This window comes from Mesorhizobium sp. M0618 (genome assembly GCF_040320765.1).
GTDB lineage: Bacteria > Pseudomonadota > Alphaproteobacteria > Rhizobiales > Rhizobiaceae > Mesorhizobium.
This window is the reverse complement of sequence record NZ_JAMYQH010000011.1, coordinates 1-57,671: the sequence shown is the minus strand read 5'-3', so window position 1 is coordinate 57,671 and position 57,671 is coordinate 1. Positions and strand designations below refer to the sequence as shown.

48 protein-coding genes and 7 pseudogenes (1 of these 55 running past the window's edge) are annotated in these 57,671 nt (G+C 60.3%); 37 read left to right on the top strand and 18 right to left on the bottom strand.

Annotated elements, in window-relative coordinates:
- The 7 genes and pseudogenes from NKJ04_RS14000 to NKJ04_RS13970 all read right to left on the bottom strand — a co-directional run.
- Positions 1 to 476, bottom strand: the 5' portion of a protein-coding gene (locus NKJ04_RS14000; RefSeq protein WP_352675693.1) for a hypothetical protein. It extends 292 nt beyond the left edge of the window; the window shows 476 of its 768 coding nt (coding positions 1-476); its start codon is at positions 474 to 476; the stop codon falls past the left edge of the window.
- A 47-nt stretch (positions 477 to 523) separates the two neighbouring features.
- Positions 524 to 1,198 carry an acyl-homoserine-lactone synthase gene (locus NKJ04_RS13995; protein ID WP_352675691.1) on the bottom strand — a complete coding sequence of 225 codons (675 nt, stop codon included), beginning with the start codon at positions 1,196 to 1,198 and terminating at the stop codon, positions 524 to 526.
- Positions 1,199 to 1,281: 83 nt separating this feature from the next.
- Entirely contained in the window at positions 1,282 to 2,004 is a 723-nt protein-coding gene (locus NKJ04_RS13990) for a helix-turn-helix transcriptional regulator (protein ID WP_352675689.1), read from the bottom strand.
- Positions 2,005 to 2,273: 269 nt separating this feature from the next.
- Positions 2,274 to 2,381, bottom strand: a pseudogene (locus NKJ04_RS13985) (ABC transporter permease); the annotation flags it as partial.
- A gap of 265 nt (positions 2,382 to 2,646) precedes the next feature.
- A complete protein-coding gene (locus NKJ04_RS13980; RefSeq protein ID WP_352675859.1) occupies positions 2,647 to 3,267 on the bottom strand; it encodes a nitrogen fixation protein NifQ in 621 nt (206 codons plus the stop codon).
- Positions 3,268 to 3,625: 358 nt separating this feature from the next.
- Positions 3,626 to 3,817 (bottom strand): ferredoxin, encoded by a 192-nt coding sequence (locus NKJ04_RS13975; RefSeq protein ID WP_502896777.1) that lies wholly within the window; start codon positions 3,815 to 3,817, stop codon positions 3,626 to 3,628.
- Positions 3,818 to 3,856: 39 nt separating this feature from the next.
- Complete coding sequence (locus NKJ04_RS13970) at positions 3,857 to 5,074, bottom strand: cytochrome P450 (protein WP_352675688.1); 1,218 nt, start codon at positions 5,072 to 5,074, stop codon at positions 3,857 to 3,859.
- A 415-nt stretch (positions 5,075 to 5,489) separates the two neighbouring features.
- On the opposite strand from NKJ04_RS13970, the gene NKJ04_RS13965 reads away from it, so the two are divergent.
- Positions 5,490 to 5,789, top strand: a complete 300-nt coding sequence (locus NKJ04_RS13965; RefSeq protein ID WP_352675687.1) for a hypothetical protein — start codon at positions 5,490 to 5,492, stop codon at positions 5,787 to 5,789.
- Positions 5,790 to 5,927: 138 nt separating this feature from the next.
- Here the strand turns inward: NKJ04_RS13965 and NKJ04_RS13960 are convergent, their stop codons facing one another.
- On the bottom strand, positions 5,928 to 7,010 hold the full coding sequence (locus NKJ04_RS13960; protein WP_352675686.1) for a hemin-degrading factor: 1,083 nt from the start codon (positions 7,008 to 7,010) through the stop codon (positions 5,928 to 5,930).
- Positions 7,011 to 7,691: 681 nt separating this feature from the next.
- On the opposite strand from NKJ04_RS13960, the gene NKJ04_RS13955 reads away from it, so the two are divergent.
- The 16 genes from NKJ04_RS13955 (at position 7,692) to NKJ04_RS13880 (ending at position 24,293) form a co-directional block, all read left to right on the top strand.
- Complete coding sequence (locus NKJ04_RS13955) at positions 7,692 to 8,012, top strand: HesB/IscA family protein (RefSeq protein WP_023766895.1); 321 nt, start codon at positions 7,692 to 7,694, stop codon at positions 8,010 to 8,012.
- Between the two features lie 431 nt (positions 8,013 to 8,443).
- Positions 8,444 to 9,610 carry a cysteine desulfurase NifS gene (gene nifS, locus NKJ04_RS13950; protein ID WP_352675684.1) on the top strand — a complete coding sequence of 389 codons (1,167 nt, stop codon included), beginning with the start codon at positions 8,444 to 8,446 and terminating at the stop codon, positions 9,608 to 9,610.
- Positions 9,611 to 9,635: 25 nt separating this feature from the next.
- On the top strand, positions 9,636 to 10,844 hold the full coding sequence (gene nifV, locus NKJ04_RS13945) for a homocitrate synthase (RefSeq protein WP_352675683.1): 1,209 nt from the start codon (positions 9,636 to 9,638) through the stop codon (positions 10,842 to 10,844).
- Entirely contained in the window at positions 10,841 to 11,221 is a 381-nt protein-coding gene (nifW, locus tag NKJ04_RS13940; RefSeq protein WP_352675681.1) for a nitrogenase stabilizing/protective protein NifW, read from the top strand. Before nifV ends, nifW begins: the two co-directional genes overlap by 4 nt.
- Positions 11,222 to 11,408: 187 nt before the next feature.
- A complete protein-coding gene (locus NKJ04_RS13935) occupies positions 11,409 to 12,260 on the top strand; it encodes an electron transfer flavoprotein subunit beta/FixA family protein (protein WP_352675679.1) in 852 nt (283 codons plus the stop codon).
- A 16-nt stretch (positions 12,261 to 12,276) separates the two neighbouring features.
- The gene (locus NKJ04_RS13930) at positions 12,277 to 13,386 is read left to right on the top strand and encodes an electron transfer flavoprotein subunit alpha/FixB family protein (RefSeq protein ID WP_023760372.1); all 1,110 of its coding nucleotides are present in this window, start codon (positions 12,277 to 12,279) and stop codon (positions 13,384 to 13,386) included.
- Between the two features lie 9 nt (positions 13,387 to 13,395).
- Positions 13,396 to 14,703, top strand: coding sequence for an FAD-dependent oxidoreductase (locus NKJ04_RS13925; protein ID WP_352675676.1), 1,308 nt, complete (start codon positions 13,396 to 13,398; stop codon positions 14,701 to 14,703).
- Between the two features lie 11 nt (positions 14,704 to 14,714).
- Complete coding sequence (locus NKJ04_RS13920; protein WP_023678245.1) at positions 14,715 to 15,014, top strand: ferredoxin family protein; 300 nt, start codon at positions 14,715 to 14,717, stop codon at positions 15,012 to 15,014.
- A gap of 179 nt (positions 15,015 to 15,193) precedes the next feature.
- Positions 15,194 to 16,957, top strand: coding sequence for a nif-specific transcriptional activator NifA (nifA, locus tag NKJ04_RS13915; protein ID WP_502897918.1), 1,764 nt, complete (start codon positions 15,194 to 15,196; stop codon positions 16,955 to 16,957).
- Between the two features lie 239 nt (positions 16,958 to 17,196).
- Positions 17,197 to 18,672, top strand: a complete 1,476-nt coding sequence (gene nifB, locus NKJ04_RS13910; protein WP_352675674.1) for a nitrogenase cofactor biosynthesis protein NifB — start codon at positions 17,197 to 17,199, stop codon at positions 18,670 to 18,672.
- 32 nt (positions 18,673 to 18,704) lie between these two features.
- Entirely contained in the window at positions 18,705 to 18,899 is a 195-nt protein-coding gene (locus tag NKJ04_RS13905; protein WP_023672218.1) for a 4Fe-4S dicluster domain-containing protein, read from the top strand.
- A 96-nt stretch (positions 18,900 to 18,995) separates the two neighbouring features.
- Positions 18,996 to 19,313: a nitrogen fixation protein NifZ gene (locus NKJ04_RS13900; RefSeq protein WP_023736294.1), complete on the top strand. Its 318-nt coding sequence runs from the start codon at positions 18,996 to 18,998 to the stop codon at positions 19,311 to 19,313.
- Entirely contained in the window at positions 19,310 to 19,522 is a 213-nt protein-coding gene (nifT, locus tag NKJ04_RS13895) for a putative nitrogen fixation protein NifT (protein WP_023813715.1), read from the top strand. The genes NKJ04_RS13900 and nifT overlap by 4 nt, the downstream gene beginning before the upstream one ends.
- 33 nt (positions 19,523 to 19,555) lie before the next feature.
- Positions 19,556 to 20,461, top strand: coding sequence for an SIR2 family NAD-dependent protein deacylase (locus NKJ04_RS13890; RefSeq protein ID WP_031213722.1), 906 nt, complete (start codon positions 19,556 to 19,558; stop codon positions 20,459 to 20,461).
- A gap of 72 nt (positions 20,462 to 20,533) precedes the next feature.
- Complete coding sequence (locus tag NKJ04_RS13885; RefSeq protein WP_352675671.1) at positions 20,534 to 22,378, top strand: ABC transporter ATP-binding protein; 1,845 nt, start codon at positions 20,534 to 20,536, stop codon at positions 22,376 to 22,378.
- A gap of 22 nt (positions 22,379 to 22,400) precedes the next feature.
- Positions 22,401 to 24,293, top strand: coding sequence for an ABC transporter ATP-binding protein (locus NKJ04_RS13880; RefSeq protein ID WP_352675669.1), 1,893 nt, complete (start codon positions 22,401 to 22,403; stop codon positions 24,291 to 24,293).
- Between the two features lie 597 nt (positions 24,294 to 24,890).
- On the opposite strand, the gene NKJ04_RS13875 is transcribed toward NKJ04_RS13880, so the two are convergent.
- From NKJ04_RS13875 to nifA (NKJ04_RS13865), 3 genes are all read right to left on the bottom strand, one after another.
- Entirely contained in the window at positions 24,891 to 25,931 is a 1,041-nt protein-coding gene (locus NKJ04_RS13875) for an LLM class flavin-dependent oxidoreductase (RefSeq protein ID WP_023736289.1), read from the bottom strand.
- Between the two features lie 89 nt (positions 25,932 to 26,020).
- Positions 26,021 to 27,160, bottom strand: coding sequence for a histidinol-phosphate transaminase (gene hisC / locus NKJ04_RS13870; protein WP_023736288.1), 1,140 nt, complete (start codon positions 27,158 to 27,160; stop codon positions 26,021 to 26,023).
- A 218-nt stretch (positions 27,161 to 27,378) separates the two neighbouring features.
- Entirely contained in the window at positions 27,379 to 29,145 is a 1,767-nt protein-coding gene (gene nifA / locus NKJ04_RS13865; RefSeq protein WP_352554108.1) for a nif-specific transcriptional activator NifA, read from the bottom strand.
- Positions 29,146 to 30,424: 1,279 nt separating this feature from the next.
- Here nifA (NKJ04_RS13865) and NKJ04_RS13860 point away from each other — a divergent pair.
- Complete coding sequence (locus NKJ04_RS13860) at positions 30,425 to 31,753, top strand: dicarboxylate/amino acid:cation symporter (protein ID WP_352675665.1); 1,329 nt, start codon at positions 30,425 to 30,427, stop codon at positions 31,751 to 31,753.
- 302 nt (positions 31,754 to 32,055) lie between these two features.
- Positions 32,056 to 33,087, top strand: a complete 1,032-nt coding sequence (locus NKJ04_RS13855) for a LacI family DNA-binding transcriptional regulator (RefSeq protein WP_023736284.1) — start codon at positions 32,056 to 32,058, stop codon at positions 33,085 to 33,087.
- 503 nt (positions 33,088 to 33,590) lie between these two features.
- Here NKJ04_RS13855 and NKJ04_RS13850 read toward each other — a convergent pair.
- Complete coding sequence (locus tag NKJ04_RS13850; RefSeq protein ID WP_023813724.1) at positions 33,591 to 34,616, bottom strand: LysR family transcriptional regulator; 1,026 nt, start codon at positions 34,614 to 34,616, stop codon at positions 33,591 to 33,593.
- Positions 34,617 to 34,853: 237 nt separating this feature from the next.
- Here NKJ04_RS13850 and NKJ04_RS13845 point away from each other — a divergent pair, with 237 nt between their 5' ends.
- The 9 genes and pseudogenes from NKJ04_RS13845 to NKJ04_RS13805 form a co-directional block, all read left to right on the top strand.
- Positions 34,854 to 35,447, top strand: a complete 594-nt coding sequence (locus NKJ04_RS13845; RefSeq protein WP_023736281.1) for a NodA family N-acyltransferase — start codon at positions 34,854 to 34,856, stop codon at positions 35,445 to 35,447.
- Positions 35,444 to 36,103, top strand: coding sequence for a chitooligosaccharide deacetylase NodB (gene nodB / locus NKJ04_RS13840; protein ID WP_023760354.1), 660 nt, complete (start codon positions 35,444 to 35,446; stop codon positions 36,101 to 36,103). Before NKJ04_RS13845 ends, nodB begins: the two co-directional genes overlap by 4 nt.
- A gap of 14 nt (positions 36,104 to 36,117) precedes the next feature.
- Entirely contained in the window at positions 36,118 to 37,476 is a 1,359-nt protein-coding gene (nodC, locus tag NKJ04_RS13835) for a chitooligosaccharide synthase NodC (protein ID WP_352675662.1), read from the top strand.
- 35 nt (positions 37,477 to 37,511) lie between these two features.
- Positions 37,512 to 38,120: a nodulation methyltransferase NodS gene (gene nodS / locus NKJ04_RS13830; protein WP_352675660.1), complete on the top strand. Its 609-nt coding sequence runs from the start codon at positions 37,512 to 37,514 to the stop codon at positions 38,118 to 38,120.
- 34 nt (positions 38,121 to 38,154) lie between these two features.
- Positions 38,155 to 38,400: pseudogene (locus NKJ04_RS13825) on the top strand (carbamoyltransferase N-terminal domain-containing protein); the annotation flags it as partial.
- A gap of 43 nt (positions 38,401 to 38,443) precedes the next feature.
- Positions 38,444 to 39,355, top strand: a complete 912-nt coding sequence (gene nodI / locus NKJ04_RS13820) for a nodulation factor ABC transporter ATP-binding protein NodI (RefSeq protein ID WP_023736276.1) — start codon at positions 38,444 to 38,446, stop codon at positions 39,353 to 39,355.
- 3 nt (positions 39,356 to 39,358) lie between these two features.
- Complete coding sequence (locus NKJ04_RS13815) at positions 39,359 to 40,147, top strand: ABC transporter permease (RefSeq protein ID WP_023736275.1); 789 nt, start codon at positions 39,359 to 39,361, stop codon at positions 40,145 to 40,147.
- Between the two features lie 66 nt (positions 40,148 to 40,213).
- A complete protein-coding gene (locus NKJ04_RS13810; RefSeq protein WP_352675657.1) occupies positions 40,214 to 41,164 on the top strand; it encodes a LysR family transcriptional regulator in 951 nt (316 codons plus the stop codon).
- A 30-nt stretch (positions 41,165 to 41,194) separates the two neighbouring features.
- Positions 41,195 to 41,455, top strand: a pseudogene (locus NKJ04_RS13805) (hypothetical protein); the annotation flags it as partial.
- Between the two features lie 29 nt (positions 41,456 to 41,484).
- On the opposite strand, the pseudogene NKJ04_RS13800 reads toward NKJ04_RS13805, so the two are convergent.
- Positions 41,485 to 41,802, bottom strand: a pseudogene (locus tag NKJ04_RS13800) (hypothetical protein); the annotation flags it as partial.
- Positions 41,803 to 42,075: 273 nt separating this feature from the next.
- Between NKJ04_RS13800 and NKJ04_RS13795 the strand changes: the two are divergent.
- The 8 genes and pseudogenes from NKJ04_RS13795 to NKJ04_RS13760 all read left to right on the top strand — a co-directional run.
- Positions 42,076 to 42,584 (top strand): annotated as a pseudogene (locus NKJ04_RS13795) (beta-barrel domain-containing protein); the annotation flags it as partial.
- A gap of 726 nt (positions 42,585 to 43,310) precedes the next feature.
- Positions 43,311 to 44,111, top strand: coding sequence for a calcium-binding protein (locus NKJ04_RS13790; RefSeq protein ID WP_031213793.1), 801 nt, complete (start codon positions 43,311 to 43,313; stop codon positions 44,109 to 44,111).
- A 397-nt stretch (positions 44,112 to 44,508) separates the two neighbouring features.
- Positions 44,509 to 46,284, top strand: a complete 1,776-nt coding sequence (locus NKJ04_RS13785) for a type I secretion system permease/ATPase (protein ID WP_352675655.1) — start codon at positions 44,509 to 44,511, stop codon at positions 46,282 to 46,284.
- The gene (locus NKJ04_RS13780; RefSeq protein WP_352675652.1) at positions 46,259 to 47,572 is read left to right on the top strand and encodes an HlyD family type I secretion periplasmic adaptor subunit; all 1,314 of its coding nucleotides are present in this window, start codon (positions 46,259 to 46,261) and stop codon (positions 47,570 to 47,572) included. Before NKJ04_RS13785 ends, NKJ04_RS13780 begins: the two co-directional genes overlap by 26 nt.
- Before the next feature lie 358 nt (positions 47,573 to 47,930).
- Positions 47,931 to 48,416, top strand: coding sequence for a type II RES/Xre toxin-antitoxin system antitoxin (gene parS / locus NKJ04_RS13775; RefSeq protein WP_352554104.1), 486 nt, complete (start codon positions 47,931 to 47,933; stop codon positions 48,414 to 48,416).
- A complete protein-coding gene (locus NKJ04_RS13770) occupies positions 48,413 to 48,922 on the top strand; it encodes an RES family NAD+ phosphorylase (RefSeq protein WP_352441449.1) in 510 nt (169 codons plus the stop codon). The genes parS and NKJ04_RS13770 overlap by 4 nt, the downstream gene beginning before the upstream one ends.
- 229 nt (positions 48,923 to 49,151) lie before the next feature.
- Positions 49,152 to 49,589 (top strand): hypothetical protein, encoded by a 438-nt coding sequence (locus NKJ04_RS13765; protein ID WP_023813918.1) that lies wholly within the window; start codon positions 49,152 to 49,154, stop codon positions 49,587 to 49,589.
- A gap of 175 nt (positions 49,590 to 49,764) precedes the next feature.
- Entirely contained in the window at positions 49,765 to 50,874 is a 1,110-nt protein-coding gene (locus NKJ04_RS13760) for a DUF4432 family protein (RefSeq protein ID WP_352675648.1), read from the top strand.
- Here NKJ04_RS13760 and NKJ04_RS13755 read toward each other — a convergent pair.
- The 3 genes and pseudogenes from NKJ04_RS13755 to NKJ04_RS13745 all read right to left on the bottom strand — a co-directional run bounded on the left by NKJ04_RS13755 (position 50,871) and on the right by NKJ04_RS13745 (position 54,696).
- A pseudogene (locus tag NKJ04_RS13755) lies at positions 50,871 to 51,751 on the bottom strand (alpha/beta hydrolase). The gene NKJ04_RS13760 and the pseudogene NKJ04_RS13755 sit on opposite strands and share 4 nt — an antisense overlap.
- A 25-nt stretch (positions 51,752 to 51,776) precedes the next feature.
- Entirely contained in the window at positions 51,777 to 53,828 is a 2,052-nt protein-coding gene (gene fhuB / locus NKJ04_RS13750; protein WP_352675646.1) for a Fe(3+)-hydroxamate ABC transporter permease FhuB, read from the bottom strand.
- Positions 53,821 to 54,696, bottom strand: a complete 876-nt coding sequence (locus NKJ04_RS13745) for an ABC transporter substrate-binding protein (protein ID WP_352675643.1) — start codon at positions 54,694 to 54,696, stop codon at positions 53,821 to 53,823. The genes fhuB and NKJ04_RS13745 overlap by 8 nt, the downstream gene beginning before the upstream one ends.
- 506 nt (positions 54,697 to 55,202) lie before the next feature.
- Here NKJ04_RS13745 and NKJ04_RS13740 point away from each other — a divergent pair.
- Complete coding sequence (locus tag NKJ04_RS13740; protein WP_032808338.1) at positions 55,203 to 55,550, top strand: hypothetical protein; 348 nt, start codon at positions 55,203 to 55,205, stop codon at positions 55,548 to 55,550.
- An 86-nt stretch (positions 55,551 to 55,636) separates the two neighbouring features.
- Here NKJ04_RS13740 and ggt read toward each other — a convergent pair whose 3' ends face one another.
- Complete coding sequence (gene ggt, locus NKJ04_RS13735) at positions 55,637 to 57,376, bottom strand: gamma-glutamyltransferase (RefSeq protein ID WP_352675640.1); 1,740 nt, start codon at positions 57,374 to 57,376, stop codon at positions 55,637 to 55,639.
- Positions 57,377 to 57,401: 25 nt separating this feature from the next.
- Positions 57,402 to 57,671 (bottom strand): annotated as a pseudogene (locus NKJ04_RS13730) (hypothetical protein); the annotation flags it as partial.

The following is a 57,671-nucleotide window of genomic DNA, read 5'->3' as shown; positions in this document are numbered from 1 at the left end:
GCGCTCAGCGCGGATTTTGTTGCAGCAGTTCCAGTCACCGCACCGATCCCAGTTAACGTAATAGCGGCGAGGCTCCCGCCCGCGTTGAGCGAGTTCGATTCTGTATTTATGCTTCGAACAAATTCTGAGTATTTCAGATCGTAGTATGCCAAGCGGCCGTATACTATTCTGTTTCGTAGTTTCTCTCTGATTTTTTCATCTGTCGCAGCTAGGTATTTTTCGACCGGCGCCGGCCGAAAGTATGCGGCGAATGCGACGGCATCGGCCTGACCGCTCACATAGTCTCGAGGATAGCCTGCCACCGATGTACACGACGAGAGGATGGCGACCACAGCAAGAGCCATTAACCAACGAGCGACGTCTGCTAGAACTCTGGACCACACTTCGCCGGCGTTGCCACGTTGCCGCGCTAATTCAAGTACGTTTCCGCCTTGGACCTTTGTTATATCCGAAGTCATTATGTTGGTGGCTTTCATTTGGTGGTCGCGCTTCTGGCAAAGGCGTGCCCCAGGCCTCTGGAGTGTTAACCGGCAGCCATCGCCCATTCATGCTGAAGTTGCTTTTTGGCGTTTTCGATAAACCTCATCTGCACCCCCCGCCTCACCAGGAGCGACTTCTCAATCCCAAGTATCTTCCGGACACTCGCCAGTGCCGCTTCGTTCACCTCGATATAAGCGACGATATACCATTCCCCGTTTTCTTCCCTCGCCATGCCCAGCGGCTCGGCGTGCCACTTCAGCGCGCCGTGATGGGGCATGAAATAGGTTTCCTGGATACCGCCGACGGCGCTCAGGCCCTCGTCGAGGGCGTATTCCATGACCGCGCAGCAGAGTTGCGTCAGCGTGCCTCGCAGCCCGGTCCCGCGTTTGTCGGGGACGACGAAGGTGCGGGTCCATTCGGCCCAGTCTGGGCGTCTAGGGACGCCTGACTTCTCGCACATGTGAGGAAAGACCTCCGAGACCATGTGCGGCTCGCTCGTTGGGATCAATCGAGCCGAGGTCACGACACGATCGTCTTCGATACCGAGCAGGTACGTGGCCGCGTCCGTATCGAACTGGTCTAGTTCGCGACCGTCCGGGCTTGGAGGGCGCCAGCGCTTCTGATGCACGAAGAAATCGTGCCGGCGGCGCAGAAATTCGTCAAATTCGTTCTCGTAGAGATGCTTGTTCTGCGCATTGACGACATGAGCCGTAATCATCGCGCGATCCCCCGATCGTTCTTTTGGGGATAGTTGCAGCCTCTCTAATGGACGTCACCTGTCCGATCGGACAGTTGACGCAACTATGGGTGGATCAGGCGTCGGCGCACAGCCTCGACGACGGCTTGCGTGGTGGTGGCAACACCGAAGGCCTCGCGGGCGCGGGTTGCGTGCCATTTCACGGTGCGCTCGGTCAGGCCGAGGATCTGCGAGGTTTCCGACGACGTCTTGCCGGCGGCGGCCCACAACAGGACTTCTTTTTCCCGGTCGGTCAGCGGGCCCTCATCGTCTTCATCGTCATTCGAAAGAGCCTGGATCGTCATGCCGGCATACACTGCCATGGTGACCAGTTGCACCTGCTGGCGTGGAGACAGCTTGCAGGATTTCGCCGAAGAGGCGAATGACAGCACGGATTGCCAGTGATGAACGCTCAACATCGGCACGGCAAAGCCGCTCCAGATGCCGAACTCCGTTGCTTCGTCGGCGACGCGCCGCGAGGCTTCTGTCCCGGACCACTTGGCAGGAACCTCGGACCAAAGAAACGGCTTCAAAGTTTTCGCCGAGTAGATGCAGACGCCATCCACCGCGGCGTGCTCTGCTTCGACATAACGCTCGAACCAGCCTTTGGGCCAACCGTTCAGCTCCACCATAGGCGCGAGTTTCTGTCCGCCCAAAGGGACGCCACTCAAGATAAGATGCTCGAAGCCGAGGTTCTTTACTGTTTCGAGGAGATCGCCCAAAAGCGCTCCGGTTGCCGTGTGCTTTCTGCAGCGTTCGACAAAGTCGAATACATCGGAGTCAATCATCGCCGGGACCCCATCCCACCCAACAAATTTATAGCTTATCTTAGAAGATCCGAATACTGAAAATGAGGGAATCAAGAACGCAGATGTGCCAAGGGGCGATATTTCCAGCGATGATGCATCGATCGCGGGGACGTTTCGCGCTCAAGCTGTAGTAGGCCGGTGCTTTGCGAGCAGGCTTGCTCTGACTTGATGTCGCTATGCCACCTGCGCAGCGGCGTAGGTTAGTCCTGGTTCGAATCCAGGTTCCCCAGCGCGCGCCCTGCCGGAACCTGGCCGAGAATGATGGCGGAGTCGGCAGCAACGAAATTGATGCCGACGCCGGAGACAATCTGGCCGCCCCAATGGGTGATCGAGGCGAAACTGTGCACCAGCGCGAACAATGACGGGGGCGAACCGCGGCCGCCCAGGCGCCGCAACCGCCAGGCAGGCGAGCAGCAACGGCCCGGAGAACACCAGTTGCTCGGCGGCGATGGTGCGGGTCGCGTCCTGCACCGCCATCATGACGGCGCCCGCCGAAGCGAGCATGGCGAGTAATCGGACAGCAGGCACAGCATTCAATCCCCCAAGGCGTCAGTCGACATTCGGCAAGAGACATATGGCGCGGCGCGAGCGCTGCGGCTGTACGACAGACGAAAGCGGTTCTCAATCCGAGGCGATGCCGTTCTTAATCCGTGTGAGGCGGCTTTCGCCTTCCTCCGGGCCGAAGCAGCTTTCGACATCATTGCATTCCCGGCAACTGGGCGCGCTGCACAGCGAAAAACCTTCGGCCTCGCAGAGCTTGCGGTAAAAGTATTTCTTCCATTTCATGTTTTGGGTGTTGCCGGCCGCCAGCGTCGGAAAATGCGAGGCGAGCAGGCGGCCGAGGTCGGTTCGATCAAAAAGGCCAAGGTCCTGCCAGAGGTGGTCATTGCGCATGGCACGCCGGGCGATGATCCTGGCGAAGCGGGCGCTCGCCTTGTCGCCCGGCCGGGCATGCGCCAGCAGCAGTCCGTGCAGAAGTTCTTCCTCCGGATCCGGCTCGGGCTCGCTCACCTCTTTCAAGGCAAACGCGTTGATAGGAAAAGCAGGGAAACAGCGGACCAGGACATAGCGCAACTCGGCGCGCGAAAGTCCGGTTGCCTCCGTCGCCGTCGCCTCGCCGGCTTGGATCTCCTCGAGCGCACGTGAAAGCACACAGGCTAGCACATGCTGGTCGAACCTCCTCTCCAGCTCAATGTGCGGCCATTGGCCGGTGCTGAGTCGGGCATAATGTTGGGCAAATATGGTGCGTTCTCCTGCTTTCGTCCTATCAAATCATGCAGAGACCCGGCCTGCCGCAACATGGGTCGGGCAGTTCTTCGGTATGGCACTCCGGGTCGCCTCGCGTCGAGTAGTTCGGCAATTCTCGTCTGGTCCATCGGCTCTGACGCAAATTCTGTGATTGGAAGAGGTGTTCGCGAACCCCTGCCCTGCCGATTTGCGCCTCACGGGGAACACTGGCGCCGGAAATGCCCCCGCAGAGTTGGACGTGGGACCGTGCAGGCCAAACGCCGCGTGCTGAGTGCGGCCACATGGTCGGCCCCATTCAAGCCCGCCAGACTCACGGTTGAATGACATCAGATTCAGAGCGTCAGAGAGAGCGTCAGAGAGTGAGTTCCAGCGCACGTTCAGGACAGGATCGCACGCCTCGTGACGCAGGCAGTTCCTCCCCTTCCGCAACTTCAATGTCACCAGGCAGGATGTAACCGTCATCATCGAGTTTGAAGATGTCAGGCGCTTGCGCCGCGCATCGCGCGTGGCCCTGGCATTTGGGCTTTTGGACGATGATGCGCATGGCACTGCCTCCATTGTTTGTGCCCGGCTCGGGGCGGGCCTAAGACCAGTCCAGGATCAAATTTTCGATCCCGAACACATGGCCGCCAGAAGTTATCGGCGCCGTACCCTGCTTGATCCTGAAAGCCGGGACGCGCGCCAGCCACTCCTCCAGGCCAATGACAATCTCCCGCCGGGCAAGGTGTGAGCCAAGGCAACGGTGGGGACCATAGCCAAACGCTGCGTGGCGGTTGTCCTCCCGCTCTAAATCAATCGTGTTGGGGCATTCGAATTCCGCCGGGTCACGATTGGCAATCATCGTGGCGCAGGAAACATAGTCCCCCTTCCGGATCGGCGCGCCTTCGAAGTCGATATCTTTCGTGGCCACGCGGATCAACTGAATGGGCGGATAGGCCCGCAGCAATTCTTCGGTTGCGAGCGGGATGCGGTCCGGTTCGCTCCGCAGCAATTGCTGATCTTTGAGGTTGCGCGCGAGGTACGCCAAGTCAAAGCCTATAGCTGCTGCGACCGTGTCGAGCCCAGCGACGAAGACAAGCACGCCGATGCCGCGGACTTGGGTGTCCGTCAGCCGGCGGCCCTCGACCTGTGCCTGCACGATAAAGGTCATGAAATCGTCAACCGCCTCGTCGCGGCGCATCGCTGCAAGTTCGTCGATGAATGCCACGATCGTCCGGGCAGCCACAGGTCGTTCCTTATCGTCGCCGTGGAGCAGATCTTTCCCCCAGCCGACGAATGTATCGAGTCGGTCATCAGGCAACCCCAGAAAGCGAAGAAAGGTGCTCACCGCGAAAGGAAAGGCAAAATCCTTCATCACGTCGCAGCTTGTGCCCGACGCGGCGATCCTTTCGATCAGCTCGACCGCCCGTTCGCGGACAGCCGGTTCCAAAGCCAACACCCGCTTTGGCGAAAGCAGCGGATTGAGCAGTGAGCGAAAGACGCCATGGGCCGGTGGATCGAGCTCAAGCGGGATCGTCGGCCAGTTTTCACCCAGTATGGAGGAGAAGATGCTGCGATGGCTGGAAAAAGTCTCTGAGTCCTGCAGCACCCTACGCTGGTCCGCGGCACGGGTGATGACCCAGGTACCCCGGCCATCTTGAGTGTTGTAGCGGGAGTAAAAGATCGGAGGCCCGTCATGTACGCAAGCGACAGCTGCGTGTGGATCCCCGTTGGGTGTTGGTGGCATCCCTGGCGATGTAAACAGGCTGAAGTCCCTCACCATTTCGGGCGGGACATGATCTGGAACGGGGTTGGTCGCCATTTTGTTTTCTCTACATTGGCGTTCATGGCTCGATTGAGATTGCACCGCTGTTCATAAAGTCGATTTCCAGCATGAGCACGTCTCTTGTCGGGCGCGTTCGAGATCTGTCGCCCGATCAGCCCACTGCCAGCGCGATGAGATCGGTTGCGAAGTCAATCCGAAGGGCATCTCCGCCGCGCTGCGGTCAGAAGCAAAGCCGCCGCTTATCCCGTTATGGTTGAGAGGCGATCAATCACCGTTGAGCTCCGTGACGCACTGCTGACACCCCGCTGGCCAAATTGTCAAAGCAAGTCGCGTGCCGGATAGGCGTACCCCTGGCCTGCACCAAGCGACGCCAGCCTGAACTGGGCCGCCGCCGCTAAGTTGATGATCACCTGTCCATCATTCTTAGGACAACGTCCGACAACCGACATCCGTGGTCGGTTTTGTCGAGTCCGCGACATCGGGCTGTTCGGCTTGGCTGCTGCTGCACAGCCCTCCGGTCGACGAACGAGGAGATCGCCTCGCGCGGCCCGCATTGAGCAACGATGCGATCCAGCGCAAGGATCGGGTGCGATCCGACAAGACCCGACGGCGTTTGATCGGAAATATCAGCAAGGTCGAGCCGCGCTTCGGTTCGGCGCTGATGGCGTATTTATCGCTCGCAGGCGCTGCAACGATTTTCGGTCAGACGGCGATGCACTCGTGCGCAGCAGTCCGGCCGCGACGAGCTTGACTGTATCGATGCGGTCAATTTCCGGCGTGCACACCCAACCGTCCGTATGCGCTTATGACGGCAAGCCTTTCCGCACATGGAGCTAAATACCTCGCGAGCTGCTGTCGGAACGTGCTGCCGAGTCCTATGGCGGCCGGTTCAATCCGAGGGCCTGTCGGCACTCTCCACATCCGGACCGGGAACACATGGCAGACTCTCGGCCAGAAACCGCCAGTCGCTGCCCTCGCGTTCGCCTTCCTTGCGCCTGCCGAAGAACTGGATGATCATCTTGCCGTCCGCGCCATAGGCTTCAATGGACGTGACGTGACCGTCCCTCGTCGGCTTGCGCACGGCCCAGACCTCGCGGATGCGATGGGTCCTAAGATGCAGATGGAAGGTCTCGTCGAGCACATTGATCCGCGGCCCGATCTGCTTGACCGACTTGATCGGGCCGGAATGGATCTGGATGCAACCACGATTGCCGACAAAGCACATGATCGGCATCTCGTCTTCGGCCGCCTGTTGGAACAGGGCGCCAACGGCATCATTGTCGAGCAGCCAGGCGTTATCCTCGTCGGCCATACGCATAGCCTGGCAGCGGCTGAGCTTCAGTGTCTTCAACATATGATAGAACTGATGCACGTCGCTTAGCCGGCCCCAGTGCTCGCGTAGGTCGTCGACCGTGGCGGCGTGGTCTGGACTCACTGCGTTATCGCGCGCCCCGCTCGGCTCGAGCGATATGATCGGCTCCTGATCGGAGGATACAAGCTCTGCCGTCAGATCCTGATAGGCCTGCAGGTTCGAGGCGGGCCTGAGATGAGCTTTGTGCATCGCCTCGCCGGTGGCATCAAAAAATTGCAGGCTGCGGCGGATCTCGGCTCCCTCGCGCTTCTCGACGGCGAAGCCATACGCCCACGCTTTCGGGAAGATGCGCAGGTCGATCCCGTCGCCGAGCAATATCGCATGCTGGTTGCCGGTGACCACTTTGCCGTAGAGGCCGATCTTTTGGTGCACGGCACTTTCGTTGCTGGTGACTGCCATCACCTCGCCGACCGCTTCGAGGCCGGTCAGCAGATCATCGACGCGCGGCTCGATGCGCACCGCGCCATGACCACAATGCGCCGCGACCAACTCGACTTCCGAAATGCCCAATCGAGCGGCGAGATCATGCTCCCGGATTTTCGGATTGTCTTTGCACGCCCGCCGGATTTCGTCCGGCGACGGTTTCTCGCGTTGGTCCATGCTTACCCCTGTTTCTACCGACGTGTGAGGATCATCTGCCCTGCCCGGGAATCTTCAGCCGATAAGGCGCGCCGAAATGCTCGATCCTGATCTGCTGCTGGCCCATGAACAAGGTGTCTGGACAGCGTGCGCACGGCGTCGCACCCGTGCGAAAACCGGCGAGCAGGCACATGCCGATGGCATCCCGTTGAGCCGGTCGGCGGCTACGGGGCGGTGGTGAGCGAGTGTGGGTGTTGTCGCAATCGGCCAAGCGGGCATTCGGATGCCACGGGCGGCGCTGCTTTGCCAAGCGAGGCGTATCTGACCCGGTCCTGACATGTTGCTCCCTTGCTTCGCCCCATCCATCGCGAGGGCACCCACGGCATGATTGTGGATCGGCATGCTCATGCCGCCTCGCCAAACGGAGCCTCAAAAACCGTGCCAATTGCGCCGAAGCAAGCTCAGAAGAAGTTCTGTATTTGGTGATGTGAGTTCAACCAAGAACTCAGGCCCAACATCCCTCGTGGCAGACCCGACAAACCCGACAGTACGTGTCGGTTGGCCGACAGCTTCGCAGCAATGCACTCACAAGAAGCACGGCAGTGTCAGAGATGCCGCGCTGTGTTGAAACGTTTTTTTCGCTTTGGCACGGTGCATGCGACGTGATGCGCAAGCAGGTCCCGGACTGAGGAGAATGGAGCCATGATTACGCTCACCGACAACGCTGTTGCTGCCTTCAAGACTGCTCTTTCCCGCGCCAGCGAGCCGGCGGAAGGTTTTCGCATCATGGTCGAGGCCGGCGGCTGCGCCGGCTTCAAATACTTAATGGGCCTGGAGAGCGTGTCGCGCGAGGGCGACGCGATCACTGGCACAAATGGGATCAAGCTGTTCGTGGACGCGGGTTCCCAACCACATGTCGCCGGCATGACCGTTGACTTCCTCACCGGGCTCGAATCTTCCGGCTTTGTCTTCGATAACCCCAATGCGCGCGAGAAGTGCGGCTGCGGCAAGTCCTTCAGTTAAACGCCCGAAGCGCCTATGCGGCCGTCGGACTCATTTTGCGGCAGAGGAGACTTATATGGCCGGCACGACAGATGTCCCCGTCCTAAAGACCAAGGAAAACGGATCTCGGGACCGCCATTCGCTTCCGGTAGGGTGCAAAGAACGCCGCCTCCCGAAACAGCTCGGGTCCTGGTGTCACCCGAGCTGCTTGCGGACAGATCGCGCTGCTGTGCCAAATTCGGCTCATCGATAACGTTATCGCGTTCGGGCGTCCTTACGGCTGACGGCGGCCACTGCGAACATGTCCATCTCGACGGAGATCCGGTCTGCGTCAAACACTCCGGGCGTCTGCGCGGGCTGCCAGTTCAGGCCCATTATCATCAACGGCATGCGCCAGAGGCTCAACGAGTCGGTCCGCGCCGCGTCATTCTGGTCAACTGAGGATCGCACCTATGAAGCCTGTCTACCTCGACAACAACGCAACCACACGGGTCGATCCTGCGGTCCTGCAAGCGATGTTGCCGCTCTTTAGGGATCAATTCGCCAACCCTTCGTCGGCGCACGCTCTTGGCGCCTCAGTCAGTGCGGCGGTGAGAAAGGCGCGGAGGCAGTTGCAAGCGCTGATCGGCGCGGAGTTCGACGATGAGATCACCTTCACCTCGGGTGGGACAGAAAGCGACAATGCAGCGCTTCTTTCAGCGCTCGAGGCGGCGCCCAACCGAACCGAGATCGTTACGTCCGCGGTCGAGCATCCCGCCGTGCTGACGCTTTGCGCGCATCTTGAGAAGACCCGCCGCGTCAAGGTGCACAGGATCCCGGTGGATTGCCGTGGCCGGCTCGACCTCGACGCCTATATGGCCGCCCTCACCCCACAGGTGGCAATCGTTTCCATAATGTGGGCGAACAACGAGACTGGTGTGATCTTCCCTGTGGCCAGGCTTGCCGAGTTGGCCAAGGAAGCGGGCGCCCTATTCCATACCGATGCTGTACAGGCGGTCGGCAAGCTTCCGATGGACCTGAAGTCGACCTCAATCGACATGCTGTCGCTCTCCGGCCACAAGCTGCACGGGCCGAAAGGGATCGGTGCGCTTTTCGTAAAACGTGGCGTCAACTTCCATTCGCTGATCAAGGGGGGTCACCAAGAACACAACCGGCGTGCTGGCACCGAGAATACGCCCGGCATAGCCGGGCTCGGCACGGCGGCCGAACTCGCCTTGAAATTCATGGACGACGAGACCACACGGGTAAAGTCGCTCCGCGATCGTCTGGAGGGCGGGATCCTCCAGCGCATCCCAGGCACCTGTGTCACTGGTGATCCCCTGGAACGGTTGCCCAACACCGCAAACATCTCCTTCGAACATGTCGACAGTGATGGAATTCCACTTCTCCTCAGCCGCATTGGCATCGCGTGTTCCTCTGGCTCGGCCTGCACCTCCGGCTCTCTGGAACCAAGCCATGTCCTAAGCGCGATGAAAACGCCGCACGCGGCAGTCCGCTTCTCCTTGGCGCGGGACAACAGCGAAGAGGATATCGACCGGGTGCTCGAGGTCATGCCGGCAATCGTGGGGAAGCTGCGCAGCTTTTTCGGTTCTGGGCCGGGTAATCCGGTCTATGCGTGAGCGGCAGAAGAACAGGCTACCGGTGATGACCCGTCATGTCTCTCTCAACGATACGACGTTGCGCGATGGCGAGCAGGCGCCGGGCGTCGCCTTTACCACGACGGAAAAGCTGGAGATCGCTGAGTCTCTTGCGGCGGCCGGCGTGACAGAGATCGAGATCGGCACGCCGGTCATGGGCGTCGACGAGATCGAAACAATTCGCGCCGTGGTCGCGCGGCGTCTTCCGGTTCGGCTCATGGCCTGGTGCCGGATGACGTCGTTGGATCTCGATGCAGCGATCGAGAGCGGGGTCCAAGCGGTCAATTTGTCGCTGCCTGCGTCGGACATCCAACTTGCCGCCAAGCTCGGCCTCGACAAGGCGGGAGCGCTCCAGGTCATCAATGATATGGTCAGGCGCGCCGCCGCCGCCGGCTTCTTCGTCGCGGTGGGGTGCGAGGATGCCTCGCGGGCCAATCGGGATCATCTCGCCCGCGTCATCGAGACGGCCGCACGCGCCGGCGCAAGCCGCGTGAGGCTGGCCGACACAGTCGGTGTTCTCGACCCGTTTTCAACCTTCGAACTTGTCGCCCAGCTCGTGGTGCAGTCTCCAATCGACCTTGAATTTCATGCGCACAACGATCTCGGACTTGCTGGCGCCAACACGCTAGCCGCGATCCGCGCAGGCGCGCGCCATGCCTCCGTCACCGTCCTGGGGCTCGGCGAGCGTGCGGGCAATGCCGCGCTGGAAGAGGTGGCCGCCGCGATGGCGGTCTTCGGCGGCGCAGATACCGGCATCGAGCTGACCGCATTGCCCAGCCTCGCCGCCCAGGTGGCTTGGGCCGCCCGCCGGCAGACCGCGGCCACTAAGCCGGTCGTCGGCGCCGATGTTTTCACCCACGAATCCGGCATTCACGTCGCAGGGCTGCTGAAGGACTCGCGTACTTATCAGGGGCTTGATCCGGCTCTCGTGGGCCGCTGCCGGCGGATCGTCATCGGCAAGCATTCCGGCGCCACTGCGATTGCCCATGTGCTGAGCGAAAGCGGTCGCGATCTCGACCCGGATCTGGCAGCCGCGATGGTGGCCCGCGTCCGGCGCGAGGCGGCCGAGACCAAATCGACGGTCACTGCAACTCAACTGGTCGAGCTCTACGATAAAATGTGCAGCGAGGCGTCCGTCTTCGAGCTGTGCGGGTCCAGGTCAGCCGTGCGCGCGCGCGCAAAGGCCACAGTTTTGCGACCAGGGAGAATGCAATGAATTGTTCCGCTGACAGCCGCCCCATCGATGTCACAGACATCCTCGCACGACTGAAGCGCCTGTCGGCTGCGGAGGAGTTCTTCTCAGTCCTTGGCGTCTCCTATGACCCGAAGGTGCTGAATGTCTCGCGGCTCCATATAATGAAGCGCGTGGGCCAATACCTTGCCGAAGAAGATTTCTCCGGTCTGCCCGACCAGGTGATTGCCGCGAGGGTGCGCGCGACGCTCGAACGCGCTTACGAAGACTTTGCGATTTCCTCGCCGCTCACGCATCGGGTCTTCAAGGTGCTCAAAGACCACGATCCGAACAAACCTGCCGCGCCGGCTCACACCTTTGTCCCGTTCGACTCGGTGCTGAAGCGGTTCGGACGGGAATGACCGCCGACAAGGGTTGCGACGCGACAATGTCGAGCAGCCGACAAATCCGGTCATCACCACAGCCCCCTCAGAAGCAACCAGCCGAAGTTGTGGGAAAGGGGGCAGCGCAAGAGCCTTGGCACGAATTATGCGGGTCAAGGAGATAACCGCAATGCCCGCACCCGATAGGAGCCTAGAGAAACCGCCAATGCACATCGTAATCTGCATCAAGCAGGTGCCGGACTCGGCACAGATAAGGGTCCATCCGGTGACGAACACGATCATGCGCCAGGGTGTTCCGACCATCATCAACCCTTACGACCTGTTCGCCCTCGAAGAAGCGCTCAGACTGCGCGATGCCTATGGCGGCGAAGTCACTGTGCTCACCATGGGTCCGCCCATGGCAGAGGACGCGCTGCGCAAGGCGCTCGGCTACGGCGCCGACCGAGCGGTGCTCTTGACCGACCGCTATTTTGCCGGCTCCGACACGCTGGCGACCTCGTTCGCCCTTTCACAGGCAATCGCGAAGGTCGGCGAAACGTTCGGCACGCCAGACCTCGTCTTCACCGGCAAGCAGACGATCGATGGCGACACCGCCCAGGTCGGGCCCGGCATCGCCAAGCGCCTCGGACTCCTGCAACTGACCTATGTTGCGAAGATCCCCTCTATTGACCTTGCTGCAGGCGAGATCAAGGTCGAGCGCCGCTCCGAAGGCGGCACACAGATGCTGAAGAGCAGGCTGCCTTGCCTCATCACCATGCTGGAAGGCACAAACGAGATCCGCCGGGGCTCGATCCACGACGCCTTGTGCGCCGCGCGCAGCGAGGTCTTGAAATGGAGTGCGGCCGACGCCGGCATTGAGGATCTCACCAAATGCGGCCTGCGCGGCTCACCGACCGTCGTCAAGCGTGTTTTCGCCCCCCCTGCGCGGTCTGAAAAGGCGGCGCTAATCGACACCGCCGAGATGCCCTTGCGCGATGTCGCTGACGAACTCATCACCGCAATCTTCACCCGCCAGCCGGCGCTGGAACATGAGCTCGCCTTCAACGGCGGCGCATGACGGCAAGGAGCAAACGATGTCGACCGCGAACCGAGAAACCCCTCGCCCTGCCGCCGGCCGCGCCGGCATAAAGAAGGAGCTGCCCGCCCATTTCAAGGACTACCGGCACGTCTGGGTCTTCATCGAGCTCGAACGCGGCCAGGTCCATCCCGTATCATTCGAACTGCTCGGCGAAGGCCGCAAATTAGCAGACAAGCTTGAGGTCCAGCTTGCAGGCGTCGTGCTCGGACCGCCGGGAGAGGCCGTCGGGAACGCCGTTGCCGAAGCATTCGCTTATGGTGCTGACCTTGTCTACATCGCCGAGGCGCCCCTGCTCGCCGACTATCGGAACGAGCCTTTCACCAAGGCGATGACGGATCTGGTCGATACCCACAAACCCGAAATCCTTCTTCTCGGTGCCACCACACTCGGCAGGGATCTTGCCGGCTCCGTGGCGACGACCTTGCAGACGGGGCTCACGGCCGACTGCACCGAACTCGATGTGGATACCGACAGTTCGCTCGCCGCCACGCGCCCGACTTTCGGCGGTTCCTTGTTGTGCACGATCTATACGCTCAATTTCCGCCCGCAGATGGCGACAGTGCGACCGAGGGTCATGCCCATGCCGCAGCGGACGGATAAACCGGTCGGGCGTGTCATCCGGCACAAGCTCTCGCTTGCCGAGGACGAGATCGCTACCAAAGTCCTCGGCTTCCTGCCGGACAATCAGTCGGCGAAGGCAAACCTTGCCTATGCCGACGTCGTGGTTGCGGGAGGCCTTGGTCTTGGCGCGGCGGAGAACCTGCAGCTTGTGAAGAACCTCGCGCGAGCAATCGGCGCCGAGCACGGCTGTTCGCGCCCGTTGGTCCAGAAGAGCTGGATGCCAGCTGATCGGCAGATCGGCCAGACTGGTAAGACCATCCGGCCGAAGCTTTACATAGCGGCCGGGATTTCCGGCGCCGTCCAGCATCGGGTTGGCGTCGAGGGGGCGGATCTCATCGTGGCCATCAACACCGACCCGAACGCGCCGATTTTCGATTTCGCTCACCTCGGAATCGTCACCGACGCGATCCGCTTCCTGCCCGCACTGACGGAAGCCTTCACCCGGCGGCTGTCGCCCCACAGTCGCGATAAGCTTGCGAGCTAAGGGACGGACATGATCGAGGAAAACTTCGACGCCATTGTTGTTGGGGCAGGCATGTCCGGAAACGCAGCTGCTTACACCATGGCCAGCCATGGCCTGAAGGTGCTGCAGTTGGAGCGGGGTGAATATCCGGGCTCCAAGAATGTCCAGGGTGCCATCATGTACGCGGACATGCTGGAGAAGATCATCCCGGATTTCCGGGATGATGCGCCTCTCGAGCGGCATTTGGTTGAACAGCGGCTTTGGGTGATGGACGACACATCCCATACCGGGATTCACTATCGGTCGGACGACTTCAATGAGGCCAAGCCCAACCGATACACGATCATCCGTGCCCAGTTCGACAAATGGTTTTCGCGTAAGGTGCGCGAGGCCGGCGCGACGGTTCTGTGCGAGACGACCGTGACGGAGCTCATCCGTGACGCCAAGGACAGGGTGGTCGGCGTCCGCACAGATCGGGCCGGCGGAGCCATCTACGCGAACGTGGTCGTTCTCGCAGAAGGTGTCTGCGGACTGCTTGGCACGCGAGCCGGCCTGCGCCAGATGCCGAAGCCGCAAACCGTGGCGCTCGCCGTTAAGGAAATGCATTTCCTGCCCGAAGAGGTCATTGAGCAGCGGTTCGGCGTCAAGGGCGATGAAGGCTGCGTGATCGAGGCGGTGGGCACGACCTCCCGCAGCATGGCCGGGCTCGGCTTCCTCTACACCAACAAGGAGTCGATCTCACTGGGCATTGGCTGCCTCGTCTCCGATTTTGCCGCGATGGTCGAGAGCCCCTACGTTCTCCTTGATGCCTTAAAGAGCCATCCTTCGATCCGGCCGCTGATCGCCGGCTCGGAAGTGAAAGAATATTCCGCGCATCTCATTCCCGAAGGCGGCTACAAGGCTATTCCGCAGCTGTTTGGCGACGGTTGGGTCGTGGTCGGCGATGCCGCGCAACTGAACAACGCCATTCACCGCGAGGGTTCGAACCTCGCCATGACCTCCGGCCGCATCGCGGCTGAGGCAATCATCGAGGTCAACAGCCGCAACGCTCCTATGACCAAACGAAATCTCGCTCTTTACAAAGCCATGCTGGACAAGTCCTTCGTGGTCAAGGACCTAAAGAAATACAAAGATATGCCGGCCTTGCTCCACACCAATTCCTGCAATTACTTCACAACTTATCCGCGGTTGATGTCGCAAGCCGCGCAGAACTTCATGCGTGTCGACGGCACGCCGAAGATCGAGAAGGAAAAGGCGACCACGGCGGCCTTCATCAAGGCGCGCTCGCGTTGGGGGCTGGTCAGCGACGCGGTCCGCCTTGCATTGGCGTGGCGCTGAAGGGAGACGAAATGACGATCGCAGTGACAAAGTCACGTGTCGAGGACAAGCTTTACCAGAACCGCTACTTGGTGGATTCCGGCCGCCCGCATATCAAAGTGCGACCGCACGAGAGGCCAAGCGCGAACTTGCTCGCGCTTACCCACGTCTGCCCGGCGAAATGTTATGAGTTGAACGACAAAGGTCAAGTGGAGATCACTGCTGACGGCTGCATGGAGTGCGGCACCTGCCGGATTTTGTGTGAGACCAGTGGCGAGATCGAGTGGAACTATCCACGCGGCGGTTTCGGAGTCCTCTTCAAATTCGGATGACCGACGCACGCACGTATTAAGAGGGTTGATCTTGATACAGTTTAGGTCTCGCCCAACGCCAAGTCTATTTTCTTTGCTTCGATCGTCGCTTTGACGAAGAGAAGCTCGTGAATACTGTGCTTTCAGAATTCAGATAAAAAAGGAGGAGCACTCTGGACGACAACCCCTGAGGTGTTTCCATGACCCACGGACCGCAAGATCGGGTCGACGAGGTTGGACCTCGGGAGACCCGCCCTGAACCGCCCATCAAAAGCATGCCCCAATCAAATATCGCGCTCAGAGGACTCTACGAGATATCGAAGGTGCTGACCGCCCCCAGCGAGCTGGAGATTACGCTCGCCAATGTCGTGAACGTCCTGCCTTCATTTCTGCAGATGCGTCACGGAGCAATCGTCGTCCTGGACGCTGAAGGAGAGCTGGAGATTGCCGCGACTGCCGGCAATACCCACGTACGTCAATCAGGCACTCGCCGCGTCATACCACAGGCCGTAACAGATCAAATCGTCGCTACGGGGACGCCGCTCTTCATACCGGACGTGCGCAAGTCCCAACTATTTCAGGCTGATCTTCAAACGTCTTCGAGCATCGGAACCATCCCAATTGCCTTTATCGGTATCCCGCTAAAGGCTGATCATGATATCCTTGGGACATTGTCGATCGACCGCGCCGGAGACGGCGCCACCGACTTTCGCGACGACGAGGACATTTATTTCCTGACGATGGTCGCCAATCTTGTCGGCCGGACCATCCGCCTCCATCGCGCCCTGAGTACAGATCGTCAGCGGTGTGGCCATGGGCAATCGGGACCGGAGAAATCGCCCAACGAGGGGAGGACCTACGACCCTGCCCGGAATGCGGATGCCAAAATCGACGGGATCATCGGGGAAAGCCCCGCACTCAAGCAGGTGCTCGAAACCGTCTCGGTCGTAGCAGGGACCAATTCCACCGTGCTTCTGCGGGGTGAAAGCGGCACCGGCAAGGAATTCTTTGCGCAGGCCATCCATAAGCTCTCACGTCGGAGGAAGAAGTCTTTCGCCAAATTGAACTGCGCCGCACTGTCTGAAAGCGTTCTGGAGTCAGAACTGTTTGGGCATGAAAAGGGCGCTTTCACGGGTGCTATCTCCCAGCGCGCCGGTCGTTTTGAATTGGCAAATGAGGGAACGCTGCTACTTGATGAAATCGGCGAGATTTCGCCGGCCTTTCAAGCCAAGCTGTTGCGTGTCTTGCAGGAAGGCGAGTTGGAGCGAGTCGGCGGCACCAAAACGCTACAGGTCGACGTGCGCCTCATATGCGCCACCAACAAGGACCTCGAGACGGCCGTCATAAAAGGGGAGTTCAGGGCCGACCTTTATTACCGCATCAATGTCGTGCCAATTATCCTGCCTCCGCTCAGAGAGCGAACCGGCGATATTCCACGCCTTGCGAACGCCTTCCTCAACCGGTTCAACAAGGAGAACGATCGCTCACTAGCCTTCGCGGCGCCGGCGCTTGACCTGATCTCGCAATGTTACTTCCCTGGTAACGTCCGCGAGCTGGAGAACTGCGTCCAAAGGACGGCCACACTTGCGCGCTCAAGGACGATCACTCCATCCGATTTCGCCTGTAAGAAGGGCCAGTGCCTTTCCTGGCTCCTCTGGAAGCGAGCCGACCGCTCGAATGGCGGCAATGCCATCGACGATCTCGCACGGGTCAACGCAGTGCCGGTCGGATTGCGGCTGCCGGCCAGTTGCATCGGTGCCTCCGCAGGCAAGATATCTCCCTTTACGGCCGGCGATCCGAACGATCCCACTTGTCCCCCGCGTCTGGCGGAACGCGACCGGGTGATCGACGCGATGGACAAGGCCGGTTGGGTTCAGGCCAGGGCGGCTCGTATCCTCGGCCTCACGCCGCGGCAAGTCGGCTACGCCCTGCGCCGGCATGGTATCGTGGTGAAGAAATTCTAGACGTCGTTATGACGTCAACCGTAAGCAGCCCGGAGTGGTCTCGTTCACACTTTGCGCGCCCAAGGCTGGTAGCCTCGCGACCCTATTTGCGTGTCCACTGTCGTAAGCCCGACAAAGGTGTGTCGGAGCAATCCGAAGGAATCTGACACGACAAGCCTATTCGTGAACCGAAACAGCTCTTTGAGCTGGCATAGCTCTTGCGCTTTGAACTGCGACATCACGCAGCAACGGAGCCGTTCATGTCTGCACCGGCAATTTCGCTTGAGAGCCTCAGCACGACATACGGTGACCAGTTGCTTGGCACCATGAAACCCGGTGGCTGCGCGTCATCCTGCGGCTCGTCGACAAAGCCCGACGACACGGATCCGGCTGTCTGGGAGAAGATCAAGGATCACCCCTGCTTTTCAGAAGAGGCGCATCACTATTTCGCGCGCATGCACGTCGCGGTCGCGCCGGGCTGCAACATCCAGTGCAACTACTGCAATCGCAAATATGACTGCGCCAACGAAAGCCGGCCTGGGGTGGCCTCTGAAAAGCTGACGCCCGACCAGGCGCTACGCAAGGTGATCGCGGTCGCCAGCGAGGTGCCGCAGCTTTCCGTGCTCGGCATCGCCGGACCGGGCGATGCCTGTTACGACTGGAAGAAGACGAAGGCGACCTTCGCCAGGGTCGCCAGGGAAATCCCAGACATCAAGTTTTGCATCTCCACGAATGGGCTCGCGCTACCGGACCATGTCGATGAGCTTGCCGACATGAATGTCGATCACGTGACGATCACCATCAACATGGTCGACCCTGAGGTCGGTGCAAAGATCTATCCTTGGATCTTTTACGACCATCGCCGCTACGTCGGCATCGAAGCCGCCCGGATGCTGCACGAGCGGCAGATGTTGGGCCTGGAGATGCTGACCGCGCGCGGCATCCTCACCAAAATCAATTCGGTGATGATTCCTGGCGTGAACGATGAGCATCTGATCGAGGTGAATAGATGCGTCAAGGAGCGAGGCGCGTTCCTGCACAACCTCATGCCGCTGATTTCGGACCCGGCGCACGGCACGCACTACGGACTGAGTGGGCAGCGCGGCCCAAACGCAAAGGAGCTGAAGGCTCTTCAGGATCGTCTCGAAGGCGGCGCCCAGTTGATGCGCCACTGCCGGCAGTGCCGGGCAGATGCCGTCGGCATGCTTGGCGAGGATCGTGGCCAGGAATTCAGGGCCGACCGGATTCCCGGCGAGGTCACCTACGATGCCAGCAAGCGTAAGGCCTATCGGGAGCTGGTCGCGCAGGAGCGCCGTGATCACGTGGCGGCCAGAAGTGAAGCGATCGGATTGGTCAAGGCAGCGAGGCCCGGCAAATCCGTCCTCTTCGCGGTGGCGACCAAGGGCGGCGGCCGCGTCAACGAACATTTCGGCCATGCGAAGGAATTCCAGGTTTATCAAGCCTCGCCGAGGGGGATCAGCTTTGTTGGGCATCGCAAGGTCGAGCAGTATTGTCTCGGCGGCCGGAGCGCAGAGGCCACCCTCGATGGCATCATCGCAGCCCTTCAAGGCATAGATATCGTGCTGTGCGCCAGGATTGGAACTTGCCCGCAGGATCAGCTCGCGGAGGCTGGAATCCAAGCGACCGATGCTTATGCCCATGACTATATCGAGACGGCAATCAGCGCGATTTACACCGCCACGTCAGGGGCCCCCGCACTCGCGGCGACGGCCTGAGCTGTCTCATTTCATTCGGACCAGGAGTTAAAATGGCTTTCAAGATCATCGCATCCCAATGCACCCAATGCGGCGCCTGCGAATTCGAATGTCCTTCCGGCGCGATCAAGTTCAAAGGCGAGAGCTACGTGATCGAGTCCCAGAAGTGCACCGAATGCGAGGGGGTCTTCGATGCGCAGCAATGTGCCTCGGTATGCCCGGTGCCGAAGACCTGCGTTCCTGCGTGACCACATGGGCTGCCGACATGGTTGGGGCTGCCTACGCAGGACGCCTGGAGCGCCTTGTTCACAATCTGCAGCCCCACGAGAAATCAGGGAACGGACATGTCGCTCGGACGCGAAGAGGAGATCGAAATCCGCAGGCCTCCACGATTCATGCCGGGAGAGCGGGTACGTGCCACTCGCCACATAAAGAATGACGGCACCTATCCTGGCAGGGAGATCGGCGAAAATCTCGTGCGCAAGGGCGACGAGGGATATGTGCGCGACATCGGCACCTTTCTCCAGCAGTTCTTCATCTATGCGGTCGAGTGGATCGACCGTGGCACCGTCGTCGGCATGCGAGCGCGTGAACTGATGAGCCTCGAGAAAGCCGAGTCCTGCAGTGCTGAAAGCAATTCCAATGAAGGGACGGCCAGATGAAAGTCATGATCCGCAGGACCGATGCTGGCTTGTCGGCGTATGTCCCCAAAAAAGACCTCGAAGAGCCGATCATCAAGCTCGAGAAGGAAGAGTTGTGGGGCGGAACTATCACGCTCCGGAACGGGTGGCGGCTCGTCTTACCCGATCTCCCACGGGATACGCGTCTGCCGATCACTGTCGAGGCAAGGAAGGTTTCCGAAGAGGACTGATGCTGCCGCTAAGTGCGTCGCGAGGAAACGAGCATGAATACGATCCTGACATCGGGCCACCTTGTCATAGTGCGGGACAGTTTTGCCGATAAGCTGCTTGACCTGGCGAAGGCAGCGCTCGCCGCCGATGAGGTGATCCCCTATCTCGGTCCGGGTCTTCTTGGGTTCAACTGTGCGGAACCGCCTGTGCCGCATACTCCGGAGGTCGTTGCCGCGGCACTCAATGCACGGGCGCCCGCCCCTTCCAGGATCCGCACCAATATGTGGTCGGTTGCGCAGTTCATCGAACAGCGCCGGCATCGCCGGACGCTTCAAGCTTGGATGACCGAGATATTCGCAGCGCCGGTGAGGCCAACCCTCCTCCACGCCTGGCTCGCAAGGCTGCCGCTCTCCCTCATCATCGACAGCTGGTATGACAGCGCGATGCGCACGGCTCTCGTGGAGACCGGCCGAACGGACGTCGTTGAGATACAAGGCGTCACGCGGGCGAACGAAATCGGCAACATTTGGACAAAAACCTACGATTTGTCCGGGAGGGAGCTCGACGCCCGATCGGGGGCAAAGACGGTCCTCTATGCACCTCACGGGAGTAGTAGGCCCTCGCAAAACTTTCTCGTCGCAGATTCCGACTATGTCGAAGTCCTGACCGAAATTGATATCCAGACACCTATCCCTGACGTGGTGAAGGAACGGCGCATCACCCGTGGATTTTTCTTCGTTGGCTGCCGCTTCAACGATCAAATGCTGCGCACCTACGCCAGACAGATCATGAAGCGCTCCCGCGGTCCCTATTGCACCGTAATGGACGCGGAAACCCTGACCAGAAACGAAGCGCGTTTCCTTGCGGCAAGCGGAATCACGGTGATCGACATGCCACTTAGTCAAGCGGCGGCTCGGCTTCTGGGAACGGGCAAGGCTGCAGGTTGTGGACAGGATTAAAATGGCGGTCGCCTTTGATGATGCGTCCTTCGGCTTTCCTCGAAGGCGCAAAATGCAGTCGGGAATACACCCGTGAACAGTGATGCTGTCGGCAGCGCAACGGACGCTCTCAATTCGTTGACCCATGTTGAAGCGGCGCGCTGGGGCCGGGATTTGAGTACGCTGTTGCGCATAACGCGCATGAATTTTCGGCATCCCTGGCAGGTCGCCTTCGCTATGGGCTCGACGATCATGGCGGCAATCCTCCAGTTGCTCATTCCCCAGCTTCTCGGCCGGGCTGTCGACCAGGCCCAGACAGCCATCGGGGGCGGTGTCGCCGGGAGCGCGGCAGGACAAGCGCTCTGGACCCCGGCTCTCCTGCTGCTCGCCGTCAGCGCGCTACGCGGCCTTTTCACGATGGCGCAGAACTATTTTGCCGAAGCCGTCGGGCATCATGTCGCGTACGAACTGCGGCTCGCCTACTACGACAAGATCCAGCGTCTCAGCTTTTCCTTTCACGATCGGGTCCATTCAGGCGATCTGATCACCATAGGAATGCTCGATCTCCAAGGCGTGCGGATGTATTTTTCCACCGCGCTCGTTCGCGTGGTCCTGCTCACCATGCTGATCGGGGTCGGCGCTTACATGATGATCTCGATCGATCTCATGCTCGGCCTGGTCGCGCTGAGCTTCGTGCCTTTTGTCGCCTGGCGCTCATCGACCACACAGCTTAGGCTGCGCGCCACCTGGCTCGACCTCTATGAGCGCCTTTCGGTACTAAGCCGCGTGATGAAGGAAAATCTCGCAGGCATCCGCGTGGTCCGCGCTTTTGCGGCTCAATCCTATGAGATGCTGAAGTTCGACCGCGCTTCCAAGACCGCGCTCGGCCTCGCCAACGATCTCGTTGACATCTACGTACCCAGCACGTCGGCGATGACCTTGTCCTTCTTTTTCGCAATGGGATTGGTGCTTTGGATAGGTGGCAACAAGCTCATCGCTGGCGAGATCAGCGTCGGAACGATGGCGACCTTCCTGACCTTCATGACCATCCTGCAAATGCCAGTCCGCCAGATCGGCCTCATGGTCAATGCCTTTGCCCGCGCTTCCAGCTGCGGTTCCCGGCTTTTCGGTCTCCTCGATCAGGAGATCACGATCAGGGATGCTCTCGAGGCCAGACCGCTTGAGATAAGCGACGGCACTCTACGCTTCCACAATGTCTCATTTGCGTACCCCAATGTCGAAAACCGCGCCATTCTGAAGAACCTCAGCTTTGAGGCCCGGAGAGGCGAGACGATCGCGATCGTCGGTCCGCAGGGTTCCGGCAAATCGACGATGGCTCATCTGATCCCCCGCTTTTACGACGTGACCGGTGGCGCCATCACGTTGGACGGCCAGGACATACGCAATGTCACCCTCGAGAGCCTTCGCAAGGTGGTTGCCGTTGTACAGCAGGATGCGTTCCTGTTCACCACCACGATTGAGAACAACATCGCTTATGGCGACCCCTGGGCGAAGAGACAGCGAATTGAACGCGCTGGCGAATTCGCCCAGCTCCACAACTACATCCTCGGGCTCCCAGCAGGGTATGAGACGGTCGTGGGCGAACGCGGCGTCTCTCTCTCTGGCGGCCAGCGCCAGCGTCTCACGATTGCTCGCACCATGATGCTGCGCCCCTCTGTCGTCGTTTTCGACGACTCGATGGCCGCGATCGATGCCGGCACCGAGCAGCGCATTCGCGCGGCGACGCGGCGCTTCGCCAAGGATCGGGTGACGATCATCATCGCGCACCGGCTGAGTGCGCTTCTGCATGCCGATCAGATCCTTTTTGTCGATAACGGCGAAATCGTAGAACGCGGCACGCATGAAGAGCTTCTGGCGAAGCGGGGACGCTACAGGGCCCTTTACGATCTCCAGACGCGCCCAGGTGATAGCATATGACCCAGTATGGGGGCGCCCGCTGATGGACCAGGGCCCCGGCGAACTCGAAGCCGAACGTGACGACGGCAGACGCCCTCCGCGCGCGGTCGTCGGCTCGCACCGGATCGAGGAGGAGATGTTCGGCCGGGCTTTCGACAAGAGCATCCTCCGCCGGATCTGGGGCTTCGTCCATCCCTATCGGGCAAAGGTAGTTGTCACGATTGTCGCGATGTTGATCTTCACCGGGACGCAGCTTCTCATCCCCTTGATCATCCGCTACGCGATCGACCAGGGCATGAACCCGGCAGGGAGCGATCGCTCAGCCCAGCTTACGGCCGTCGGCGCGTTCCTTTCGGCGATTTTGGTCAATTTCGCCGCCGGTTACATGCAGGAAACCTTGGATGGGAAAATTGCCGAAACTGTCCTGTTCGACATCCGCCGCGCCATGTTTGGCCATCTGCAAAAGGTTTCGCTCTCTTTCATGGACAAGACTGAGGTCGGACGCCTGATGTCGCGCCTGCAAGGCGACGTTAACTCCATACAGGAGTTCCTGGAAACCTCGGTATATTCCCTAGGTGATGTTGCGCTTCTCTTCGGCATCGTTTTCGTAATGCTGTGGCTCGACTTTCGCCTCGGCCTCCTGACTCTGTCGGTTCTGCCGATCCTGGTGATCGTCCGCATTGTCTGGCTGCCGCGTGCCCGCGACGCCTTCATGGCTGCACACGAAACCAATTCCGTCGTCAATGGCGCGCTGGCCGAAGCCATTCACGGCGTGCGGACCATACAGTCGATGGATCGCCAGGAGGTGAATTTCATTCTTTTCGACGACCGGGCCCATGCCAACCTCAGGACCCAACTGATCGCTGCCAGATATGCACTGGTCATGGTGCCTATCGTCGATGGCCTCACCGGCCTCGCCTTGGCCGCCGTTATTGTGGTCGGCGGCTCGATGGTCGTGAATAGCCGTATAGATGTGGGCGTGTTGGTAGCCTACCTGTTTTACATCCAGCGCTTCTTTGACCCGATCCGCTCACTCACCCTGCAATATTCGATCATGCAGCGCGCCATGGCCTCAGGCAAGCGCCTGACCGATGTGCTCGATGTCAAGATCGATGTTCAGGACAAACCCAATGCCGAGGTACTTTCGCCCGAAATGGACGGCTCGGTTGAGTTTAGGGACGTCACATTCGGCTACGATCCTATCCGTTCGGTTCTGAAAAATGTCTCCTTCAGGGTCAACCCCGGCGAGACGGTCGCACTGGTCGGACCGAGCGGTTCTGGCAAATCGAGTGCGATGGCCCTGGTCCACCGCTTCTATGATGTTCAGCAGGGTCAGGTGCTGGTCGGCGGGCATGATGTGCGCGACCTCACCCAAGAATCGCTCGGCCGCCAGGTCGCCATGGTGCTGCAGGAGCCATTCCTGTTCACCGGGACGGTCTTCGAGAACATTCGATACCAGAAGACGGAAGCCACGCGCGACAAGGTGATCGAGGCGGCGAAGGCGGTCGGCGCGCATGACTTCGTCATGAGCCTCGCCGACGGGTATGAGACCCAACTTGGCGAACGCGGCGACAACTTATCTCTTGGCCAGCGCCAGCTTATCAGTTTCGCCCGGGCCCTCGTCGCTGACGCCAAGATCCTCGTGCTCGACGAAGCTACCGCCAACATCGACAGCTACACGGAATTGCAGATTCAGAAGGCTCTGATCAAGCTGCTTGAAGGGCGGACTGGCCTCGTCATCGCCCACCGCCTCGCCACGATCCGGGGGGCCGACCGCATCATCGTGCTTCAGAATGGCCAAGTTGTTGCGACTGGCAACCACGATGAGCTAATAGCCATGGGCGGCCTGTATTCCAAACTCTACTATCTCAACTATGCCTCCTTCGACGACATCCCCGAACACGAGACCACCGTGCAAGCTGGCTCCCAGACCTGACTTTTTGGCGGCCTTGTGGTAGTGGCGTTGACTTTCGGGCGTGTCGGCGGACCACTCAGGCACCGCAGACGGCCAGCAGGCAGCATTCAAGGACAAGCACTCCTCGCAGTTCGTGAAGACCGGCTGCGAACGATTTCCTCCAGCATCGTATCCCGACCGCGGTGCACCCCATCATCGGGCGAGCTCGCTCCCGGTGGTGGCTGGGGCGTAGCAAAGCCGCTCGCGAGCGCGCCCTCAACAGCGCCGTAGCGAGTGGCGGCTTTGCTACCGCCGGGCCGCTGATGAAGCTGGAGGCGCCGCACCGACGCCGCCCCGGGCGAGAAGAACCTCTGCGGCGGGCTATGGGCAACGGGTAGCGCGAGCGCGACGAGCAGACGCGTGCCTGCATCGTGACGCGCTCGGCCATCATCTCCTTAGGATCATGCAGGTTCACAAGATGGCCCAGACGCCAGCCAACGCACAAACCTGGTATTCTGTGCCGCCGGCTCGTCGTCAGTTTGGCCTCCCTCCCGATTGCCCGTCCACCGTGCACGCTAGAGCACGTGGATGTGAGGGAGCGCTGTACAACGATTCAACCTCAGACCGCGAATTTCATGGTCAGCCAAGTCGAGCCATGATTTCGGATTGGATGGTCGTCGCAGTGTACAGGGAAGCATCTAGCGGCAGATTTCCAAATGCCAGTTGACAAAGCAGGTAGTTGGCACCTGCCTCTTCCAACTGACCTAACAGAGCTTTTCGCACAGATTCTGCTGATCCTACCACGCACAATTCACTCTCGACTGCCGCATCGAAGGTCAGCGGCAGGTTTGGTGGAGTGGGGATAGCGTTGAGCTCGTAAAGGAATTGGAAGCTCTTGAGCCAGCGTTCGTAAGCAGGTGCCGCGAGCGAATAGGCATGTGTGTCACAACGCCCAACCACGACCATGCGGAGCAATCCGATAAATTGCGCCTGATCCCCCGCGCCAGCGTTGTCCTCTCGATAGGCGCGGAACGCATCAGTAGTTTTGCGAACAGAAGAGGAAGGTCCTACACACGCGATATTTGTTCCATTCGCAGCCGCCCAAGCTGCGGACTCGGGTCGATTGGCAGCGACCCATGTCGGCGGATGTGGACGCTGATGAGGTCTTAGCGTCAAAGGAACGTCATTGAGATCAAAATGGCGGCCTTGATAGCATAGCGTGCCGACCTTCATCGGATTAACAAGTATTTCCATGAGGATTTCGCTGGCTTCAGCATAACGGCCCGGCACCGCGTCCGCACCAATCCCGAAGTAGCCCAATTCGATCGGGAGAGCACCGCGCCCTATGCCCAGTTCGAGCCTGCCACCGCTCAACTGGTCCAGCATACAGATCTCTTCGAACGCACGCAGCGGATGATAAAGCGCAAGCAGCATCACCAAGGGTCCGAGACGCAAGCGCCGGGTGCGCTGGGCGACGCTCGATAAGAACAGATTCGGCGATGGACCTCTCCCATGGGGAGTACAGTGGTGTTCTGCGAGATGATAGGCATAGAACCCTAGCTGATCGCACGCCTCTGCTAATATCAGGCGATCTTCGTACTGCCGACCGATGTCGCGGCCATCCTCGTCCAGATGATCGAAGATGCCGAACGCTAGGTTTGAAGGAAAGACGTTTGTCACTCGATAAGTCCCCGATTTTAAAAGCAGGCTGTTCTCTTGCTGGGATGACCAAGCAAGTCGGAAGAGATGTGTGTGATCGCCGATTAACGTCAGCGTAACGAAGAAGCAGAGCCTGACGCTTCCCTGCCCTTGGAGCTTGGCACCGTTAAGCTTCCAGCAATGTCGCCAGCGGCAGCAAGAAATGCATCCATCTGCTCTTTTGTGCCGATGCTGACGCGGATGCAGTGTTCCAAGCCTTTGTCCGGAAAAAACGCGACAAGTATCTTTTGCCTTTCCAATGCTGCTTGCCACCATGAGCCGTCCTGTCCCGCGGGCACACGGGCCAGCAAGAAATTTGCGCGGGAGGGCGTTACGGAAAATCCGAGTTGCGACAGCGCGACTGTCACTCGCTCTCGTTCATCCTTGATGTGCTTGTGGTTCTCTGCGTAGGCGCCGCGATGCGCAAGCACGCTGATACCAACGGCATGCCCGATGACGTTCATGTTGAAGACGTTCTGGATGTTTCGCAGCCTGCCAATAATTTCAGGGTGACCGAAACCGAAACCGACGCGAATGCCGGCGGCGGCATAGCTTTTCGAGAATGACCTCAAGATCAGAACGTTCGGATACTGGTTGATGAGGCGCAGGCCATGATCGGGTGCAAAGTCGACGTAGGCTTCATCAAGGACAACCAAGCGGTCTGATTGTGCTACGAGGCGTTCGATATCGCTTATCGGGAGGAATGTTCCGGTCGGATTGTTTGGATTGGCCAACATAATGAACTTGGCGTCTTTTGCCGGACCAGAAAGCAATTGCTCCATTGGCAGGGAATGAGCTTGACATCCGATTTCGAGAAACTCGGCGCCCTGAATCATGGCAAGTTTGCGGTTGAACGAAAACCCTGGCGACATCATCGCAACCTTGTCGCCAGGCGCGAGGAAAGCTCTGTAGATCAGTCCGAGCAGTTCAGACGACCCATTGCCTGCGATGACCTGATCCCTGGAAACGCCATAGGTGCTGGACGCCGCTTCCCTCAAGCTGATGTTATCGTCATCCGGATATAGATACTGGCACTTGAGGGCCGCCACTGCACTTTGCATTATGATTGGCGGCAACGGAAACGGGTTCTCATTCGTATTCAGCTTGACAAAATTTCCGTCCGGTGCTGGTCCGTTGGACGGCAGAGCATATAAGTGTCGCGTCACTGGCGGAAGAGCCGAAAGCACAGTTTGCAGTTTTGCATCGGACATATTTTAACTCCGTTTTAGTCACCAGGGGCATCCGTATGAGCTCGCAACGAGAGCAACATGGCGGACAGGATTGACGATGGAAGCGTTGCCTCTCACACGATGGTCGCAACGCAGACACGGGAATTCGGCCAGGCTGTCCTCGATGAATCGAGTGGAAGCGGACGCGGACCTGCATCGCTGCCGCAAGGCGCTAAGCAGCTCAGCTCATCTCCTCGGTTTCAGATACGCTTGATCTCGACGCCGTATTTCCTCAGCACGTAGCCAATCTGGCGCGGGGTCAGTCCAAGGAGGCGCGCTGCCTTTGCCTGCACCCAGCCACATCTTTCCATGGCAGCAATGACGCGCTCTATGTCGGGGGTCCTCGCACCAATTGGGTGTGTTGCGCCGGCACGCGGGACTGTGGTCGCGGCCGAACAGGCTGCCGCATCCGGCGGCGTGGCCGGATTCGCTGACTCCGGCAGGATCGGCGCTGGTTGCATCGCGGCCTTGCCCGATCTGCACTTCCACAGCGCCTCGGCAAAGCATTGGCCTTGGGAGCAGGCAAAGTCGTTTCTCCCGATTGATAGTCCCTCGGCCAGGATCGCTGTCCGGTGCACGCAATTTTCAAGCTCGCGAATGTTGCCGGGAAACTCACATTTCATCAGCACTTCAATCGCACACGGATCGAAGGTAAGCGTACAGCCGTTCTCGTCGTTGAACTTCTTGAGAAACTCAGCTGCGAGCAGCGGAATATCGCTGCGCCTCTGGCGCAATGCTGGTACCAGCAAGGGAACCACGTTGATGCGGTAGTATAGGTCGGCGCGGAACTCATTCCTTGCAACCGCCTCTTCCAGGTTCCTGTTCGTGGCGGCAATCACGCGAACATCGACCTTGATGGTCTGATTGCTGCCGACGCGCTCAAACTCCTGCTCCTGCAGCACGCGCAGCAGCTTTGCCTGGAACGAGGCCGAGATCTCGCCAATCTCATCCAGAAACAACGTCCCCTTGTCAGCGAGCTCAAAGCGCCCCTTGCGGGAATTGAATGCGCTTGTGAAGGCACCCTTCTCATGACCGAACAATTCGGATTCCAGGACTGTCTCTGGGAGCGCTGCACAATTGAGTTTAACGAAGGGCCGCTTGGCGCGCGGCGACAACTCGTGAATTGCCTTGGCAGCCAGCTCCTTCCCGGTACCGGACTCGCCTCGCAACAGAACCGTGGTTTTTGCCTTGGCTACGATCGCGATCTTCTCCAGCAGCGCGCTTATCGCCGGACTGTCACCAATCATCCCCTCGACATGAACCTTTTTGCGCCGGGGTGCAGGGTGCTTAACATCGGAAAATTTCGTCTGCAGCCGATCTTCCAACTCCGGCGGTCGCTCGCGGTCCCCCGCGCAGAAGCGGTGCAACTTGACTGTCTGTCCCACCATGTTGGCAATCATGGTGAGCAGTCGGACATCGTAATCGAGCCGATAGCTTGACCTGCTTTCCAAAGCCCTGTCCACAGTCAGCGCGCCTACGGCGTTCCCATCAACACGAATGGGAACGCCGATGAAGGACACGGTGTCGGAGGCCCCAAGCACCTCGATGTCAGCGGCAGTGAAGGCCGGATGCATCGCTATGTCCTCGGCGATGAGCGGCGTGTCCGTCGTCACAATCTGATCGATGGCGTTGCGCGGCACGCGCGACCGGGAGGGCTCATTGCTGTTCGTGTCGCAGTCGCTGGCCACGGTGATGTCCAGTCCGGCCTCGGCATCGCAGAGAGTGATGATGCCGTGCCGCATCTGCACTAACGAGTGCAGGAGATCAACGACCTTGGCCAACGTGAGTTCGAGCCGGGCGGGACCGGTGAGTATTTTCGATATTTCGAAGATTCCGGTGAGGGCGCGCTCGTGCAATACCCCATTCGCAGGATTCGTCTCGGACGTTGGACAACCTCTTATCGCATCCGGCAGCGATATGCCGCACTCGCTGGCATTTTGTTCTGATTTGCGAATGTTGTGGTGCATGTGATCCTCGATCTCGCGCCATCAAACGTAGGCCGGCGGCATGTGCGCCCGCGACGTCGCGAGCAAGCGCGAAAATACTCCGACGTGAACTCGTGCCGCCGCCGTTTGGTCGAGTGCAAAGCGGATCGAACCCTGATGCATCGCTTGGCTCTCCCCTCCACGAAGCTTGGCCATGGTCTCGGCTTGCACCAAGGCAACCACACGTTGTTTTCAACAGACTGGAGCGAGGCGGGATAGTCAATCGAGCTTTCTTTCATTCGTGAAAGGAAACCTCGCGGCATATGATAGAATTCATCAATTCTGTTTTTGCCGTTGAACGACGGAAATACTTGCGCCGGCGATGCGGTGCCCGAGCGGCTGACCGCGCCGAGTGTAAAAGCCGGGCCGTGCCATTCACCAGCGCCCGCGACGGAGGGGCGGAAGTGATAATAACCGCCAACGGCACTGGTCGTTTGCGGCAACCGCCATTTTGCTCGAGTTGATCATACGGCGGCGGTGTCGCGTGTGAAGGCGCGAAGCTGGCGTCGAGTACGGCTTGGTAGCCGGTGCTCGCAATTTCCAGATCGCATCGTCGTGGTCAGCGCCAACGGCGTCAATCTCTACGTCTCGACATGGCTTTCATGCAGCGGGAGCGCTGCAAAGAGCACAGCCATTCTCGGCTCTGATGCCACCGATGAACCGCGAGCCAGAGGGATCGACTGGCAGCACTCTGTCAGTGAACATCAACGGGTCGTGCTGGACCCTCGTCGTTCCCGCCTTGTGCCAGCGCATTCATTCCATCATGGGTGCCACGGCTAGTCAGGGAAAGCGAAGCTCTCGGCCTCCTCTAGACCAACGGATTTCGTCATGTGGCGCAGGCGTTCCGGCGAGAGGAACTCGCCTCTCACAGCGCTTCCGAACAGGGGTAAGTTAGCCTGTCATCTGGACGGGCTTATGAACAGGCGACCTATTTGGTACGCGCTGGCGCCAGCGATGCGGCCCGGTCCAAAGCCGGCTAAACGAGGAACCCACCACGCTCTGTGCAGCAAAACCGCTAGCCAGAGGGATCGACCGGCAGCACTCTGCCAGAGACCATCAAGGGCGTGCCGGACCGCGGCCATCCCGCTGGTCTGACACCGCATTCCTCCATCATTGGCGAGCCCACGTCAGTTCAGGTCATGCGGATTCATCTGGCATGGGTATTGCGGCGGCGTTGGTGCAGCGTTCGACCGGAGCGCCGCGATAGGGAGAAGCCCGGGAGAAGTCACGCCACCTCGATCCGGTCAGGGAGAGAGAAACAGTGTCAGCTGCACAAGTCCGCGGCGCGAGTCCCGCGCCCCGCAAACCCTTCTACACCAAGCTCTACGCCCAGGTGCTTGCCGCCATCGCGCTCGGCGTCGCAATTGGCTATTTTTATCCGGAGACCGGCGAGAGCCTGAAGCCGCTGGGTGATGCCTTCATCAAGCTGGTCAAGATGATCATCGCGCCTGTCATCTTCCTGACAATTGCCACCGGCATTGCCGGCATGAACGATCTTCATAAGGTCGGCCGGGTCGCCGGTAAAGCAATGGTCTATTTCCTCACCTTCTCGACGCTCGCGCTGATCGTCGGCCTCATCGTCGCCAATGTCGTCCAGCCTGGCGCCGGCCTCAACATTGATCCGGCCTCGCTCGATGTCCAGGCCGTGAATACCTATGCCGCAAAAGCCAGCGAGCAGTCGGTCACCGGCTTTCTGATGAACATCATCCCGCCAACGATCGTCGGTGCCTTCGCGGAAGGCGACATCCTGCAGGTGCTGTTCTTCTCGGTTCTGTTCGGCATGGCGCTTGCGATGGCCGGCGAGCCGGGCAAGCCTGTCGTTTGCTTCCTTCAGGCGCTCATCGCGCCTGTCTTCAAGCTCGTTGGAATTCTGATGAAGGCCGCGCCGATCGGCGCTTTTGGCGCAATGGCCTTCACCATCGGCAGATATGGCATCGGTTCGGTGGTCAACCTCGCGATGCTGGTCGCGACGTTCTATTTCACCGCCTTCCTCTTCGTGTTCGGGGTTCTCGGCGCGGTCTGTCGCTACAACGGCTTCTCGATCTGTTCTCTCATTCGCTACATCAAGGAAGAGCTGCTGCTTGTCCTCGCAACGTCCTCCTCGGAGGCGGCGCTCCCTTCGCTGATGCAGAAATTGGAGAAGGCGGGCGCCAGGCGTTCGGTTGTGGGTCTCGTCATCCCGGCCGGATACTCATTCAATCTGGACGGCACGAATATCTACATGACGCTGGCGGCCCTCTTCATCGCGCAGGCGACGAACACGGATCTGTCCATTGGCGATCAGGTGCTGCTGCTGCTCGTAGCAATGCTTTCCTCCAAGGGCGCTGCAGGTGTCACAGGCGCGGGCTTCATCACCCTGGCGGCTACGCTCGCCGTAGTTCCGAGTGTTCCCGTTGCTGGGATGGCACTGATACTCGGCATCGACCGCTTCATGTCCGAATGCCGGGCGCTGACGAATTGCGTCGGCAACGCAGTGGCATCCCTCGTCGTCGCCCGCTGGGAAGGAGAATTGGACCGAGCACAGATGAAAGCCGCCTTCTGCGGTCATCAGCTTGCCAAGGCATCAAACCGGCTACCCTCCTCCAAGTAAGGTGGGCGGCCCACGACCTGTTAAGTCGCCTAGCTGGTCACATGAACTGAACGACCGACCCGCAGCCTCTAAACGGCTCCTCACGGACCATGTAGCCGAAGCGCTAAATGTGTGAGTGCAAACCGTCACCGCCCTTTAAGCGAATGAGCCTTTCAGTATACCCGGCCGGTTTACGTCTGGAATGATGTTCGTCCAACACGCTGTTGGCCGTTCGTATAGGACGTTTTCACTTTGCCACCCGAAACCGAAACCCGTTAGGCGACAGAGAGCCGGCCGGCGTCAAAAAGATCAGAATAGGACCTATGACCAAGCGCCCCACAATTGCCGATCTCGCCCGCGAAGCCCGAGTCAGCGTAGCAACGATCGATCGGGTTCTGAACGCCCGCCATCCGGTGCGCGAGGAGACCGCGCGGCGGGTCCACGACGCCGCCCACGCGATCGGCTATCATGCTGCCGGGCTAATCAAGCAGCGCTTGCGGCGAGACCTACCGCACTACCGTCTGGGCTTCATCTTGAGAAAACCGGCCCAGCATTTCTACCAAGATTTTGCGCGCGAGGTCGAAGCATCGGTCAATTTGGCCCAGTCCTTCCACGGCATTCCGCTCGTCGAATTCGCCCCGTCACATATGCCGAGCGACCTGATCGCGCGGCTCAAGGATTTGGGCGCACGCTGCCATGCGATCGCGATGGTGGCACCGGACCACCCGAAAATTACAGCAGCGGTTGAGGACCTCAAGGCCAAAGGCATTCCGGTTTTCTCGCTGCTTTCCGACTTCGCCGCCGGCGTGCGACAGGGGTATATCGGCCTTAACAACCGCAAGGTGGGGCGCACGGCCGCTTGGATGGTGTCGAAGGTCGCAAAACGGCCCGGCAAAGTGGCGGTTTTTGTCGGCAGCCATCGTTTCCAGGGGCACGAGCTCCGTGACGTCGGCTTTCGCTCCTATTGCCGTGAGAACGCGCCCACGTTCGAGGTGCTGGATCCTGTCATGAACCTCGAGAAACGGCAGATCACCTACGAGGCAACGCTTGATCTCATGCAGCGAGAGCCCGAGCTCGTCGGCTTCTATGTCGCCGGCGGCGGCATGGAGGGCGCCATCTCCGCGCTCCGAGAAGAGGGCAAAAGTCGCGATCTCGTCGCGATCGTGAATGAAATCACGCCGGAGTCTCGGGCGGCGCTCGCAGATAATATCGTCACGATGGCGGTCGCCACGCCAATGCGCCGACTTTGCCGGGAGCTGATAACGCTGATGACGCGGGCTATCGAGACCGGCACCGCTGAAACACCCGGACAGACATTTCTCCCGTTCGACATCCATCTGCCGGAAAATATATGAAACTCATGGACTCTATCGTGAGCGGGGAGTTTCCTTTCATAAACGAGAGAAAGTTGAATGTTGATCCCATCCCGCGGGGTGGCCGCACCCACGGACCTCAGCCGGGCAGAATGTAGCGCCGATTAGATGAACGGATCGGCCACGCGTTCAGGCAGAAGCGCGGGGTCAATTGCCTGGGTCCGCGGCGTCAAGCTCGACCGGCTTCATTGCCAAGTGCCCGACTTTCTCGGTGCAGGGGACTGTCGTCGACGCCAGTAGCCGAGCGAGGCTGGCACAGATGATCGACCACGTGGACCGCCATCTCCTCGCCTGGCCGCGCGTGAAAAGCCGCGGCAAGGCCTGCGACGTTGGCATTTAAGTGGGGCTGAGCATCTTCTGGGACTCCGCAAGCAAAATCGGAGGCGGCAGTCAATTCAGTAGCAACCCCGGGCGTGTGTTCTGCTCGTTCCTGGCCCTCGTACTTGACGATCAACTGCGCCGCTCTGCTGGGCAAGGCCCGGTGTTTAAGTGGGGCTTAACATCTTCCGGGACTTCGCACGCGAAATCGAGGTGGCAGTCGGTACCAACAACCGCAAGGTCGGATCGGCGTGCCCGAGACGCTCATTGATTTCAGGCAAAGGCGCCAGGCTAGATGCCTCCTGCAACATCATTTCCCGCATCCACATGCTTGCCGGATCAGTATTGTGAAGCTCAGGCCATTGGACGGCCTCCGTGAATGCGGGAGGAGGAAGTGGCGGCGGAAGTTGGACAATCCGCAGGGGTGTTGTTTTTGCGAAATGCTGCGCCAGCCGTAAGGGCATGGTCCCGATGCGGTTGCTGCCTGACAGGACGGGCGCGATCAGGCTAAAGCCCTGTACGACGACCTCGACACGTCTCTCGAAACCGTGCTCGAGCAAATACCATTCCTCCATGGTGGGCTGCCGGGTGTGCCTGAATTTGAGCACGACATGCCCCATGGACAAGTATCGCTCGAATGTAAGTGGCTCTGACAGCTGCTTGTTCGTGCCGCAGCCTACGCATACGAGCATATCTTCGAACAGGACTGCGCGAGGATGTTTCGACATGAACACTTCCGGCATAATCAGAAAATCAAGGTCGCCGCGCCGGAGAAGCTCCTCGGGGTCGTCACAAATAGGCAGACATTCAAAGCGAACGGCGGGTGCTTCCCGCGCAGCACGCTCTACGATCTTCTTAAAAAATACGATCGTGATGTAATCGGAAAGCATCATTCGGAAGAGACGATCCGATTGGGCCGGGTTGAAAGCGTCGGAGGAAATAATCGATAGCTGGATGTGCAGCAATGCCTCCCGGACTGCTGTGGCGAGCCCGTCGGCGCGCGGTGTCAAAATGAGCTCGCGGCCGTTCATCGTAAATAGCTCATCGTTGAAATAGGCGCGTAACCGAGCAACGGCGGCGCTCATGGCCGGCTGGCTCAGGTTGATACTGCGAGCCGCGGCAGTGACTTTACGCTCCCTCATCAGAGCGTCCAGCACAACGAGGAGATTTAGATCGAGTCCCTTGAAACGCATGTCATGTTCTATCCAACGTGTGGATGCGTATCATTCAAACAATCAATTTTACGAATTTACGAGCCATGCATTAGAGGAACGTTAATGAGCGACGTCAAGCTCAAATCGACGACACGGGCCGGAACTTCGAGAGAGCGTCTGGCTCACCTTCGCCAACGACAACGGCTGAATGCAGCCAACAGCGCCGCTTTGGTCGGGTAATGCGGCCGCAAAAACTAATATGAAGAGAGGTCCTGAATGCGCCACCAGGTGCAGTGGAAGTTGTGCTGGGAAAACGAATTGCAGCTCTCCGATCACGTTGAGCTCGCCGAGTTCTTTCGTGATACGTACGGGCCGACTGGGGCGTCCAACGCAGAACCGTTCGAAGGTAGTCGAAGCTGGGCCGGAGCCAGGCCTGAACTCCGCGTGATCGCCTATGATTCAAGTGGTGTAGCGGCTCACATGGGCATACTGCGCCGTTTCATCAAGGTTGACGCGGTCGACCTGTTGGTGGCTGAGCTGGGCCTGTACGGGGTACGCCCGGACCTTGAGGGTCTCGGAATCGCCCATTCAATCCATGTCATGCTTCCAATACTGCAGGAGCTTGGCGTTCCATTCGCTTTCGGAACGGTCCGGGACGCGCTGCGGAATCATGTTGAGAGGTTCGGGCGGCGATACAGGCCTTTGGCCGTTTTGTCGGGAATTCGCGTGCGCTCGACCCGACCAGAGGCCCGCCTCGACCTGCCGCCCACACGCATCGATGACGCACTCACCATTGTTCTGCCGGTTGGACGGCCGATCAGCGAATGGCCCACGGGCACGATGATAGATCGGAACGGACCAGAGCTATGAGCCGTCCCGATTGCTTGTACGAAGTGCGCCGTGAGTGCTCTGACGGCACCGGCCGTCGCAGCGTTTATCTGACGTTTGACGACGGTCCCAATCCACTTTTCACACCGGAGATTCTCGATGTGCTGGCAGAGCAGCGGGTGCCGGCGACTTTCTTCGTCATCGGCGCCTACGCCTTAGAGCACCCAGATCTAATCCAACGGATGGTCGCAGAAGGGCACGAGGTAGGCAACCACACGATGTCTCATCCGGATCTGTACCAATGCGGTTTCGGCGAAGTGCAACGTGAGGTCTTTGAAGCGAACGACGCCATCATGAGAGCGTGCCCGCAGGCCTCGGTGCGCTATGTTCGCGCGCCCTACGGCGCCTGGAGCGAAGAAGTCTTCACAGCCTCACAGATCGCCGGGCTGGCGGCCCTCCATTGGTCCGTCGACCCTCGAGATTGGTCTCGCCCTGGGGTCGACGCGATTATCGATAAAGTGCTCGCCTCTGTCCGGCCGGGCGCAATCGTACTCTTGCACGACGGATGCCCTCCCGGCGAGTTAAGCCAGGGCGCTCACGCCGGTCTGCGCGACCAGACGGTCACGGCGCTGTCCCGGCTGATTCCAGCATTGCGTGAGCGCGGATTTGTAATCCGCTCACTTCCTCAACATCACTGAACAAACGAGATCCCATGACTCTTCTTGGTACAACCAGCACTGTGGCCATATCGCTTTATGCGCTGCTCTCAACTGCTTATAAGAGCATGCAGGGGATTTATGCTCTGCCGACAAACGACTCATCGGCGTTGGAGGTTCTCGTCGGCTCCGATCAACTGCCCAGCGTGGATGTCATCGTCCCCTGCTTCAACGAGGATCCGCGCACGCTTTCAGAGTGCCTGGCTTCCATTGCCGACCAAGAATACGCCGGAAGACTTCGGGTCTATGTGGTTGATGACGGTTCTGGAAATCGCGAAGCCTTAGGAACTGTCCACGAAGCCTACGCGCGCGACCCCAGGTTCGACATCATTTTGCTTCCCGAGAATGTTGGAAAGCGCAAGGCGCAGATCGCCGCGATACGCCGCTCATCAGGGGATCTGGTGCTTAACGTTGATTCAGACACGTTACTCGCGTCCGACGTCATTGCCAAGCTTGTACCGAAAATGCGAGATTCAGCGGTCGGCGCAGTCATGGGTCAGTTGACGGCCAGTAACCGGACCGAGAGCTGGCTGACTAGGCTGATAGACATGGAGTACTGGCTGGCTTGCAACGAGGAGCGCGCGGCGCAGGCTCGCTTCGGTGCCGTTATGTGCTGTTGCGGCCCATGTGCCATGTACCGCCGGTCTGCGCTCCTTTTATTACTGGACCAGTACGAGTCGCAGTTTTTTCGGGGCAAGCCAAGCGACTTCGGTGAGGATCGCCATCTTACTATCCTGATGCTGAAAGCAGGCTTTCGAACCGAGTACGTTCCGAGCGCCATCGCGGCCACAGTCGTCCCGAACAGACTCGGACCGTATCTGCGCCAACAACTCCGTTGGGCACGAAGCACATTCCGGGACACGCTGCTTGGGCTGCGCTTGCTGCCCAGCCTAAATAGCTATCTCACGTTGGACGTGGTCGGACAGAATCTCGGCGCGCTACTCCTCGCCGTATCGGTATTAACGGGCCTCGCACATTTCGCACTGACAGGCTCTGTGCCTTGGTGGACAGGACTGATGATTGTGTCCATGACCATGCTCCGATGCAGCGTGGTAGCAGTTCGTGCCCGACAGTTTCGATTTCTGGGCTTTTCGCTGCACACGTTCATCAACATCTTTCTCTTGCTTCCGTTGAAAGCCTACGCGCTGTGTACATTGAGCAATAGCGATTGGCTGTCGCGAGGCTCTGCTGTCGCTACATCGAACACTGGGGGAAAACAGGCCCCCACCCAAACTCCGATCACTGGTTCCAGCAGGGCAGAATTCTCGCCGCATGCGGCTCCGCTTCGCAGGCTCAATCTTGCGCGGGATTCTTCGGAATTAGTGCTGTCGGGCAACATTTGCGGCGACGAGTGATCGCTAATTACCTAGTGGACGAGAGGTGCACGAGTTTGACCCCGAACGTGAATCATCAGTTGCTTGATCGGGAATTGGCCGCAGACGATCCGTGGCTTCTCGACGGCAATCCGTTCGAGCGGAAGCGCCACACGCAAATGCTCCAGCTGGCGCTTGCCCAAGGCTCCATTTCAAATGCCCTCGAAGTCGGGTGCGCTGCCGGCGCATTCACGGAAAAACTAGCCCCCTACTGCCAAGGGCTCACCGTCATCGATGTCGTGGCGCAAGCGATTGCTCGAGCACGTCAACGGATAAACGAGCCGTCGCGCATCAACTGGATAGTCTCCGATGTTCAACAGTTTTCGACCGACGAGTTGTTTGACCTGATCGTTGTGGCGGAGGTCCTCTACTATCTCGAAGACATAGCCGAGATGCGCGCGGCCGTCAAAAACCTGGTGCGGGTGCTTGCGCCTGGCGGGCATCTGATCTTCGGATCGGCAAGGGATGCTAATTGCCGTCGCTGGGGTCACGCCGCTGGTGCTGAGCCGGTCATCGCCATGCTGAACGAAACGTTGATCGAGGTAGAGCGTCTTGAGTGTCGGGGCGAGTCGGTCAACGAAGACTGCTTGCTCGTCCGTTTCCGAAACCCGCTTTCCGCTTCCTGATGATCGAATCTATCGCCGTTAACCTGGAGACACTATGCGCATCTTTGGTATCAAGCTGACCCATGATGGGGCGATCGCCCTGGTCGAGGATGGACGGCTCGTCTTCTGCGTTGACCAGGAAAAGCGGCACAACGATCCGCGTTACCAAGCCATCGATAATCTCTACGCAATTGTCGCCGCTTTACCGGAACAGGGGCTAAATCCTTGTGACGTCGATCAGTTCGTTATCGACGGCTGGGATGGCGAAGACGAGTCACAGTTTCAGGTCCGGCAGGCAACCAAGCAACCGCCAGTCTTGGCGTCCCTCTCGGTAAAATGAACCCATGTCCATGGTAGCGATCGATCTTACTGACGTAAGCAAAACTTATGACAAGCTCGTTGTCGACAGACTGTCGTTCCGCGTTGCGGCGGGGGAATGCTTCGGGCTCTTGGGACCGAACGGCGCGGGCAAAAGCACGATTGCGCGTATGGTCCTCGGCATGACATCGCCCGATGCGGGGAAGATTACTGTGCTCGGCGTTCCAGTGCCGGCGCGCGCGCGTTTGGCACGTATGCGCATCGGCGTGGTCCCGCAGTTCGACAATCTTGATACCGCGTTCACTGTACGCGAGAACCTGTTGGTGTTCGGGCGCTACTTCCGGATGAGCAGACGCCAGATCGATGCGGTCATACCATCGCTGCTTGAGTTCGCCCGCCTCGAGAACAAAGCGGATGCGCGCGTCGCCGAACTGTCCGGCGGCATGAAGCGGCGCCTGACGCTCGCGCGTGCGCTGATCAATGACCCGCACTTGCTGGTGATGGACGAGCCGACCACCGGCCTCGATCCGCAGGCCCGCCACCTGATCTGGGAACGGCTGCGATCGCTGCTGGCGCGGGGCAAGACTATTCTTTTGACTACCCATTTCATGGAAGAGGCCGAGCGGCTGTGCGATCGGCTGTGCGTTATGGAGGAGGGGCGCAAGATCGCCGAAGGCCGCCCGTCCGCACTCATTGACGAGCAGATCGGCTGTGACGTGGTCGAGGTCTACGGCGGCAATCCGCATGAACTGGGTGCGCTGATCCGGCCGTACGCACAGCGCATCGAGGTGAGCGGTGAGACGCTTTTTTGCTATGCACCCGATCCGGAGCAGGTGCTGGCGCAGCTACGCGGGCGCGCGGGTCTACGCCTTCTGCAGCGTCCCCCCAATCTCGAGGATGTGTTTTTGCGGCTAACCGGGCGCGAGATGGAGGACTGAACAATGGGCGAACGTTATGCGGCGGGCATGCCCGCCAATGCGTGGAATTGGGTCGCGGTTTGGCGCCGCAACTATCTTGGATGGAAGAAAATCGGGCTTGCATCGGTGCTCGGCAACCTCGCCGATCCGATGATCTATCTGTTCGGTCTCGGCTTTGGAATCGGAACAATGATAGGTCCTGTTGAGGGCACTTCGTACATTGCGTTTCTCGCGGCTGGCATGGTTGCCACAAGCGCGATGGCATCGGCGACCGCTGAAACGGTTTACGGGAGTTTCGGCCGCATGGGCGACCAGCGCACCTGGGAAGGAATGCTATGCACTCAGCTGACGCTCGGCGATATCTTACTCGGCGAATTGGCCTGGGCAGCCACCAAGGCCCTGATGGCGGGCACAGCAATCACTATTGTTGCGACCACGCTAGGCTACGCATCGTGGCCATCCATCCTCTGCTTGCTGCCAGTCATCGCTCTCAGTGGCCTCGCCTTCGCGAGTCTAGCGATGGTCGTCACGGCGCTTGCGCCCAGTTATGAATATTTCATATTTTATAATACCCTTGTTATAACACCCATGCTCTTCCTTTGCGGCGCGATGTTTCCGGTCAACCAATTGCCCGGCGCTTTTCAGGACGTCGCCTCCTTGTTGCCCCTCGCACATGCAATTGACCTCATTCGTCCGGCGATGCTTGGCCGTCCGGCCGGCAGCATGGGCCTGCATATCGGCGCGCTTTGCATATACACGGTTTTGCCGTTCTTCCTATCGGTTGCTCTGTTTCGTCGTCGGCTGATGCGTTGACGCTCTCACCATTCGTGAAATTGATTGTTTGGGCGATACCCATCCACGGGTCGGATAGGTCAATGCATGCGTTTTAAGGGACTCGATCTAAATCTCCTCGTTGTGCTGGACGCTTTGATCAGGGAGCGTAAAGTCACCGCCGCAGCCCGCAGTATTAACCTGAGTCAGCCGGCCATGAGCGCCGCCGTCGGTCGGTTACGCGCCTATTTCAGCGATGAGCTATTTACGATGAACGGCCGCGAACTCATTTTGACACCGCGCGCGGAGGGGCTCGCCACAGCAGTCCGGGAGGCATTGCTGCACATCCAGCTGTCGATTATTTCCTGGGACCCCTTTAACCCGGTCGGATCGGATCGTCGTTTCCGCATCATCCTTTCCGATTACCTCACACTCGTATTTTTTAAGAAGATCGTAAAGCGTGCTGCGCGGGAAGCTCCCGCCGTCCGCTTCGAATGTCTGCCTATTTCCGACGACCCCGAGGAGCTTCTCCGGCGCGGCGACGTTGATTTTCTGATTATGCCGGAAGTGTTCATGTCGAAACATCCTCGCGCAGCCCTGTTCGAAGATATGCTCGTATGCGTAGGCTGCGGCACGAACAAGCAGCTGTCAGAGCCACTTACATTCGACCGATACTTGTCGATGGGGCAGGTTGTGCTTAAATTCGGGGACACCCGGCAGCCCTCCATCGAGGAATGGTATTTGCTCGAGAACGGTTTCGAGAGACGTATCGAGGTCGTCGTACACGCCTTTAGCATGATCCCGCCCCTTCTATCAGGCACCAGCCGCATCGGGACCATGCCGTTGCGGCTGGCGCAGCATTTCGCGAAATTAACACCCTTGCGGATTGTCGAACTTCCGCCGCCACTTCCTGCCGCATTCACGGAGGCCATCCAATGGCCTGCGCTTCACAATAATGATCCGGCAAGCCTATGGATGCGGGAAATGATGTTGCAGGAGGCATCTCGTATGATTGCCCTGCCTAAGAGCACCGGACGTCTCAGTTGTCGGCCGAATTGAGAAACTGACCCCTCGGTTATAAGAGGAGGCATGGATGGCGATTGGGATTGGGCGATTCCTGCATTGTCGAGAACGATGCAGGGAGAGCAGATCCTTCAGCCTGAAGAGGTGGCAGCGATGCTGCGGCGGCATGAGGTTGGCGGGGAACCGACGGGCGAAGGAATTCGGTGCGCGCGCAACACCGTGCATCGGCATCTAAGCGAGGGCGGGACTGTTCCGTTTCGCAAGCCCGTGCGGCCGACGGCGTTTGACGGACTGGACGATTGGCTGCGGGAGCGCTTCTTCCCCCATGGGTCGAGCCGGATGACGATCTCGACCCGCTCCAGATGCACCGGGAACGCCTTGCGCGGTCGCGCAGCACGTCGCGGCTCGCCTGTCGGTCTTGCGGCCTTGCGGCCTTGCGGCCTCGAGTTCGGACTCAATCGCGCCGAGCCCGGTCTGGATTCGAAGGCGAAGGCCTCCTGGGCACGTTCGAGCTTCTCGGAGCTGCGACCGAAGCGCCGCGCTCCAGCTGCTTGACGATCCCTGAAGGTCGGCGAGCCTCTCCTGGGCACGCTCGTTGAGTGTCGCCATCCGGACGATCTCGGCCTTGAGTGTTCGCTCCGGAGTTGTTGCAGTTCGGCCTTCTCCGCCGCCATGGGGACGAATATCGCCTTGAGCGGAACGATTTCGTGGAGACGGGCCAAAGCGCTTCTCTTCATGACGCCGACAAAAGCTTATTTTGCACGGCCAGAGGCCCGCCTTTTGCGCCTGAGTCACGTCGCCACGGCCTATCCGGCCGACGTCGGACGCCGTCTCCGTTCGGCTTAAGCGCGCCAGTCCATGCCTTCGACGAGCGCCATCAGTTGGGCGCGGCAAGCCGGATCACGCCGTTCTCCACCCGCGGCCAGCGGAACTTGTCCTCGTCCAGCGAGGCGCAGGTCGGGGAGTATGGTGAGCGCAAGGTGGCGGCTGAACAGGAACTGCGACGGATCGATATCGTGGCGCCGCAGTGAGGCACCATTCAACAACTCGCAGTTCATACGCTCGAGTGATTACGCCCGCCGATCCGATCATGCTAATCGTGCCGGAAGGCGACGATCTTGCGCTGGAAGTACGGATCACCCCGAAGGACATCGACCAAATCCAGCTTGGTCACAAGGCCGTGCTGCGGATGTCAGCCTTCAATCTGAGAACCACGCCGGAATTGAACGGATATGTCAGCCGGATCGCAGCTGATCTGGCGACGGACGAAAAAAACGGCATTTCGTATTACCTAGTGCGTCTATCGGTTCCGCATGCGGAACTGACGAAGCTCAAGGACCTAACGCTCGTGCCCGGCATGCCGGCCGAAGCGATGGTCCAGACGGGCGAGCGTACGGCGCTTTCCTATTTTGTGAAGCCGCTGTCGGACCAAATCAGTCGGGCATTCCACGAGTAATGAAAGCAATTCTGTTAGCTTGGCGTAGGCCGCGTCGCGTAGAGCCCGTGCGGCCGACGTGCGGAAGCTGTCGTTCCGAGATCCTTGAACTCTCGGCTCGCGCGAACGCGCTCCCTAATGTTCCATTGCTCGCAATGGGCAGTGCTGGCGAGATACTCGGCAACACAGCCCTATGCCTGTTCTTCCGAGGCCGGCTTGACGGTGAGCGAATGCGTAACGCAGCTGTGAGGACCCGTCAGTTGTCGTTTCAGCTCGGCTTCGGTCAACTTCGACAGCCTGTCGGCGAAAGGTGCTATCACGAGACCATTGGCGGCAAATTGCCCTCCCCTTGTTGCGCGGTAGCAGCATGCGTGTCGGGGAAGGAACCGTCTCCGGCCCCCCCCATTCATCGCTGAGCCGCGCCGTACCCGCCGCCACCGGAACTTGTCCACGTCCAGCGCTTACGGTGCGGGTATGCCGGCGTCGAGCAAACAGGGAGAGGTTTGGGCCCAACCAGGGCGGCCGGTTACCAAGTTTTACTCGTCCGCTTGAGTGTGAATGTTCGGGTCGATCGTCTGGGCGCGTCCCCGCCGCCTGCGAGCCCGCTACTGCTCAGCGGAAGGGCGAAGTGAACGTGAATGCATCCATTTCGTAAATGTGTGTCTATCCAAGCAATCGATTTCTCTAATTACCCGATGAGCAATATGAACGCGTCAGGCAGGGTGCATCATCAGGAGTATTTTTTCGATGGCAAACATTATCGAGGGTAGCCCGGATGCCGAAACACTCCTCGGCACCAAGGGTGAAGATTGGATGGAGGGTTTCCAGGGCGGTGACTGGATTGACGGTCGTGGCGGCAACGACGAGATCTCGGCTGGCCCGGGCAGTGACCGAGCCCTTGGCGGCGAGGGTAACGACCGCATCTTCGGCGGAGATGGCTGGGACGATCTCTCCGGCGACAACGGCCGCTTCAACGCGCGCATCTCCGGTGAGGACAATGACAGGCTCAGCGGCGGTCCCGGCCAGGATGTCCTCTACGTGGGTGACGGCCAGGATACGTTGACCGGGGGCACCGACAATGACACGTTCGTGTTCCAGTTCCACAATCCGGTGCCTGGGGTCGATCCGAGTGTCGGGTCGAAGCCGGACATTACCACTATCACCGATTTCAACCCGGCGGAGGACAAGTTCGCCTTCGATGCGGTGGGCCTCTACAACGACGGTTTTGGCGCGAACTTCGTCAACAACGCCAGTATACAGTCCGGCTACCCGGTGAGCAGCTTCTACAGTGGCGCGGCCTCGGGTGCGAACGGCGAACATGTCGTGGTAATCACTGGCGAATCTTTCAACTCTGCTAATGAGGCAGCGCGTGCGATCTCCGGCGAGCACGCCGGCGACATCATTGTCTACCAAAGCAGCTACACCGACAGAGTCGCAACTCTGGCCTATGTCACCGCCGACGGCAGCGCGCACGAGTTCGCCCACCTGGGCGGTGTGGTCACCGTGGCCGACCTAGGCCTGACCGCGTCGGACTTCACCTTCGTTTGATCCAGAAAACCGATACGGAACCGCGCCCCGCCCCCCTGGGCGGGCGCTTTCCCGTTTCCGCTACTTGCCATGGGCCGGGGCGGCCGAGGGGCGCCCGGGAGCAGTTGCAGCGTGGATAGCTTGACGAAGCCCTGCGCGTCGCGCTGGTCGTGCACCGAAATCTCCTGAAAGTGTGGAGGCGGAAGCCTGTCCGGGCCCTTGCGGCCGGCCACGATGACGTTGCCCTTCCAAACCTTCAGCCGGACGGTTTGTTGACCCGCTCCATTAAATGCCGGGACCAAACATATTCGGCGGGAGCACTGATCCTGAACCAGCGAGCGGATGCAGTCGGTCGCCGGTCGGGGAGCAATATGGGGCTGAGTCGCCAGCCTCCGGAACTTACGTGAGAAGCCATTCCTTGAAGGATTCAGCTTTGAGACCTTTCCCTCTGAGTTCCGCTATTTGGGGCGTTGTGTTGATCAGCGGCGCGGTCAACGTGCTTGCGCTGATCTCGCCGCTGTTCATGCTTCAGGTCTATGACCGCGTTCTGGCAAGTGGCAGCGTATCGACGCTGGTGGGGCTCGTCGTGCTTGCTGCGGGGCTTTATGCGTTCCAATGCCTGCTCGACATTTTGCGCGCCCGCGTGCTGCTGCGGATTGGCGAGCGTTTCGATGGAGAGTTTTCCGGACGCGTTCACGATGCGATCGTTCGCCTTCCGCTTTCAACGCGCATGCCGGGCGACGGCTTGCAGCCGCTTCGCGATCTCGACAATGTTCGCGGCTTCTTGGGTGGAAACGGTCCGACAGCGTTCTTCGATCTGCCATGGATGCTGTTTTATCTTGGCATTTGCTTCCTCCTTCATTTCTGGATCGGCATGACGGCACTTATCGGGGCGGTCGGCCTCACATCTCTGACACTCCTTGCCAACACTCTCTCGCAACGGCCGATAAGCGATACCGTTGCCCACAACATGGCACGCAATGGTCTGCTGCAAGCAGCGCGTTGCAATGCCGAGGTCGTGCGAGCTCTCGGCCTTGGAAAGCGGATCGCTGCCCGATGGCAAAAGGCCAATGCCAAGTATCTGGCCGCCAACCGGAAAGCTGGGGACGTGGCAGGTGGGCTGGGTGCCATTTCAAAATCGCTGCGCGTGCTGCTGCAATCGGCCATTCTTGCCGTCGGCGCGTACCTTGTCATCAGACAGGAGGCTACGGCCGGGGTTATGATTGCCAGTTCGATCATGATGGGGCGTGCGCTGGCTCCGGTCGATCTGGCCATTTCAAGCTGGAAACCTTTCCTCATGGCGCGCCAGGGTTGGGCGCGGCTGGAGGACCTCTTGGAAAAGGTTCCTGAATCCGCTCCTGTTATGCCAATGCCTGCACCTGAACGCGAACTGCGCCTCGAAGGCGTGACAATCGTTCCGCCCGGCGAAAGGAAGCCGACCGTGACCGGCCTTGCGTTTGCCATTCAGGCGGGAAGCGCACTCGGGATCATCGGTGCATCGGGCTCGGGCAAGTCGACACTCTCGCGCGCCATCGTCGGCGCATGGGCGCCGGTCGCCGGAAAGGTTCGCATCGACAGCGCAAGCCTCGATCAATGGGACCGGGAAGCACTAGGCCGTCATATCGGCTATCTGCCGCAAGGTGTTGAACTGTTCGACGGCACCATTGCCGAAAACATTGCTCGTTTTGAAGATAATCCTGACCCTGAGGCTATTGTCGCCGCGGCGAAAGCAGCGGGCACGCACGAACTGATCCTCCGATTTGAGCACGGCTACGAAACTCCGATCGGTGAGGCCGGATCGGCACTTTCCGCCGGGCAGCGCCAGCGTATCGGTCTTGCCCGTGCTCTTTATCGAGACCCTTTCCTTGTTGTGCTGGATGAACCCAATGCCAATCTCGATGCGGAAGGCGAGGCTGCGGTCGTTAAGGCGATCGCCTCCGTGCGCGAGCGCAAGGGCATTGCGGTTGTCGTCGCCCATCGGCCGAGCGCCATCCGCGCCGTGGATTTGGTGTTGGTGATGGAAGGTGGACGGCAGCGAGCATTCGGTGCGCGTGATGAAGCACTTTCCAAAGTCCTGAAGGGGACAGCGATGGCACGAGGCGCTGGCGTCAAGGCCATCGAATCTACACAGGATCATGTGGGAGAGCGCGCTGACATGGAGGATCCCGGTGTCCGGCATTCATCAGAACAATGACGTTTCCAGCTCCATTCGCCGCCACCTGGTGGCGGGCCTTCTGGCGAGCGTAATCTTTGTGGGAGGAGCCGGAGCCTGGGCGGCCTTCACGAATCTCTCCGGTGCGGTTGTCGCGTCCGGACACTTTGTCGTCGATTCCTATGTCAAGAAGGTGCAGCACCCGACCGGCGGGGTGGTGGGAGAAATCCTGGTGCGCGAAGGCGATAAAGTGAAAGCCGGCGACATCCTCATGCGGCTCGATGCCACCCAGACGCGCGCCAATCTCGCCATAGTCACCAAGCGGCTCGATGAGCTCGCCGCCTACCAGGCAAGACTCGATGCTGAACGTGACGATCTCGCGGAGATCGCCTTCCCGGACTGGCTGCTCGTCCGAAGAGATGTTCCGGACGTAGCTTCGGCAATACATAGCGAGACGCTGCTGTTCGAATTCCGCAGACAATCCCGCGACGGAAAGCAGGCGCAACTGGCGGAACACATTACTCAATATCACCACGAGATCGAAGGATTCGAGGCGCAGGAAATTGCCTGTGAAAAAAGGATCGAGGTTCTCCTTAAGGAAATTGCTGTTCTGAGTGGGCTGCGCGACCAAGGCATTGTCTCGGACCAACGGTTGAACAGCCTGAAGATCCAGGTTGCCACTTTCGGTGGCGAACGCGGTGAGAAGATCGCACATCAGGCACAGACAGCAGCCCGCATAGCCGAAACGCGCCTGCAGATCCCGCAGATCGATCAGGATTTCAAGACCGAAGTCGGCCAGGAGCTCAGAGAGGTTCAGGCGCAGATCGGGGAGTATGGTGAGCGCAAGGTGGCGGCTGAACAGGAACTGCGACGGATCGATATCGTCGCGCCGCAGTCAGGCACCATTCAACAACTCGCAGTTCATACGCTCGGCGGAGTGATTACGCCCGCCGATCCGATCATGCTAATCGTGCCGGAAGGCGACGATCTTGCGCTGGAAGTACGGATCACCCCGAAGGACATCGACCAAATCCAGCTTGGTCACAAGGCCGTGCTGCGGATGTCAGCCTTCAATCTGAGAACCACGCCGGAATTGAACGGATATGTCAGCCGGATCGCAGCCGATCTGGCGACGGACGAAAAAAACGGCATTTCGTATTACCTGGTGCGTCTATCGGTTCCGCATGCGGAACTGACGAAGCTCAAGGACCTGACGCTCGTGCCCGGCATGCCGGCCGAAGCGATGGTCCAGACGGGCGAGCGTACGGCGCTTTCCTATTTTGTGAAGCCGCTGTCGGACCAAATCAGTCGGGCATTCCACGAGGAATGATAGTAATCCACAGAAATATATTGTTGGTATTTATGTTGGTTGTTCGCAGGCTACGTGGGTAGTAACATCCTGAAAGTACTGGCATACTTTCCTCACTTGGATTCCGCCTCTGGGCACCATTTTCCAAACAATATAAATGACTTAATCGTTGGACGCTTAGCCGTCTTGCGCGCCGTCAAGACCCTGCCCACTACGTCAGATACGACCGCCTTTCCGGCCTTAATTCTAATCATCTGGCTACCGACGCCGCGCACTCGGTCATATCTTCCGGACTGGGTTCAAGCAGCGCCCGCTGCCCACTTGAAATCGCCACCGTCAACTGTCATATTTTACGCGACAGTTGACGCAGGAGGCGCACATGACGGCTACGGCGGATAAGGTCGTTACGGAAGCGAGAGACGGCGGTCTCCAACGAGTGGAGGCACTGCTCGGCGGGTCTCGTATATTGTCGCGTCGATTGACCAGCGCACTTGATGCGCATGAATTGCTTCTAAGTGGCCTGCCGGCCTCGGCGCTAAACCATCTCGTCGGACAACTGGTCTTCATTGACAAGACGGCGTCCCTCGAAAAGGCGGTTGGTATGAGCCTGCGAACCTGGCAGCGCCGCAAAGACGCTCCATCCAAGCCTCTTAGCCAAGAGCAAAGCGGACGGACTTGGAAATTCGCAGAGATCCTGGCGAAGGCGACGGATGTCCTCGGTACGCAGGCGGAAGCTGAGCAATGGTTGGAGCGCCCGGCGATCGGTCTCGACCAGCGCCGTCCGATCGATCTTCTGGGCACTCCCGCCGGCGTGGAACTGGTCGAAGACTATCTCGAACGGCTTGAATACGGCGTCTATGCATGACGCCTCTGCCAATAGCGCTCGGAGGAACGGAACTCATCGCGTGGCGGCTTGACCAGGCCGTCCATGCCGCGACATGGAATAGTGGCGAAGGTGCCTATCGGGTGGGCGGCCGCTGGAACAGCAAGGGCGTAAGAGCTGTGTACTGCTCGATCGATCCCGCCACGGCTATCCTCGAAGTCGCCGTACATAAGGGTTTTCGCGCCCTCGACACAGTTCCTCACACGTTAACAGCCGCTGTCATCAGCGATGCATCGGCTATACATGTCGTCGATCCTGCAAGCGTGCCCAATCCGAACTGGCTGCGCCCCGGCATACCAAGCGCGGGTCAGCAGGCATTCGGGGATGACCTTCTGATGGGCCATCGCGTGGTGGCGATACCGAGTGCGGTCTCTTCACATAGCTGGAACTTGATCTTCGTGGCAAGCGTAGCGACAGATACCTATGCGCTGAAGCTCCAGGAAACTTTTGCTCTCGACACAAGGCTGCATCCCCCGGCCGGCCGCTAATCTGGCCGCGTGGGCGCTGTGTGCAAGGCGTCGGCTCACCGGGAGTCGCAGCCAAAATATCTGCCGCTTGGTGACGGCCAGCAGGGTGGCCATAAAAGCTGGCCAACCGGTCACCGCAAGCATCATTGGCCGAAACAAGTTTGCGCTCTTCTGCCTGCATGCGGATTTAATTTGCTTGGCCACCCGTCAACCCTGGGGCAAACTGCCTGCCGGGGCTGCAGGAGGTGAAATGAGAGCACGCGCAGCAACGCTTGGGGATCTGGAGGATGTCTTTCGCGGTCTGTCCAAGCGGATGTCGGACGAATACGTGGCGGCCGGCAAGGACAGCAAGATCGCCTACGACAATCTGATGATGAATTTGAAGGAGGGCCGCGCGCACGCGCTTGTCGAGGGCGACAAGGCCGTGGCGATTATCGCCTGGCACGAGAACAGCGACGCCGCCGACACGCTGTTCGCCGCACGGGAGGATTTCTTCCGTGCGGCGACCGTTCGCTTCTGCAAGCGGCATATCCGGCACATCCAGGCGCTCGCCGGCAACCTCGCCATCCACTCGCGCAGCTGGCTGCAGGGGCCGGATGTCGCAAGATGGTTTGGCGTTATCGGCTATGTCGAGCGCGGCCGGGAGAATGGCGCCACTTTGTTCGAGCTGCCGCCGGCTCGCGGATAGGCAATCGCGGGATATTGCCTGGCAAGCTTGCAGTTTCGAGCGCTCTCCCAGGAGGGTGCGAAGAGACTTTTCCACCAGCCGTCCTGGCAGAAGCTGTGAGGCGTGCTGCCGTTGATTTCCAGATGTTTCCTGCGACTATCGGCACGCACACTTGCGGAAGATAGAGGTCGAAACAATGCATCTGGACCACTCCGATCACGTCTTCGTCGACCTCGTGCCCGAGCAGTTCGGCCCGTCGGAAACCATCGTCGCGCGCTATCGCGGGCTTGTCGCCACCGCCTTTCGCTATCGATCCGGCGTTGCCGGGCTTCGGATCAGCAACGCGAAGGGCGAAATCGTCATGCTGCCGTTCCAAGGACAGCAGATCTGGGACGTGACCTTCCTCGGCCGCTCCCTGACCATGCGCTCGATGTTCAATGAGCCGGTCGCGACCCGGGACTATCTTTCCAACTACGGCGCGTTCTTCATTCACTGCGGCGCTACCGCAATGGGAAATCCGGGCTCGGATGACCGTCACCCGCTTCACGGCGATCTGCCCAATGCGCCTTATCAGGACGTGCAACTGATCGCCGGCAGCAATTCCGAAGGACCCTTCATGGCGCTGACGGGGCGCTGCCGACAGACCGTCGCTTTCAGCCATGACTATGTGATGGAGCCGACCGTACGGCTGCAACTCGATGCCAGCAGCGTCGCAGTCGACATCGTGATCGAGAACCTGAAACGCTCGGCCATGGAGTTGATGTACCTGGCGCACATCAATTTCAAGCCGGCCGACGGCGGGCGCCTGGTCGACACCGTAGCGGATGATTCCGCGGACATTGTCGTGCGCCAGACGCTGCCGCCCTTTTTCACACCGAGCGAAAGCTACCTTGCTTACCGCGATGCCGTTGTCGCCGATCCTTCGCGGCATCGCCTGCTGACCAAGGGCGAGCCGATCGACCCAGAACTCGTGCTGACGATGAGGGCTAAGGCGGACCTCCAGGGCTGGGCGCACGCCTTGCAGGTCCATCCGGACCGTACGGCGGATTTCGTCAGCTTTCGCCCCGACGAGCTCAATTATGCCGTCCGCTGGATCACGCGCGGCGCCGACCAGGACGCACTTGGCCTCGTGCTGCCGGCCACCGCCGAACCAGACGGCTATCTTGCGGCCAAGGAAAGAGGCCGCCTGGTTCGCGTCGTACCCGGGGAAAAATTCCGCTGTGCCCTGCGTTTTGGCGCTATGGACGCGGACGCAGCCGCACAACGGGAACAAGCCATCGCAGCGTTGAGAGGTGAAGGCCGTTAGTCGCAAGCCCTGACCGCAAACGCTGCCTGAACCGCGCGATTGACCGTGACCGGCAGGATCGACATGTGGTTCTCGCCGGCGTGCAGCTCGAAGCGCGCGCGCACGCCCGGGAGAGCATCAAGCCGCTGCGCCATTGCCCGCGCGAATTCGTCGGTGCGTGTCACCTTCTTCTGCCGCAGGCGCTTTTCCTCGTCCTCGGCGCCAATCTGGAACGGTGCCAGCTTCTCGGTCTCGTACTCGCCGGCCGACAGGATCATGGTCGCCGCCAAACCAGCGGGAACGGCGGCCTCGAAGGTTTCGAGAAAGCGGTCGATGGCACGCTCTTCCCAATAGAGGGCGGGGCTCGCCGCGATCCAGGTCTGGAAGGCAGAAGGCCGCGTGAACAAGGCATAGAGCGCAAACAGACCACCGAAGAATGGCCATAAAGCGCCTGGCGGCTTGTGTCGACCGTGACCCGACCGGCGACCCATGGCTTCAGCTCGTCTTCGATGAAGGCAAGGAATTCCGCTGCCCCACCCGTCCGGACTTCGGGCGTGCCCTCGTAGAAGGGCGGATAGGTCTTGCCCGGCGGCGGGCCGAGGTCCCATGAGCGGCGCAACGGGTCGTAGCCGCCCTCGACGGGATAGCCAATGGCGACGATGACGCCCCAGCCGACATTGGTGCCCGTTGGATAGAAGGCCTGCGCGCGCATGGCGTCGACCGCCGTGCCGATGACGGCATTGCCGTCGGTCATGTAGAGGACCGGCCAGCCGGCTTCTGGCACCGGCCCGGACGGCACATGCAGGAATATCCGCCAGGGGGCGCCGCCCTGCGCCGGGACGAAGTCGTGGATCGTGGTGTCGGCAATCAAGGCTGGCGCCGCCATCGACTTGGACATGGATATCTCCAGAGGGACAAAAAAGTCAGCGGCGGCGCAGCAGCCACATCAGCACCGGGCCGCCGATGAGCGTGGCGACGAGACCGGCCGGGATCTGGCGCGGGAAGATGGCGGTGCGGCCCACCCAGTCGGCGGCGACCATGATCAGCGCGCCGGCGAGCACCGCGCCAATGGCCTGCGGCAGCGCACGGGACAGGCCAAGGCGACGGGCAAGGTGCGGCGCCATCAGGCCGATGAAGGTCAGCGGACCGACGATCAGCGTCGAGGCTGCGGTGAGTGCCGCGACCACCAGAAGCACGAAAAGCCGCGTCCTCTTCAGGTCAATGCCAAGGCCCTGCACAGCGGCGGGGCCAAGCGGCAGGATGTCGAGCCAGCGCATGAAGAAAGGCGCGAGCGCGAAGAGGCAGACGGCGATACCACCGGTCAGCAAGGCGTCACCGACATCAACGCCATAGGTCGAGCCGGTCAGCCAGTTGAGCAGCAGCATGGCACGCGGATCGCCGGTGGCGGTGAGCACCAGGATCAGCGCGTCGAACAAGGCCGTCAGGGCAACGCCTGCGAGCAGCAGCCGCTCCGGCGCATAGGCGGCACGGCGGCCGATCGCCAGCGTCACCAGCAAAGCGGCGAAGGCGCCGATGGTTGCCGCCGCCGTCTGAACCGGGCGTCCGGCATCGGAGAGCGCAAACAGCGCCACCATCATGCCAAGGGCGGCACCGGCGCTGATGCCAAGCACTTCCGGGCTGGCCATCGGATTGCCGGTCAGCCGCTGCATCATCAGCCCGGCGAGCGCCAGCATCGCCCCGGCGCTCAGCGCGGCAAGCACACGAGGCCACCGCCACGACAGCAAAGGCTGCAGCTCGTCGCCGAAGGCGAAGGTCCAGCCATGCGGACCCGGTCCATAGAGCAGGGCCAGCCCGAGCAGCAAAAGCAGGGCCAGGCCGATCGCCGTCAGTATAAGGCCGGGCCGGCTTGCGCGCGGCAGGCGCGCGGCCATCAAGGTCGGGACTTCCGAGCCAAGAGCAAGGCGCGGCAGCAGCCAGAGAAGCAGAGGCGCGCCGAGAAGTGCTGTGATCGCTCCGGTCGGCAGCAGGTCGCCTTGCGGTCCAGTGGCGATCTGTACGGCCTGGTCGGCTGTCCACAACAGCGCCCCGCCGATCAGCGGCGCCATCACCAGTTGTTGGCCCAGCCGCCGGGCACCGCCGATGCGCGCGAGCGTCGCCGCGGCCAGGCCGACGAAACCGATGACGCCGACAGCGGCAACGACAAACGCGATCAGGGCGACCGCGGCCGCCAGTCCTGCGAAGCGATAGGCGCCGAGCGGCACGCCGAGGCTGCGCGCGCCTTCATCGTCGAGACCAAGCAGGGCCAGCGGCCGCACCATGAGGAAGATCGCCAGTGCCGCGCCGCCGATGCGTGGCAACAGCCACAGTGTCGTCGACCAGTCCTGCTGGCCCAGCGAACCGGCGCCCCAGATGAACAGGCCGGCCAACCATTCATGCCGCAGCACAATGAGGGCAGCGCCGATAGCGCCGGCATAGAGACTGACAACAAGCCCCGCCAGCACGACCGAAAGCGGTGACAGGCCTTTGTGCCAGGACAGAGCGATGACGGCGGCAAGGGCAACGAATGCGCCGCCCAGCGCCACCCATTCGCGGCCAAAGGCAAGCAGCGACGGTGACAGAAGCGTTGCTAGTGCCAGCGCCAGATAGGCGCCGGCCGAGACACCGACCGTTTCGGGCGAGGCGAGCGGGTTGCGCAGAACCTGCTGCAGGACGGTTCCGGCAAGCCCGAGCGCCGCACCGCATAAAAGGCTGACGGCAAGCCTGGGCAGGAAGGCGTAGTGGACGAGCACCTGCCGCATATCATCAATGTCCGGGGCGGCGAGCGATTGGAGCCAGAGCGCCGATGGCAGCTGCACGGTGAGGTTTGAGACGGTTGCCGCGATCGCCGCCGCGAGCAGCACCGCGCAAAGCAGGATCGCGCCTACCGGCTGATTGCCAAGAGAGCCCCATGGCAAGGCGCGGCCCGACGGCGCAAGCTTTCCTTCTTGAGTGACGGCCGCGGCATCCTCAGCCATGGGCGGCCTCCGCGGTCATCGCCGACGCCAGGACCCGAGCAAAACGGCGCGCGGATGGAAGCGCGCCAAACATCAGGACGGCAGGAAGGCGCATGATCGAGCGGTTGCGCACGAAGGGCATGGCGTTCCAGACCGGACTTTCGGTCAGCGTGCCGCCGGCGCCCTCAGGCAAGGGTTCGAGATAGGCGAGGCGCGCATCGCTGGATGTTGCCAGCCCGTCGATACCGACGGTCGAAAACCCCCAGTAATTGGTCTCCGCCGTCCACGCGTTGCTGAGCCCGATGCGGTCGAACACCTCCTGAAACAGGCTCTTTGCGCCGTAGACGCGCACATTGCGGGGGTCCAGGAAGCTGACGACATAGATCGGCCGTGCCGACAGCGGCGCCAGTTGCCGGCAAATCTCCGTAAAATACGCGTCTGTCGCCGCGATCAGCGCTTCGCCTTCGCTTTCCTTGCCGACAAGCCCGGCGAGCTGGCGCGTCGCCTCGACGGCGCGCTGATAGGGCTGCCCGGCTTCGGTGTAGAGACCGATCGTCGTCACCGGAGCCACGCGTTCGAGCAGCGGCTTGATGCCGTCGAGATACGGCATGGACAGGATGATGTCGGGCTTGAGCTGCTGCAGGAATTCAAGATTGGGCTCGAGCAGCGTGCCGACATCGGCGATGTCAGGCGGCAGCCGCGGCTCGACCACCCATTTCTCCCAGACCTCCCGATCGGCAATGGCGACCGGGCTGACGCCGAGCATGAGCAAGGTCTCGGTCAACCCGTCATCCAGGCAGACTATGCGCAACGGACGGGCTTCAGCCGTGGAGAACCCCATGCCGGCGAACGGCAGCGTGAAAAGCCCGAGCGCCTGGCGCCGGGTCATTCGGCTGCGCAAGTGATCGGACGCGGCTCTGGGCTCTCGGTCTCTCTGCAATGCGGCGTGCCCTGCTTTTCGGGATACGGTCTCCAGTGACCACTGCCCGGTTGACTATGAACATGAGTTCAATAGTCAACATTTTGATGGCCTGACAAGTCAACTTTACGCAACCGCATGCCAGGCGCAGCCGCCGCTTGGCCGCAAGGCGATTCGCCCGTACAACAGCGCTGTGCGACGTGGCCGACCAAAAAATCACCGCCCGCGAAGCCCAATCCGCGCTCGCATCATTTTTCCTCCACGAAGGCATTCCATGATAGACGAAGCCACGGTCGCCTTTGGGCAGCCGTTTCCTGGATTGCCTGAGAGACCAAAGACGGCCAAGGAACGAACCAAAAAAGCCGGCAGCAAGCCGCCGCCTGAAGACGTCAAGGACCGGTCGAACGCATCAAGGCAGCGCGATCGGGTTGCACTCGGCAAGGCTTGATGATTTGTTGCCGCTATACGGAGAACGAATGATGCGAGAGCCTGCCGGTCAAGACGAATACGGGTCGACGAACCCCTTCGATCCGGACGACCTGCCGACGTTGAACGCAATCGGCCCGAGCATGGGTAGCGGCAATGATTTCGAGAGATATGCCGTTGCCGTGATCATCGTGTTCGGTGCGCTGATCATTGGCGGGCTGATGGCCGCATCGATGGTCTTCGGGCACCGCAACGGCTTCCTCTTCGCGCTTGGCGGCGCCACGTCCGCCTGGATATCCGGAAACGCGCTGCTGCTCGACCGGCCGCGTATCTATGCGCTGTTCGTCGGCATTGCCGCCTTGATGCTGGTTGCGTCCACCCTCACGCTGGTCTTGTGACGATCAAATCGGTGTGAGCCGATCCACTTGAGCAGCGGGCGATCAACCCGAATCGCCACGCTGCACCAAGCTTTTCCTCCGAGCTATCAGTATCCGAGCGCCTCGCCAGAGGCCGCGCGGCTGTCGATGGCGCCGTTGTAGCGCGCGCCGCCGCCCTTCTCGATTTCCGCCAGGCTCTTGCCGCCGACCAGGATGCCGGCCGCCTGCCCCCAGGTCTGGTCAGCGAGATCGAGGTGATATCCCATGCCGGCCAGCAGCTTTTCTGTGTCCGGCGACAGGCCGAACGGCTCGACATAAACCTTGTCGGGCAGCCATTGATGGTGGATGCGAGGCGCGTCGATCGCCTCCTGGATGTTCATGCCGTGGTCGATGACATTGACGATCGCTTCCAGCGTGATGGTGATGATGCGCGAGCCACCCGGGCTGCCGATGACCATGAACGGCTTGCCGTCCTTGGCGACCACGGTCGGGCTCATCGACGACAGCGGCGTCTTCTTCGGCTGGATGGCGTTGGCCTCGCCCTGGACCAGGCCATAGAGGTTGGGCACGCCGGGCTTCTGGGTGAAATCGTCCATCTCGTTGTTGAGCAGGATGCCGGTGCCGTCGGCAACGACGCCGGCGCCGAAGGACCCGTTCAGCGTGTAGGTGACCGCGACCGCATTGCCTTCATCGTCGATGATCGAATAATGCGTCGTCTCCTTGCTCTCGCCAAAGCCCTTCGGCATCAGATCCTGCGACACGCCGGCCCGGAACGGGTCGATCTTGTCGCGGATATCTTTGGCATAGGCCTTATCGAGCAATTTCGAGACCGGATTGTCGACGAAATCGGGATCGCCGAGCGCGGAATTGCGGTCGACATAGGCGTAGCGCATCGCCTCGACCATGACATGGACCGTCTCGGCCGAACCGGCACCAAGGTAGGACAAGGGATAGCCCTCCAGAACGTTGAGGATTTCGCAGATGATGACGCCGCCGGAGCTGGGCGGCGGCGAGGAGGTGATCTCGTAGCCGCGATAGGTGCAGGTCACGGGCTTGAGTTCGCGCACCGCATATTGCTTGAAATCCGGTTTGGCGAGAATGCCGCCCTTGGCGCCGCTCGCCTTGACGATGGCATCGGCGATGGCGCCTTTGTAAAAGGCATCCGTACCCTTTTCGGAAATGGCGGCGAGCGACGCCGCGAGGTCGGGCTGGACCAGCCGCTCGCCGATGCCATAGGGCTTGCCGTCGGGTTTCAGGAATATGGCGGCGGCCGCGGGGTCCTTCGCCAGCCTGTCGGCACTGCCGGCAAACGAGGCGGCGTCGCCCTGGTTGAGGATGAAGCCGTCCTTGGCATAGCCGATTGCCGGCGCCATCAGATCCTGCCGGGACAGTTTGCCGTATTTTTGGCGGGCCATCTCCAGACCGGCCACCGAACCCGGCACGCCGACCGCAAGATAGCCGTCGAGACTGGCCCCCTTCACCGGGTTGCCGTCCTTGTCGAGATACATGGTTTTTGTCGCCGCCAGCGGCGCCCGCTCGCGGAAATCGAGGAAGGTCGATCTGCCGTCCTTGAAGCGGATGGTCATGAAGCCGCCGCCGCCGATATTGCCGGCATTGGGGTAGACGACCGCGAGCGCATAGCCGACGGCAACCGCCGCATCGACAGCATTGCCGCCCTTCTTCAAGACCTCGATGCCGACTTCGGACGCCAGATGCTGGGCCGTCACCACCATGCCGTGCTCGCCCTTGGCCGGTTGCGGGGAAGCGGCAAAGGCGCTCGTCAACGGCGCCAGGGCGAAGGTGATGCAAAGACTGGCGGCGATCAGTGTTCTGCGGGTGAGCGGCATGGCGGTTCTCCGGGCGGGGGGACGCCTAGAAAAGACCCTTGGGATGGGTTAGTCCAGCCAATAGTGATGGTTGGCGTTCCTTCACACCCCCCTCTGTCCTGCCGGACATCTCCCCCGCAAGGGGGGAGATTTGCAGCTTCAGCTGCGGCGCTCTTCCTGCATCGTTGGCGATTGGCGAAAGCAGAAATGACATCCGATCTCCCCCCTTGCGGGCCTGTTGCAAAATTGTGTGGATGTGATTCCCTGTTTTTGAAACGGGGATCTTGCGATGACGACGAAGCCGAGCGGTCAGTTC

What these genes read in the sequence shown, in the direction of transcription:
- NKJ04_RS13995 (WP_352675691.1), bottom strand. Translation starts at nt 1,198, where the DNA reads ATGATTACGGCTCATGTCGTCAATGCGCAGAACAAGCATCTCTACGAG.
- NKJ04_RS13990 (WP_352675689.1), bottom strand. Translation starts at nt 2,004, where the DNA reads ATGATTGACTCCGATGTATTCGACTTTGTCGAACGCTGCAGAAAGCAC.
- NKJ04_RS13975 (WP_502896777.1), bottom strand. Translation starts at nt 3,817, where the DNA reads ATGCGCATCATCGTCCAAAAGCCCAAATGCCAGGGCCACGCGCGATGC.
- NKJ04_RS13970 (WP_352675688.1), bottom strand. Translation starts at nt 5,074, where the DNA reads ATGGCGACCAACCCCGTTCCAGATCATGTCCCGCCCGAAATGGTGAGG.
- NKJ04_RS13960 (WP_352675686.1), bottom strand. Translation starts at nt 7,010, where the DNA reads ATGGACCAACGCGAGAAACCGTCGCCGGACGAAATCCGGCGGGCGTGC.
- NKJ04_RS13955 (WP_023766895.1), top strand. Translation starts at nt 7,692, where the DNA reads ATGATTACGCTCACCGACAACGCTGTTGCTGCCTTCAAGACTGCTCTT.
- nifS (WP_352675684.1), top strand. Translation starts at nt 8,444, where the DNA reads ATGAAGCCTGTCTACCTCGACAACAACGCAACCACACGGGTCGATCCT.
- nifV (WP_352675683.1), top strand. Translation starts at nt 9,636, where the DNA reads ATGACCCGTCATGTCTCTCTCAACGATACGACGTTGCGCGATGGCGAG.
- nifW (WP_352675681.1), top strand. Translation starts at nt 10,841, where the DNA reads ATGAATTGTTCCGCTGACAGCCGCCCCATCGATGTCACAGACATCCTC.
- NKJ04_RS13935 (WP_352675679.1), top strand. Translation starts at nt 11,409, where the DNA reads ATGCACATCGTAATCTGCATCAAGCAGGTGCCGGACTCGGCACAGATA.
- NKJ04_RS13930 (WP_023760372.1), top strand. Translation starts at nt 12,277, where the DNA reads ATGTCGACCGCGAACCGAGAAACCCCTCGCCCTGCCGCCGGCCGCGCC.
- NKJ04_RS13925 (WP_352675676.1), top strand. Translation starts at nt 13,396, where the DNA reads ATGATCGAGGAAAACTTCGACGCCATTGTTGTTGGGGCAGGCATGTCC.
- NKJ04_RS13920 (WP_023678245.1), top strand. Translation starts at nt 14,715, where the DNA reads ATGACGATCGCAGTGACAAAGTCACGTGTCGAGGACAAGCTTTACCAG.
- nifA (WP_502897918.1), top strand. Translation starts at nt 15,194, where the DNA reads ATGACCCACGGACCGCAAGATCGGGTCGACGAGGTTGGACCTCGGGAG.
- nifB (WP_352675674.1), top strand. Translation starts at nt 17,197, where the DNA reads ATGTCTGCACCGGCAATTTCGCTTGAGAGCCTCAGCACGACATACGGT.
- NKJ04_RS13905 (WP_023672218.1), top strand. Translation starts at nt 18,705, where the DNA reads ATGGCTTTCAAGATCATCGCATCCCAATGCACCCAATGCGGCGCCTGC.
- NKJ04_RS13900 (WP_023736294.1), top strand. Translation starts at nt 18,996, where the DNA reads ATGTCGCTCGGACGCGAAGAGGAGATCGAAATCCGCAGGCCTCCACGA.
- nifT (WP_023813715.1), top strand. Translation starts at nt 19,310, where the DNA reads ATGAAAGTCATGATCCGCAGGACCGATGCTGGCTTGTCGGCGTATGTC.
- NKJ04_RS13890 (WP_031213722.1), top strand. Translation starts at nt 19,556, where the DNA reads ATGAATACGATCCTGACATCGGGCCACCTTGTCATAGTGCGGGACAGT.
- NKJ04_RS13880 (WP_352675669.1), top strand. Translation starts at nt 22,401, where the DNA reads ATGGACCAGGGCCCCGGCGAACTCGAAGCCGAACGTGACGACGGCAGA.
- hisC (WP_023736288.1), bottom strand. Translation starts at nt 27,160, where the DNA reads ATGTCCGATGCAAAACTGCAAACTGTGCTTTCGGCTCTTCCGCCAGTG.
- nifA (WP_352554108.1), bottom strand. Translation starts at nt 29,145, where the DNA reads ATGCACCACAACATTCGCAAATCAGAACAAAATGCCAGCGAGTGCGGC.
- NKJ04_RS13855 (WP_023736284.1), top strand. Translation starts at nt 32,056, where the DNA reads ATGACCAAGCGCCCCACAATTGCCGATCTCGCCCGCGAAGCCCGAGTC.
- NKJ04_RS13850 (WP_023813724.1), bottom strand. Translation starts at nt 34,616, where the DNA reads ATGCGTTTCAAGGGACTCGATCTAAATCTCCTCGTTGTGCTGGACGCT.
- NKJ04_RS13845 (WP_023736281.1), top strand. Translation starts at nt 34,854, where the DNA reads ATGCGCCACCAGGTGCAGTGGAAGTTGTGCTGGGAAAACGAATTGCAG.
- nodB (WP_023760354.1), top strand. Translation starts at nt 35,444, where the DNA reads ATGAGCCGTCCCGATTGCTTGTACGAAGTGCGCCGTGAGTGCTCTGAC.
- nodC (WP_352675662.1), top strand. Translation starts at nt 36,118, where the DNA reads ATGACTCTTCTTGGTACAACCAGCACTGTGGCCATATCGCTTTATGCG.
- nodI (WP_023736276.1), top strand. Translation starts at nt 38,444, where the DNA reads ATGTCCATGGTAGCGATCGATCTTACTGACGTAAGCAAAACTTATGAC.
- NKJ04_RS13815 (WP_023736275.1), top strand. Translation starts at nt 39,359, where the DNA reads ATGGGCGAACGTTATGCGGCGGGCATGCCCGCCAATGCGTGGAATTGG.
- NKJ04_RS13810 (WP_352675657.1), top strand. Translation starts at nt 40,214, where the DNA reads ATGCGTTTTAAGGGACTCGATCTAAATCTCCTCGTTGTGCTGGACGCT.
- NKJ04_RS13790 (WP_031213793.1), top strand. Translation starts at nt 43,311, where the DNA reads ATGGCAAACATTATCGAGGGTAGCCCGGATGCCGAAACACTCCTCGGC.
- parS (WP_352554104.1), top strand. Translation starts at nt 47,931, where the DNA reads ATGACGGCTACGGCGGATAAGGTCGTTACGGAAGCGAGAGACGGCGGT.
- NKJ04_RS13770 (WP_352441449.1), top strand. Translation starts at nt 48,413, where the DNA reads ATGACGCCTCTGCCAATAGCGCTCGGAGGAACGGAACTCATCGCGTGG.
- NKJ04_RS13765 (WP_023813918.1), top strand. Translation starts at nt 49,152, where the DNA reads ATGAGAGCACGCGCAGCAACGCTTGGGGATCTGGAGGATGTCTTTCGC.
- NKJ04_RS13760 (WP_352675648.1), top strand. Translation starts at nt 49,765, where the DNA reads ATGCATCTGGACCACTCCGATCACGTCTTCGTCGACCTCGTGCCCGAG.
- fhuB (WP_352675646.1), bottom strand. Translation starts at nt 53,828, where the DNA reads ATGGCTGAGGATGCCGCGGCCGTCACTCAAGAAGGAAAGCTTGCGCCG.
- NKJ04_RS13745 (WP_352675643.1), bottom strand. Translation starts at nt 54,696, where the DNA reads ATGACCCGGCGCCAGGCGCTCGGGCTTTTCACGCTGCCGTTCGCCGGC.
- NKJ04_RS13740 (WP_032808338.1), top strand. Translation starts at nt 55,203, where the DNA reads ATGATGCGAGAGCCTGCCGGTCAAGACGAATACGGGTCGACGAACCCC.
- ggt (WP_352675640.1), bottom strand. Translation starts at nt 57,376, where the DNA reads ATGCCGCTCACCCGCAGAACACTGATCGCCGCCAGTCTTTGCATCACC.